37 protein-coding genes are annotated in these 41,323 nt (G+C 71.5%); 21 read left to right on the top strand and 16 right to left on the bottom strand.

Going from position 1 to position 41,323, the window contains the following annotated elements; genetic code table 11:
- Positions 1–80: 80 nt before the first annotated feature.
- Positions 81–1,433, bottom strand: coding sequence for a hypothetical protein (locus L1785_RS09480; protein ID WP_236089013.1), 1,353 nt, complete (start codon positions 1,431–1,433; stop codon positions 81–83).
- Positions 1,430–1,996: a SigE family RNA polymerase sigma factor gene (locus L1785_RS09475; RefSeq protein ID WP_236089012.1), complete on the bottom strand. Its 567-nt coding sequence runs from the start codon at positions 1,994–1,996 to the stop codon at positions 1,430–1,432. Before L1785_RS09475 ends, L1785_RS09480 begins: the two co-directional genes overlap by 4 nt.
- A 137-nt stretch (positions 1,997–2,133) precedes the next feature.
- Here L1785_RS09475 and L1785_RS09470 point away from each other — a divergent pair, with 137 nt between their 5' ends.
- From L1785_RS09470 to L1785_RS09440, 7 genes are all read left to right on the top strand, one after another.
- Entirely contained in the window at positions 2,134–2,373 is a 240-nt protein-coding gene (locus L1785_RS09470; protein ID WP_236089011.1) for a hypothetical protein, read from the top strand.
- A gap of 64 nt (positions 2,374–2,437) precedes the next feature.
- Entirely contained in the window at positions 2,438–4,045 is a 1,608-nt protein-coding gene (locus tag L1785_RS09465; RefSeq protein WP_236089010.1) for a serine/threonine-protein kinase, read from the top strand.
- Between the two features lie 191 nt (positions 4,046–4,236).
- A complete protein-coding gene (gene coaE, locus L1785_RS09460) occupies positions 4,237–4,869 on the top strand; it encodes a dephospho-CoA kinase (RefSeq protein ID WP_236089009.1) in 633 nt (210 codons plus the stop codon).
- On the top strand, positions 4,866–5,522 hold the full coding sequence (locus tag L1785_RS09455; protein WP_236089008.1) for a pyroglutamyl-peptidase I: 657 nt from the start codon (positions 4,866–4,868) through the stop codon (positions 5,520–5,522). The genes coaE and L1785_RS09455 overlap by 4 nt, the downstream gene beginning before the upstream one ends.
- A gap of 60 nt (positions 5,523–5,582) precedes the next feature.
- Positions 5,583–7,697: an excinuclease ABC subunit UvrB gene (uvrB, locus tag L1785_RS09450; protein WP_236089007.1), complete on the top strand. Its 2,115-nt coding sequence runs from the start codon at positions 5,583–5,585 to the stop codon at positions 7,695–7,697.
- A gap of 70 nt (positions 7,698–7,767) precedes the next feature.
- On the top strand, positions 7,768–8,748 hold the full coding sequence (locus tag L1785_RS09445; RefSeq protein WP_236089006.1) for an NAD(P)-dependent alcohol dehydrogenase: 981 nt from the start codon (positions 7,768–7,770) through the stop codon (positions 8,746–8,748).
- A 271-nt stretch (positions 8,749–9,019) separates the two neighbouring features.
- Positions 9,020–10,018, top strand: coding sequence for a TerC family protein (locus tag L1785_RS09440; RefSeq protein ID WP_236089005.1), 999 nt, complete (start codon positions 9,020–9,022; stop codon positions 10,016–10,018).
- Between the two features lie 66 nt (positions 10,019–10,084).
- Here the strand turns inward: L1785_RS09440 and L1785_RS09435 are convergent, their stop codons facing one another.
- Positions 10,085–10,369 carry a YciI family protein gene (locus L1785_RS09435; protein WP_236089004.1) on the bottom strand — a complete coding sequence of 95 codons (285 nt, stop codon included), beginning with the start codon at positions 10,367–10,369 and terminating at the stop codon, positions 10,085–10,087.
- A gap of 147 nt (positions 10,370–10,516) precedes the next feature.
- Here L1785_RS09435 and sthA point away from each other — a divergent pair, with 147 nt between their 5' ends.
- Positions 10,517–11,935, top strand: a complete 1,419-nt coding sequence (gene sthA, locus L1785_RS09430) for a Si-specific NAD(P)(+) transhydrogenase (protein WP_236089003.1) — start codon at positions 10,517–10,519, stop codon at positions 11,933–11,935.
- Between the two features lie 47 nt (positions 11,936–11,982).
- Here the strand turns inward: sthA and L1785_RS09425 are convergent, their stop codons facing one another.
- Both L1785_RS09425 and L1785_RS09420 read right to left on the bottom strand, forming a co-directional pair.
- On the bottom strand, positions 11,983–12,747 hold the full coding sequence (locus L1785_RS09425) for an MBL fold metallo-hydrolase (protein ID WP_236089002.1): 765 nt from the start codon (positions 12,745–12,747) through the stop codon (positions 11,983–11,985).
- A 12-nt stretch (positions 12,748–12,759) separates the two neighbouring features.
- Entirely contained in the window at positions 12,760–13,674 is a 915-nt protein-coding gene (locus L1785_RS09420) for an MBL fold metallo-hydrolase (RefSeq protein ID WP_236089001.1), read from the bottom strand.
- A gap of 81 nt (positions 13,675–13,755) precedes the next feature.
- Between L1785_RS09420 and uvrA the strand changes: the two genes are divergently transcribed.
- Genes uvrA through L1785_RS09405 form a run of 3 tightly spaced genes read left to right on the top strand, consistent with a single transcriptional unit; the run spans position 13,756 to position 17,795 of the window.
- Positions 13,756–16,671, top strand: coding sequence for an excinuclease ABC subunit UvrA (gene uvrA / locus L1785_RS09415; protein WP_236089000.1), 2,916 nt, complete (start codon positions 13,756–13,758; stop codon positions 16,669–16,671).
- 4 nt (positions 16,672–16,675) lie between these two features.
- A complete protein-coding gene (locus L1785_RS09410) occupies positions 16,676–17,299 on the top strand; it encodes an acetyltransferase (RefSeq protein ID WP_236088999.1) in 624 nt (207 codons plus the stop codon).
- A gap of 10 nt (positions 17,300–17,309) precedes the next feature.
- Entirely contained in the window at positions 17,310–17,795 is a 486-nt protein-coding gene (locus tag L1785_RS09405) for an OsmC family protein (RefSeq protein ID WP_236088998.1), read from the top strand.
- A 31-nt stretch (positions 17,796–17,826) separates the two neighbouring features.
- Here the strand turns inward: L1785_RS09405 and L1785_RS09400 are convergent, their stop codons facing one another.
- Positions 17,827–18,918 (bottom strand): transaldolase family protein, encoded by a 1,092-nt coding sequence (locus tag L1785_RS09400; RefSeq protein ID WP_236088997.1) that lies wholly within the window; start codon positions 18,916–18,918, stop codon positions 17,827–17,829.
- 204 nt (positions 18,919–19,122) lie between these two features.
- Here L1785_RS09400 and L1785_RS09395 point away from each other — a divergent pair, with 204 nt between their 5' ends.
- A complete protein-coding gene (locus L1785_RS09395) occupies positions 19,123–19,884 on the top strand; it encodes a GntR family transcriptional regulator (protein WP_236088996.1) in 762 nt (253 codons plus the stop codon).
- Positions 19,885–19,900: 16 nt separating this feature from the next.
- Here the strand turns inward: L1785_RS09395 and L1785_RS09390 are convergent, their stop codons facing one another.
- The 6 genes from L1785_RS09390 to iolC are packed head-to-tail and all read right to left on the bottom strand — an operon-like array spanning position 19,901 to position 26,370.
- Positions 19,901–20,053 (bottom strand): hypothetical protein, encoded by a 153-nt coding sequence (locus L1785_RS09390; protein ID WP_236088995.1) that lies wholly within the window; start codon positions 20,051–20,053, stop codon positions 19,901–19,903.
- 4 nt (positions 20,054–20,057) lie between these two features.
- Positions 20,058–21,965 carry a 3D-(3,5/4)-trihydroxycyclohexane-1,2-dione acylhydrolase (decyclizing) gene (gene iolD / locus L1785_RS09385; protein WP_236088994.1) on the bottom strand — a complete coding sequence of 636 codons (1,908 nt, stop codon included), beginning with the start codon at positions 21,963–21,965 and terminating at the stop codon, positions 20,058–20,060.
- Entirely contained in the window at positions 21,962–22,885 is a 924-nt protein-coding gene (gene iolB / locus L1785_RS09380) for a 5-deoxy-glucuronate isomerase (protein ID WP_236088993.1), read from the bottom strand. Before iolB ends, iolD begins: the two co-directional genes overlap by 4 nt.
- Before the next feature lie 42 nt (positions 22,886–22,927).
- The gene (locus L1785_RS09375) at positions 22,928–24,478 is read right to left on the bottom strand and encodes a CoA-acylating methylmalonate-semialdehyde dehydrogenase (RefSeq protein ID WP_283250183.1); all 1,551 of its coding nucleotides are present in this window, start codon (positions 24,476–24,478) and stop codon (positions 22,928–22,930) included.
- Positions 24,479–24,503: 25 nt separating this feature from the next.
- Complete coding sequence (locus L1785_RS09370) at positions 24,504–25,415, bottom strand: Cgl0159 family (beta/alpha)8-fold protein (protein WP_236088992.1); 912 nt, start codon at positions 25,413–25,415, stop codon at positions 24,504–24,506.
- Positions 25,402–26,370, bottom strand: a complete 969-nt coding sequence (gene iolC, locus L1785_RS09365; protein ID WP_236088991.1) for a 5-dehydro-2-deoxygluconokinase — start codon at positions 26,368–26,370, stop codon at positions 25,402–25,404. The genes L1785_RS09370 and iolC overlap by 14 nt, the downstream gene beginning before the upstream one ends.
- Before the next feature lie 238 nt (positions 26,371–26,608).
- On the opposite strand from iolC, the gene uvrC reads away from it, so the two are divergent.
- From uvrC to L1785_RS09320, 9 genes are all read left to right on the top strand, one after another.
- Entirely contained in the window at positions 26,609–28,666 is a 2,058-nt protein-coding gene (uvrC, locus tag L1785_RS09360) for an excinuclease ABC subunit UvrC (protein ID WP_236088990.1), read from the top strand.
- 20 nt (positions 28,667–28,686) lie between these two features.
- Complete coding sequence (gene rapZ / locus L1785_RS09355; RefSeq protein ID WP_236088989.1) at positions 28,687–29,619, top strand: RNase adapter RapZ; 933 nt, start codon at positions 28,687–28,689, stop codon at positions 29,617–29,619.
- 11 nt (positions 29,620–29,630) lie between these two features.
- A complete protein-coding gene (locus L1785_RS09350) occupies positions 29,631–30,617 on the top strand; it encodes a gluconeogenesis factor YvcK family protein (protein WP_236088988.1) in 987 nt (328 codons plus the stop codon).
- 387 nt (positions 30,618–31,004) lie between these two features.
- A complete protein-coding gene (gene whiA, locus L1785_RS09345) occupies positions 31,005–31,985 on the top strand; it encodes a DNA-binding protein WhiA (RefSeq protein ID WP_236088987.1) in 981 nt (326 codons plus the stop codon).
- A gap of 216 nt (positions 31,986–32,201) precedes the next feature.
- Positions 32,202–33,206 (top strand): type I glyceraldehyde-3-phosphate dehydrogenase, encoded by a 1,005-nt coding sequence (gap, locus tag L1785_RS09340; protein WP_236088986.1) that lies wholly within the window; start codon positions 32,202–32,204, stop codon positions 33,204–33,206.
- 108 nt (positions 33,207–33,314) lie between these two features.
- The gene (locus L1785_RS09335; protein WP_236088985.1) at positions 33,315–34,514 is read left to right on the top strand and encodes a phosphoglycerate kinase; all 1,200 of its coding nucleotides are present in this window, start codon (positions 33,315–33,317) and stop codon (positions 34,512–34,514) included.
- A 116-nt stretch (positions 34,515–34,630) separates the two neighbouring features.
- On the top strand, positions 34,631–35,425 hold the full coding sequence (gene tpiA / locus L1785_RS09330) for a triose-phosphate isomerase (RefSeq protein ID WP_236088984.1): 795 nt from the start codon (positions 34,631–34,633) through the stop codon (positions 35,423–35,425).
- A gap of 324 nt (positions 35,426–35,749) precedes the next feature.
- Complete coding sequence (secG, locus tag L1785_RS09325; protein WP_236088983.1) at positions 35,750–35,992, top strand: preprotein translocase subunit SecG; 243 nt, start codon at positions 35,750–35,752, stop codon at positions 35,990–35,992.
- A gap of 51 nt (positions 35,993–36,043) precedes the next feature.
- Positions 36,044–36,403 carry an RNA polymerase-binding protein RbpA gene (locus tag L1785_RS09320; RefSeq protein ID WP_236088982.1) on the top strand — a complete coding sequence of 120 codons (360 nt, stop codon included), beginning with the start codon at positions 36,044–36,046 and terminating at the stop codon, positions 36,401–36,403.
- A gap of 89 nt (positions 36,404–36,492) precedes the next feature.
- Here L1785_RS09320 and pgl read toward each other — a convergent pair whose 3' ends face one another.
- From pgl to tal, 4 genes are all read right to left on the bottom strand, one after another.
- The gene (gene pgl, locus L1785_RS09315) at positions 36,493–37,284 is read right to left on the bottom strand and encodes a 6-phosphogluconolactonase (protein WP_236088981.1); all 792 of its coding nucleotides are present in this window, start codon (positions 37,282–37,284) and stop codon (positions 36,493–36,495) included.
- Between the two features lie 215 nt (positions 37,285–37,499).
- Positions 37,500–38,423 (bottom strand): glucose-6-phosphate dehydrogenase assembly protein OpcA, encoded by a 924-nt coding sequence (opcA, locus tag L1785_RS09310; RefSeq protein ID WP_236088980.1) that lies wholly within the window; start codon positions 38,421–38,423, stop codon positions 37,500–37,502.
- 49 nt (positions 38,424–38,472) lie between these two features.
- Entirely contained in the window at positions 38,473–40,014 is a 1,542-nt protein-coding gene (zwf, locus tag L1785_RS09305) for a glucose-6-phosphate dehydrogenase (RefSeq protein ID WP_236088979.1), read from the bottom strand.
- Positions 40,015–40,050: 36 nt separating this feature from the next.
- A complete protein-coding gene (gene tal, locus L1785_RS09300) occupies positions 40,051–41,175 on the bottom strand; it encodes a transaldolase (protein WP_236088978.1) in 1,125 nt (374 codons plus the stop codon).
- Positions 41,176–41,323: the final 148 nt, after the last annotated feature.

Raw genomic sequence — 41,323 nt, 5'->3', positions numbered from 1 at the left:
CACCGGCGTGGGGGCGCCCGCGCCGCCCCGGGCGCCCTGGGGGGGGGAGGGCCCACCCCCCCCACGAGGCAGTGCCGGCGTCAGCCACGGACCTCGAGGGTTCCGAGGAACTGCTCCACGAAGGGTTCCGAGCCCGCCGGCAGGGTCCACGCGACCCAGTAGTAGCCGTCGCCGTCGGCCCGCTCCACGATCGCGTTCCCTTCCAGGACCATGGTCCCGGCGGGCCAGGTGCTCTCGCCGCCCCAGGGGTCCACGCCCCAGTCCCTCTCGCTCCACAGTGTGGTGGCCAGGCTCGCGCCGTCGATCGTCAGGCGCCGGGTCGCCGGGTCGGGCTCCTCCGTCGGGATCCTCTCGTTGCGCGACCAGGTGATCGTCAGGCTGCCGGCAAGGGTGGGTGTGACTGGGTCGGGCCCCCTCCAGTCGGCCACTGCCGGGTCGTCCGCCGCGAACACCTGGGTGTTGACAGCCCAGGCTGCCGGGAGCGCGTACCCCAGTCCGTTCTTGTCGTGCTGGATCCATCCGGCCGGGATGCCTCGCGGCAGCTCGAGCACCGGCAGGTGGTCCTCCGAGGGGAGCGTCGCGTGGATCTCCTCGGCGCTCGCCACGAACCTCAGCGACCCGGCGATGGTCCGGGCCATGTCGAGGCCCTCTGCCCCCGCGGGCAGCTGCCCGTCGATGGTGTACCAGAGACCACCCTCCTGGTGCACGGAGATGACGAACGTGGTCCCCGGCTGCCTCGACTCGTGCGGGTCCGTCACGACGAGGTGCGCGCTGTCCGCCCCCGGGACCATGAGGTCTCTCTCCTCGAGAACGGTGCCCTCGAGCGGGTCCGCGGTGCTGTATGTACCGATGTAGGCGCGCACCTCGATGAGCTCGGTGCCGAGCACCCCGGCGGACTCGTCGACCTCCGGGTCCCGGCCGTGCTCCGCGCGGAACTCGGCGTTCGCCTGCCGTGCCGCGTCCATCAGTGCCTCGAACAGGGCAGTATCCCACCACGCCGCGTTCATCCAGCTGTACTCGAGCCCGCCACCCCAGCCCTCCGGCACGGCGAGCGCAAGCCCGGTCGCGCCCACCGACTTCCAGCCGTCGGGCACGTTCGAGGCCTCGTACGTGAACGGGTCGACGGGGCGCGACGGGGTCGGGGTCGGCTCGGGCGGCGCGCTCGCCTCCGGCGCGGGGGACGTTGCGGTGGTGGCCGACGGCGAGGAACCGCCTCCCGGGAGAGCTGTGCGACCGGCGTCGGGCAGGGCGAAGGCCACTGTCGTGGCCAGGGCGATCACGGCCAGCGCGGAGACCGTGGGAACCACGACGCGGCGCCTGCGGGTGCGGCGCACGGCGACGGCCGCGAGCGCGTCGGGGTCGACCGGCGTGGGGGCTTCGAGGCCGTCCGCGATGCGGCGGAGGCCGGCGGCGAACTGGTCGTCGGTGCTCATGCGTCCTCCTCCGTCAGAAGGGCGCGCAGGCGGGCCAGCCCGCGAGCGCCCTGGGACTTCACTGTTCCGGTGCTGATGCCGAGCTCGTCGGCCACGTCCTGCTCCGACCGGTCGAGCAGGTATCGGAGCACCACGACCCGGCGCTGCCTCGCCGGGACGTGGCGCAGCGCGCGGACGAGCCGCTCGCGGTCCTCCACGCCGGTGGTCGCGTCGCGGACCCGGTCCTCGGTGAGGAGACCGGGCAGCGTGTCCGGGGAGACGGTGGTCTCCCGGCGGGTGCGGCGCCAGCCGTCGATCCGGGCGGTGGCGAGGACCTGCCGGGCGTAGGCGAACGGGTTCCCGTCGCCCACCCGGGACCAGGCGCGGAACGTCCGCTCGAGCGCGAGCTGGGTGAGGTCGTGGGCGCGGTGGTCGTCGCCGCACAGGAGGTACGCGATCCGGTGCAGGCCTGCGGCGTGGGCGCGGGCGAACGCGGTGAAGTCCTCGACCGTCGTGCCGCCCGTTCGGATCACCTCGACCGCTGGAGTCTCGGACCGGTCCGCGGACAGCGCAGGGGGTGGCATGGGTTCTCCCAGGTCGGCAACCGTCATGCACCCTAGACGCTGCTCACGGCCCTGCGGTTGCAGCGTGCACCGCCCGTCACTGACAGATGCTCCACGGCGGAGGCGCCGGGGGCTTCTGACGGCCGTGGCGTTCGCTCATGACGGGTCCGCAGCTGTTCGCGCTGTGCTGGGGAGTACTCGCCGTGGCGAGCGGCCTGGGGTTCGCCGTCTTCGCGGAGCAGCACGCCGATCTTCAGGTGCGGCTCCAACGACTCTTGCGCACACCGGCGCCGTCGAGTCACCGGTTCATCTTCGTGTTCACCCGCGTCTTCGGCGTCGGCTTCGCTGTCATCGGCGTCGTGGTGTTCATCGCGGCGCTGACCGGCAAGCTCATCTGACCGCTGGTCGAACCGGACCACCCAGTGTGTCAGCAGACGCCGACACGATCGGACCACGTCAGACGTGCAGCGTCCGGACCGGGTGTTCCATCTCGGTGCGATAGCATCCCTGCGCCTATACCGCGTATATCCGGTTTGTGCCAGAAGCAATATGGAGGAGCGTCCGGTGCTGCAAGACCCACCTGTTCACTGGACGGTTCCAGTACCCGAGCCGGTGGCCTTGGGGCCGGCCGAGCCACGCACGATCGGCCCGTTCCGGGTCCGGAGTCGGATCGGGAGCGGCGGCATGGGGGACGTCTATCTCGGGACCGGGCGCAGTGGGCAGCAGGTTGCCATCAAGCTGATCCGGGGCGCCCAGCTGCACGACGGCGAGTTCCGGGCGCGCTTCCGGCGCGAGGCGGGTGCTGCGGCCAAGGTGCGCAGCCGGTTCATCGCAAACCTGGTCGACGCCGATCTCGATGCGGGTGTCCCCTGGCTCGCGACCGAGTACATCGCAGGCCCGACGCTCTCGCAGGCGCTGGCCGTGCGCGGCCCAATGCCCCAGGAAGCCGTGCTGGACCTGGTGACAGGTGTTGCCGAGGCGCTGCACACGATCCACGGCGCCGGTCTCGTGCATCGTGACGTCAAGCCGGCCAACGTGATCCTCGGCCCGGATGGTCCGTGCCTGATCGACCTGGGCGTGGTCGCCATGATCGACGCGACGAGGGTGACCATGACCGGGCAGCCGGTCGGTACCCCGATGTACATGGCCCCGGAGCAGGCGACGGGGAACCGTGCGACGGCGGCCGCCGACGTCTGGGCCCTGGGCGCGCTGGCCTACTACGCCGCGACCGGCAACCACCTCTTCGAGGGGGCCCATCCGGCCGTCGTGCTGTACAGGGTCTCAGCCGAGGAACCGTCCTACGACGACTGTCCTGCCTACCTGCGTCCCCTCCTCGATGCCTGCCTGACCAAGGATCCGGCGACGCGGCCCTCCCTCGACGCGATCCTGCGCTCCCTCGGTCCTCGCAACCCCGTCGGTGCCGGGGTCGCAGCGGCCGCCGCGCGCGGACGCACGCAGCCCGGCGGGACGCCACGGCGCGGAGCGAGGCGGGTTCTCGTCGCCCTGAGCGCGGCAGTTGCCGGGACGGCGGTGCTGTCCGGGGCGGCGATCGGCGTCTGGCACTCGCTCGCCGACGACGGGGAGCCGGACGGCGGGGGACAGACTGCCTCGTCGCAGGACGCCGGCGGTACAGCTGGTCAGCCTGTTGCCAAGAGACGGGGGGAGAGCCAGCCGGCCATGATCAGAGACGGGAGCCGTGAGAGCCCGTGGGCCCAGGGGACCCCGATGCGCCTCGACGAAAGCTCGTGCTGGACGGCCAGCGTCGACGATGTGCAGGGACAGTTGGCCACGCTGACGCTCTCGTGCGATCGGGCGGGGACGATCGCGTACGGAACGCCCACGCCGAGCGAGTGGCTGAGGATCTATGCCGTCGCGGAGGACGGTACCGTCCGCCGCAGCGCTCTCGAGGACGCCACCGCGCAGGACACGTTCTGGGCGGTGAGGGACCTTGCGGACCCGGCCAGCGTGACCGCGACCGTCACGCTGCCGGAAGTCGGGCCGCTGGCCACGGTGATCGTGGAGCACAACGACGGTTACGGCTGGGAGTGGGCCGCCACCTCGGGAGACTGATGCCGGGCGACTCCGCCGCGGCGCGGTGCAGTTGCGTCGCTTCGAGCGGCGTGGCCTGTCGAGACGTAGGCTGGACGCGCTGCGATGGACCGCAGCGCAAGACCGTCCGGCGTGGCACGCAGGAGTCACGAGCCTTCGCCGGCCGGACGGAGAACCGCAGAATTCCAACGATTCCGGGTCTTAAGGATCACATGTTCCGCATCGGCCTCACAGGCGGCATCGCCGCCGGCAAGTCCGTGGTCTCCCGGCGGCTGGCCGAGCTCGGCGCCGTCGTCATCGACCATGACGTCCTCGCGCGCGAGGCGGTCGCGCCCGGCTCTGTGGGCCTGGAGGAGATCGTCGAAGCCTTCGGCGAGGGGGTCCTCGCGCCCGACGGGTCGCTCGACCGTCCGGTGCTCGGCGGCATGGTCTTCGTGGACTCGGACGCGCTCGAGCGCCTCAACGGCATCGTCCACCCGGAGGTGCGCCGCCTGTCGGCGGAGCGGGAGGCCGCGGCAGCGGTCGCGGACCCGCGCGCCGTCATCGTGCACGACATCCCGCTGCTCGTGGAGACGGGTCAGGCGGACCACTTCCACCTCCTCGTCGTGGTGCACGCGCCGGCCGACATGCGTGCCGAGCGCCTCATGAGGGGCCGCGGCCTGACCGAGGCGGAGGCACTGGCCCGCGTCGGCGCACAGGCGACCGACGAGGAGCGGCTCGCCGCGGCGGACGTGACCCTCGACGGTGCGGGCACTGTCGACGAGCTGCTCGCCCAGGTCGACGAGCTGTGGGAGCGCGTGGCCCGCGAGGTCGCGCAGGAGTCCGACGCCGAGGCGAGCGCGTGAGGACGGTCCTGCTCAGCGGCTTCGAGCCGTTCGGCGGGGACGCGGTGAACTCGTCCTGGGAGGCGGTCCGACACGTCGCCGGCACGTGGGACACCGACGCCGAGGGCGCCGGGCTCGCGACGGTGCGCCTGCCCGTCACCTTCGGCGGCGCATGGCCCGTCCTCGCGGCCGCGGTCGACGAGCACGTGCCCGACGTCGTCGTCGCAGTCGGGCTCGCCGGCGCGACGGACGCCGTCCGCCTCGAGCGGGTCGCGGTCAACGTCGCCGACGCCCGCATCCCCGACAACGATGGTGCCCAGCCCGTCGACGAGCCGCTCGTGGCCGACGGACCCGCCGCCTACTTCTCGGGCCTGCCGGTCAAGGCCGCGCTCGCGGCGCTGCGCGAGGCGCGCATCCCGGCCGTCGTGTCCAACACCGCGGGCACGTACGTCTGCAACGCCACCTTCTACGCCCTGCGGCACGGGCTGGCCGACCGTGGCGTGACCGCGGGCTTCGTCCACGTGCCCCGCACGGTCGAGGAGGACCACCACGACGCCGGAGCGCTCCCCGTGGCGACCCTCGCCGAGGCGCTCCGGATCGTCGCTCGCACGGCGCTCGCGGTCGCCGGCGGGACCCTCGCGGAGCCGGTCATGGCGGCCGGCGCGGAGCACTGACCGACCGCAGTCGCCCCGCGACCCTGCCGGCCTGTCAGTGGTGCGCCGTACGGTAGTGGCATGCGACCCGTGACCGACCTCCAGCGCACGGTGGCCCCCTTCGAGGTCATCTCCGAGTACACGCCGAGCGGCGACCAGCCGACGGCCATCGCCGACCTCTCGTCCCGCATCCAGGCGGGGGAGAAGGACGTGGTGCTGCTGGGTGCCACGGGAACGGGCAAGAGCGCCACCACGGCCTGGCTGATCGAGAAGCTCCAACGGCCCACGCTGGTGATGGCGCCGAACAAGACGCTCGCCGCGCAGCTCGCCACGGAGTTCCGGGAGCTGCTGCCCAACAACGCGGTCGAGTACTTCGTCTCGTACTACGACTACTACCAGCCCGAGGCGTACATCGCGCAGACGGACACGTACATCGAGAAGGACTCGTCGATCAACGACGAGGTGGAGCGGCTGCGCCACTCCGCGACGTCGTCGCTGCTGACGCGTCGTGACGTGATCGTGGTCGCGTCGGTGTCCTGCATCTACGGCCTGGGCACGCCGCAGGAGTACGTGGACCGCATGGTGCGGCTGGACGTCGGCGACGTGGTCGACAGGGACGACCTGCTGCGCAAGTTCGTGACGATGCAGTACACCCGCAACGACATGGCGTTCACGCGCGGCACGTTCCGCGTGCGGGGCGACACCGTGGAGATCATCCCGGTGTACGAGGAGCTGGCGATCCGCATCGAGATGTTCGGCGACGAGATCGAGTCGATCCAGACGCTGCACCCCCTGACGGGCGAGGTGATCCGGTCCGAACGGAGCATCTATGTGTTCCCGGCCACCCACTACGTCGCGGGCCCGGAGCGCATGGAGGGCGCGGTCGCCGGCATCGAGGCCGAGCTCGAGGAGCGCCTGGCGGAGCTCGAGCGCCAGAACAAGCTGCTCGAGGCGCAGCGGCTGCGCATGCGCACCACCTACGACATCGAGATGATGCGCCAGATCGGCACCTGCAACGGCATCGAGAACTACTCGCGGCACATCGACGGGCGCGAGTCGGGCTCGCCGCCGAACACGCTGCTCGACTACTTCCCCGAGGACTTCCTGCTCGTCATCGACGAGTCGCACGTGACCGTCCCGCAGATCGGCGCCATGTTCGAGGGCGACATGTCGCGCAAGCGGAGCCTGGTCGACCACGGGTTCCGCCTGCCGAGCGCCATGGACAACCGGCCGCTGCGGTGGGAGGAGTTCGTCGAGCGCATCGGGCAGACGGTCTACCTGTCGGCGACGCCGGGCGACTACGAGCTCTCGATGTCCGACGGCGTGGTGGAGCAGATCATCCGCCCGACCGGCCTCGTCGACCCGGAGGTGGTCGTCAAGCCCACCACCGGCCAGATCGACGACCTGCTGCACGAGATCCGGGAGCGTGTCGAGCGAAACGAGCGCGTGCTGGTGACGACGCTGACCAAGAAGATGGCAGAGGACCTCACGGACTACTTCCTGGAGAAGGACGTCCGCGTGCGGTACCTCCACTCCGAGGTGGACACGCTGCGCCGCGTGGAGCTGCTCCGCGAGCTGCGGCTGGGGGAGTACGACGTCCTGGTGGGCATCAACCTCCTGCGTGAGGGCCTCGACCTGCCAGAGGTGTCCCTGGTCGCGATCCTCGACGCGGACAAGGAGGGATTCCTGCGCTCGGGCAAGTCGCTCATCCAGACGATCGGCCGAGCCGCCCGTAACGTCTCGGGCCAGGTCCACATGTACGCGGACCGCATGACGCCCGCGATGGTGTCGGCCATCGACGAGACGACCCGGCGCCGCGAGAAGCAGATCGCGTACAACCAGGCGAACGGGATCGACCCGCAGCCGTTGCGCAAGAAGATCGCCGACGTCACGGACATGCTCGCGCGCGAAGACCTCGACACGCAGGAGCTGCTCGCGGGCGGCTACCGGCGGCCCGGCGGGCCGGGCGGCGGGCGGGGCAGGGCCCCCGTGCCGGGCTCGCCCAAGGAGGCGGCGACGACCGGGAACCGCCTGGCCGGCGCGGCGGCGGGCGAGCTGGCCGAGCTCATCCAGGAGCTCACCGACCAGATGCACGCCGCGGCCGCTGAGCTGCAGTTCGAGGTTGCCGCGCGGCTGCGAGACGAGGTCTCGGGACTCAAGAAGGAGCTGCGCCAGATGCAGGCCGCGACGGCCTGATTGCACCCTTCATCATCCTTGACCCCATCTGGGAGCGGGGAGGACCCTTGGCCCGACGAACCCTGGGAGGGTGGCTGTGCGAGCGATCACGCAGGACCGGTACGGCTGGGGCGCGGTACAGCTCGCGGAGGTGCCCGACCCCGTGCCGGGTACCGGCGAGGTGCTGATCAGGGTCAAGGCCGCAGCGGTGAACCCGTACGACTGGCACTACCTCGAGGGCACGCCCGGCATCGCGCGGCTCGGCATGGTGGGCAATCTCCGCGGGCCGAAGCCGCCCGTGCGGGGCGTGGACGTGTCGGGCGTCGTGGAGGCCGTTGGTCCGGAGGCGACGCGGTTCGTCCCGGGCGACGAGGTCTTCGGCTTCGCCTACGCGGGCTCGTTCGCGGACCTGACGGTCGCGCCGGAGAAGCACCTGGCAGTCAAGCCGCCAGCACTGAGCCACGAGGAGGCGGGTGCCCTGCCGATGGCGGGCGTCACGGCCTTGAACGGGCTGCGCGACGCGGCCGGGCTGCAGGCCGGCCAGCGCATTGCGATCACGGGGGCCGGCGGCGGGATCGGGCACCTTGCGGTCCAGCTCGCGAAGTGGCTCGGAGCGCACGTCACGGCGGTGTGCAGCGCGCGCAGCGCCGACCTGGTGCGTGACCTGGGCGCCGACGAGGTGGTCGACTACGCCACCACTGATTTCACCAGCACGGACGCCAGGTACGACGTGGTGTTCAGCAACGGCGGCCAGTACTCCTTGCGGGCGCTCGCCCGGGCGGTCCGCCCGGGCGGACTCGTGCTCCTCAACGACGGCAGCAAGACGGGGTTCGCAGGCGCGCTGGGTGACATGGTGCTCGGCAAGATCCTGGGCCCGAGGCTGGCCGTCCGTGTCGCCCGGTTCGACGGCGTCGCGAACGCGGACGACCTGGCGCTGCTGGCCGGTCTCGTCGCGGACGGCACCGTGCGCGTCGAGGTCAGCCGTACATACGCGCTGGAGGAGGCCGTCGAGGCGGTCCGGCAGGTCGCGGGCCGGGGCCACGCGCGGGGGAAGATCGTCGTCGTCCCCTGATCAGGGCCGGGCCCTGTGACCGACCCCACGCAGCCGGGCGAGCCCTGCGTCCCGTATGCTCCTGTTCGGAGGGGAGTACTCCCGTTCTTGTGGTGAGGTCGTCAATACGGTCGCCAGCGTTGCCGGCCCGGCCTCATCGGTTCGCAGGTGCGTCACGGCCGGGCGGTGCCCAGGCTGGTGCACAGCGAGCGGAGAAGACCTCCGGTGCCCTGTCATACGTACCGGAGGTTCGCGCATCCCTGTGCCGGCCTCCCGCCCGGAAGGAATGTGGATGATCCACGCGCTACCCACGTGGTTCGAGGTCACGTCGCTCGTCGCGGTCGTCGTGCTGCTGGTGGTCGACCTGATCGTGGTGGGCCGCCGCCCCCACGTGCCCAGCATCAAGGAGAGCGCCCTGTGGGTCGCCTTCTACGTCGGTCTCGCCCTTGCCTTCGGCGTCCTGCTGTGGGCGATCGGAGGCGCCGACCCCGCTGGTGAGTTCTACGCGGGCTGGCTCACCGAGTACTCGCTGAGCGTCGACAACCTGTTCGTCTTCGTCATCATCATGTCGCGCTTCGCGGTGCCCCGGCACCTGCAGCAGCGAGTGCTGATGGTCGGCATCATCACGGCGCTCGTGCTTCGTGGCGGGTTCATCCTCGCGGGCGCAGCCATCATCGAGCAGTTCGTGTGGGTCTTCTACATCTTCGGCGCGTTCCTCATCTACACGGCGGTCAACCTGGTGAGGGGCGAGGACGAGGCGGACGAGTTCAAGGAGAACGCCGCCATCCGTACGCTGCGCAGGGTGCTGCCCCTGCACAACGAGTACGACGGCGCGAAGGTGCGCACCGTGGTGGACGGCAAGAAGCTCTTCACCCCGATGCTCATCGTCTTCGTCGCGATCGGCTCGACGGACCTGCTCTTCGCGTTCGACTCGATCCCCGCCATCTTCGGCCTCACGAAGGACCCGTTCATCGTCTTCACGACGAACGTCTTCGCGCTCATGGGCCTGCGCCAGCTCTACTTCCTGCTGGGCGGCCTGCTGGAGCGTCTCGTGTACCTGCCGATCGGCCTCGCAGCCATCCTGGGCTTCATCGGCGTGAAGCTGATCCTCGAGGCCCTGCACACCAACAACCTGCCGTTCCTCAACGGCGGCGAGGGCTACGAGTGGGCGCCGGAGATCCCGATCTGGCTGTCTCTCCTGGTGATCGTCGGATCGCTGGCGGTCACGACGGTGGCGAGCCTCTTGCGGACGCGGCACACGGAGCGCCTCGAGGCGGCCTCGCGCGACTGATCGTGCACGACGCGATGGCCGGCCGGGGACTCCCCGGCCGGCCATCGGCGTCTTACAGGAGGCGTCTCACGAGGTCGCGAAGCCGCCGATCACGACCTCCCACTCGCGCACCCCACGGCCCACGATGAGTCCCGCCTTCGCGAACGGGTCGTCGTCCAGGATGCTCTCGACCTCCCCGGCGGTGACGGCCTCCAGGATCAGGAGCGCGCCCCCGGCGCCCGGTAGCGGCCCGGAGGCGTGGAGCGTCCCGGCGGCGTTGAGCTCGCGCAGGAACGCGCGGTGGTCCGGGCGGACCTTCTCGAGGGCGGCCGAGTCGTCGGCGTAGGTATAGGTCACGGCGAAGGTGGTCACGACACCATCCAAGCACGGTGCCCGCGCCGCCCTCTGCGGGAGGCGACCGGTCCGCGGTCGGGCAGCGCCCGACCGGATCGCCCGCCGCCGCGTTAAATCTGGATGACGGCCCTCGTCAAGGCGGTGTGCGACCCCCACACTCGGAGCATGGACGCCAGCGCCTCGCACTTCGACCTCGTTGTCATCGGCTCCGGCCCTGGCGGCCAGAAGGCGGCGATCGGCGCGGCCAAGCTCGGCAAGCGGGTCGCCGTCGTCGAGCGTCGGGACATGATCGGCGGCGTGTGCCTGAACACCGGCACCATCCCGTCCAAGACGCTGCGCGAGGCCGTGCTCTACCTCACCGGCCTGACCCTGCGTGACGTGTACGGCTCGAGCTATCGCCTCAAGGAGCGCATCACCGTCCAGGACCTCCTGGCCCGGCTCCAGCACGTCATCGGACGGGAGATGGAGGTGGTCCGCAACCAGCTCGCGCGCAACCGCGTCGAGACGGTCGTCGGCAGCGCCCGGTTCGCCGGGCCGCACGAGGTCGACATCCTCGACGCCGACGGCGACCGCGTGCGGCGGCTGACCGCCGAGAAGGTCGTCGTCGCTGTCGGCACGCGGCCCGCGCGGCCGGTGCACATCGCCTTCGACGGCGACCGGGTCGTCGACTCGGACGGCATCCTCGACATGCAGGAGGTGCCGCGGACGATGGTCGTCGTCGGGGCGGGCGTCATCGGCATCGAGTACGCGTCGATCTTCGCGGCGCTGGGCACCCGCGTCACCGTCGTCGAGGCCCGGGACAAGATCCTCGACTTCTGCGACGCCGAGGTGGTCGAGGCGCTCAAGTTCCAGCTGCGCGACCTGTCCGTCACGTTCCGGCTCGGGGAGACCGTCGAGTCCGTCACCGCCGACGCCACCGGGACCGTCACCACGCTGGCCAGCGGCAAGCGGATCCCCGCCGACACGGTCATGTACTCCGCGGGCCGGCAGGGCGCCACCGACGGGCTGGGGCTGGAGGCCGCGGGCCTCGCGGCGGACGCGCGCGGCCGCCTCGTCGTCGACAAGCAGTTCCGCACGGGGGTGGAGCACGTCTACGCCGTCGGCGACGTGATCGGCTTCCCGGCGCTCGCGGCGACCTCGCAGGAGCAGGGGCGGCTCGCCGCCTACCACGCGTTCGGCGAGCCGGTGTCGTCGGTGCTGGAGCTGCAGCCCATCGGCATCTACACGATCCCCGAGATCTCGTACTGCGGGGACACCGAGGACGAGCTCACGCGGGCAGGCGTGCCCTACGAGGTGGGCGTCGCGCGGTACCGCGAGCTCGCCCGCGGGCAGATCGTCGGCGACACCTACGGCATGCTCAAGCTCCTCGTCTCGACCGACACCCGCAAGATCCTCGGCGTTCACGTCTTCGGGACGGGGGCGACCGAGCTCATCCACATCGGGCAGGCCGTCATGACGTGCGGCGGCACCGTCGACCATCTCGTGGACACGGTCTTCAACTACCCGACGCTCTCCGAGGCGTACAAGGTGGCGGCCCTCGACGCGACGAACAAGATGCGGGACGTGGCGCGGTTCGGCTTCTGACTTCTGCCTGCGCCCACCATGCCGGAACCCCCCCCGGTCAGGCCGGGTCACCAGCCGCGTTCCCGCCACTCCTGCAGGTGCGGGCGCTCGCGGCCCAGGGTCGTGTCCTTGCCGTGGCCCGGGTAGACCCAGGTGTCGTCGCCGAAGCGGTCGAAGAGGCGCGTGGTGACATCGCCGAACAGCTGCGCGAACCGCTCCGGATCGCGGTCCGTGTTGCCGACACCGCCCGGGAAGAGCGAGTCGCCCGTGAACAGGTGCACCCGGTGGGACACCGCCTCCGCGGCGCTCGCCCCGGCGGGCTCGGCGTACGCGTACGCGACCGAGCCGGGTGTGTGCCCGCGCAGAGGGATCGCGTCGAGGGTGATCTCGCCGAACGTCACGCGGTCGCCGTCGCGCAGAAGCGTGTCGACCGGCACGCCCGTCGTCTCCTCGATCGCCTCGGCGTCGTCCGCCCCGGCGACGGTGCGCGCCCCGGTGACCGCGACGACGTCGGGCAGTGCGCCGAGGTGGTCGCCGTGCCGGTGCGTCGTGGCGACCACCTCGAGGGGCGGGCCTGCGTCGAGCGGGCCTGCCCCTGGCCCGTCGCCCTCGGCCTCGTCGACGAGGTCCATGAGCCGCTGCGCGTCGGCCGCGGCGTCGATCAGGAGCTGGGCGCCCGTGCGCCGGCACGTGAGGAGGTACGTGTTGTTGTCCGTGGGGCCTACGGAGAGCTTGCGGATCACGACGCGGTCGAGGACGCGCACGTCGGCCGGCCCGCCGGGTGCGACGTCGCCGGTGTAGCCGGTCGAGCCGGTGGGGTCAGGACCTGTCATGCAGCCAGTCTGTCAGCCAAGGCGAGGACGTGACCACGGCAGGAAGCGGCCGCGGAGCTGATGCGCCAGGAGGGAGAGCAGCGCCAGCCGGCCGGTGCCGTTGTAGACGACGAAGTCGCTGTGGACGTGCATGCCCGGCTGCCCGGCGGCGGCGTGCGCCGCGTCGCGGACGGCGTGGAGCTGCCGCGGTGTCATGGGCAGCGGCGCCTCGTCGGGCTGGTAACGCGTACCCGCCGGGTAGTCCCGCCCGGGGGTACGGGACATCTCGATGTGGCAACCCATCACGTGGGTGACGGGCCGCGCGTCGGCGAACTCGACGAGGTGGTCCATGCTCGCGACGAACGCCGGCATGTCCATCCCGTACAGCCGGCCCGGGTAGACGGTGTCGCCCGTGAGGAGGAAGCCCGTGCGCGGGTCGAAGACGGCGATCGAGGCGGGGTGGTGGCCGGGGATTCCGGTGATCTCGAGCAGACGGCCGCCGAGGTCGAGCGTCACCACCTCGGTGGGCCACACCGTGAACCCGAAGTACGCCTGCACGTCCGCGAGGCTGGTGCCGACGACCATGGTGCGCTCGCGGCCGGCGAGCTGGGCGTCGCCTGCGACGTGGTCTCTGTGGGAGTGGGTGTGCGCCACGACCAGCTCGTATCCGGCGTGCGGGTGCTCGGCGAGCCACTCCTCGACCAGCCGGTCGACGGTCTCGCGCAGCGGGAACGTGGCAGGGTCCTGCGTGGCGCCCGTGTCGAGCAGGAAGGCGCGGTCGGCGCCGAACAACAGGTAGAGGAACGGCGCCTCGAACGTCACCGACCTGCTCTGGCGGAGGATGACGGTGTCGGGGCCGTGGTGGTGGACCTGGAGCGGAGGATCGGCCGCCCCGCCGCGCCGGGGAGTGCCGTGGATCCAGTGGACGTCGAGGTCACGGCGCGTCATGTCGGAGAGTCTGTCAGGCGCGCCGCAGCTGTGACATAGAACGGGTGTGCGATTGTCAGTCAGCGGCCGTACGATGCTGCGGTGAGCAACCGCCTCGTCGTCTCCGGCGCCCGTGAGCACAACCTGAAGAACGTCGATCTCGACCTGCCCAGGGAGAAGCTCATCGTCTTCACGGGCCTGTCGGGCTCGGGGAAGTCGTCGCTCGCGTTCGACACGATCTTCGCCGAGGGACAGCGCCGGTACGTCGAGTCCCTGTCGGCGTACGCCCGCCAGTTCCTGGGGCAGATGGACAAGCCTGACGTCGACTTCATCGAGGGCCTGTCGCCCGCGGTCTCGATCGACCAGAAGTCCACGAACCGCAACCCGCGGTCGACCGTCGGCACCATCACCGAGGTCTACGACTACCTGCGCCTGCTCTTCGCGCGCGCCGGCACCCAGTTCTGCCCGGTGTGCGGCGAGAAGGTCCAGTCGCAGACGCCGCAGCAGATCGTGGACCGGGTGCTCGAGCTGCCCGAGGGCACGCGGTACCAGGTGCTCGCGCCGGTCGTGCGTGGCCGCAAGGGCGAGTACGCCGACCTGTTCAAGGAGCTGCAGGCGAAGGGCTTCGCGCGCGCCCGCGTCGACGGCGAGGTCGTGCAGCTCACCGAGCCGCCCACGCTGGAGAAGAAGCTCAAGCACGACATCGAGGTGGTCGTCGACCGCCTCGTCTCGCGCGAGGGCGTGCAGCGCCGCCTCACTGACTCCGTGGAGACCGCGCTCGGTCTCGCCGGCGGCCTCGTCATGATCGAGCTCGTCGACGCCGACATCGACGACCTGCACCGCGTCCGCAAGTTCTCCGAGAAGCGCGCCTGCCCCAACGACCACCCGCTCGCGCTCGACGAGATGGAGCCGCGCACCTTCTCCTTCAACGCGCCGTACGGAGCGTGCCCCGAGTGCACCGGCATCGGCTTCCGTCTCGAGGTCGACCCCGACCTCATCGTCCCGGACGAGGAGAAGTCGCTGCGCGACGGCGCCGTGGCCCCGTGGGCCCAGACGTCGTCGGAGTACTTCACGCGTGTGCTGTCGGCGCTCGCGGACGAGATGGGCTTCTCCATGGACGTTCCGTGGCGGGCGCTGCCGCAGCGGGCGAAGGACGCCGTGCTCCACGGCCGCGACCACGAGGTGCACGTCCGGTACACGAACCGCTGGGGCCGCGAACGGCAGTACGCGACCGGCTTCGAGGGGGCGGTGACGTTCCTGGAGCGGCGCCACAACGAGACCGAGTCGGACTGGTCGAAGGAGAAGTACGAGGCCTACATGCGCGAGGTCCCGTGCCCGGCATGCGGCGGCGCGCGCCTCAAGCCCGAGGTGCTCGCGGTCAAGGTGGACGGCCGTTCCATCGCCGACGTGTGCCGCCTGCCGATCCGCGAGGCGGCGACGTTCCTCGCCGGTCTCGAGCTGGGGGAGCGCGAGCGGCAGATCGCGGTGGAGGTGCTCAAGGAGATCCATGCGCGGCTCGGCTTCCTGCTCGACGTCGGGCTGGACTACCTGTCGCTGGAGCGTCCCGCGGGCACCCTGTCGGGCGGCGAGGCGCAGCGCATCCGGCTGGCGACGCAGATCGGCTCGGGCCTGGTCGGCGTCCTGTACGTCCTCGACGAGCCGTCGATCGGCCTGCACCAGCGCGACAACCACCGGCTCATCGACACGCTGACCCGCCTGCGGGACCTGGGCAACACCCTCATCGTCGTGGAGCACGACGAGGACACGATCCGCACGGCGGACTGGATCGTCGACGTCGGTCCCGGCGCGGGCGAGCACGGCGGCCGGATCGTGCACTCGGGCGACTACGCCGGCCTCCTGGAGGCCCCGGAGTCCGTGACGGGGGCGTACCTGTCCGGCCGGCGGTCGATCCCCATGCCGGTGGTGCGCCGGCCGGTCGACCCGGCGCGGGTCGTGCAGGTGGTCGGCGCGCGCGAGCACAACCTGAACGGCATCGACGTCACGTTCCCGCTCGGCGTGCTCACCGCCATCACGGGGGTGTCCGGCTCGGGCAAGTCCACGCTCGTGAACTCCATCCTGTACACGGTGCTGGCGAACGAGCTGAACGGCGCCCGCCAGGTGGCGGGCCGGCACACGCGGGTCACGGGCATGGAGCACCTCGACAAGGTGGTGCACGTGGACCAGGGGCCGATCGGCCGGACCCCGCGGTCCAACCCGGCCACGTACACGGGCGTGTGGGACCACGTGCGCAAGCTGTTCGCGGAGACCACCGAGGCGAAGGTCCGCGGCTACACGCCGGGCCGGTTCTCGTTCAACGTCAAGGGCGGCCGCTGCGAGGCGTGCTCGGGCGACGGCACCCTGAAGATCGAGATGAACTTCCTGCCGGACGTGTACGTCCCGTGCGAGGTGTGCCACGGCGCGCGCTACAACCGCGAGACGCTCGAGGTGCACTTCAAGGGCAAGACGGTCGCCGACGTGCTCGACATGCCGATCGAGGAGGCCTCGGAGTTCTTCGCCGCGGTCCCGGCGATCTCGCGGCACCTGAAGACGCTCGCCGACGTCGGCCTCGGGTACGTCCGCCTGGGCCAGCCGGCGCCGACCCTGTCGGGCGGCGAGGCGCAGCGCGTCAAGCTGGCGTCCGAGCTCCAGAAGCGCTCGACGGGTCGCACGATCTACGTCCTGGACGAGCCGACGACCGGCCTGCACTTCGAGGACATCCGCAAGCTGCTCGGCGTGCTGCAGTCGCTGGTCGACAAGGGCAACACGGTCCTCGTGATCGAGCACAACCTCGACGTCATCAAGAACGCCGACTGGGTGCTCGACATGGGTCCGGAGGGCGGGTCCGGCGGCGGTCGCGTCGTCGCGGAGGGCACGCCGGAGGAGATCGCGGCGGTGCCGGCGAGCCACACCGGTCGGTTCCTCGCGCGCGTCCTCGACGACCACCCGCCCGTGGAGCCGCCGTCGAACGGCGTGTCCCGGAAGAGGAAGGCCAAGGTGGCGGCGGGCGCCGTAGCGTGAACCGGTGACCTTGATGCCCGCGCCGATCGTCCTGCGCGACGACGACCCCCGCCTGCCAGGTCTCCTCGCCGAAGGCTGGACCGTGGTGGCCGAGTCCTGGGGTGCACGGCTGCGGGTCACGCCGCAGGCGCTGCGGCACTGCTTCGGCGTCCTGGCCGCGGCGCGTGAGCAGGGCTGGGTCGTCCGTGAGCTCGGCCCGGACGACGTCGCGGCGATCGTCGACCTGGACTCGCGCTGCCTGCCCGACTACCCGGTGACGCCGCAGAACGGGCACGACGTCCCGGACGAGGCCGCCCTGCGTGCGGACCTCGCGGCGAGCACGGCCTGGGCGTGGGGCGCCCTCGGCGCGGACGGCACCCTGGTCGGGGTGACGGTGCTACGCGTGGCGGGCGCGCTCGTGGACACGGACTTCACGGCGGTGGACGCGGGTGCCCGACGCCGGGGCCTCGCCTCCGCGGTCAAGGCCGCCGCGGTCCTCGGGCTGGCCGGGCGGGGCCACACCATGTTCGGCAGCGGCGGCGCGGCGGACAACCTGGCGGCGCGCCGCGCGAACGAGGCGGTGGGCTACACGGTCACGGAGCGCTGGCTGAGCCTGCGCCCTCTGGCCCGGGAGGGCGAGCGCCCCTAGGGTGGCCACCATGAGCGGAGCCCTCCACGACTACACCGCGACGGTGCGCTGGACAGGAGCGGGGGAGCGGGGTACGGCGTCGTACACCGCGTACTCCAGGGACCACGACGTCCTCCTGCCGGGCAAGCCGGCGCTGCCCGGCTCGTCCGACCCCGCGTTCCGCGGCGACCCGCAGCGGTTCAGCCCCGAGGAGCTGTTCGTCGCGAGCCTGTCCCAGTGCCACATGCTGTGGTTCCTGCACCTGGCCGCCGAGTCCGGCCTCGTGGTGCGCGAGTACACCGACGAGGCGACGGGCACGATGCGGGTCGAGGCCCGCGGCGAGGGCCAGTTCACGGACGTGACGCTGCACCCGAGGGTGGTGGCCGACGCCGGGGAGCTCGCCACCGACGAGCACCTTGCGGTGCTGCACCACCGGGCGCACGCGATGTGCTTCATCGCACGGTCGGTGAACTTCCCGGTGCTCCTCGAGCCGATCCCGGTGCGCGTCGCGGTCTGAGCCGCCTGAGCATCGGGGGCTGGGTGCCCTCTCAGGGTGCCGGCACGAGGATGTCGCGCACGAGCGCGTCGAGCGCGGCGTCCGCCTCGAGGAACTGCCGCAGGGTGCGCCGGGTCGCGCCGAAGTCGCCGAACTCCTCGACGGTCATCCCGTCGGGCTCGTACGCACGGCGGAACTCGGGGACCTTTGTGAGCAGGGTCTCGATGATGTGCGGGTCGACCGGCCGGTCGATGCGGTTCTCGACGGGGATGCGGTTCTTGTTGATCCGCTCCTGCCACTCGAACGGCGGGGAGACGACGAGGTCGCCGCCCAGGAGCTCCGACCACTGCATGTGGTTGCGGAACGCCGCGGAGAGGACCCGCGACCGGTACCCGCGCTCGACGAACAGCGCGTGCGCCCGCTTCAGCGCGGCGACGCCGGCCCACTCGAGGTGCCCCGGCTCGATCAGGACCCGGTGCTTCTCGACCCAGGCCTTGAGCCAGTCGTCGAGCCGGCCGCCCATGATGGTCACGACCGAGCCGAACTCGTGCTCGGGGAAGCCGGCGGCGGTGCGCCGATCGAGCCCGCGCTCGATCGCCTCCGCGACGGCGAGTGCCTGCGGCACCGTGAACGACACCGTCGCGTTGATGCTCACGCCGCGGAAGGTCGCCTCTTCGATGGCGCGGATCCCGACGGCCGTGGCCGGGATCTTCACGATGATGTTCTCGGCGAGACCGGAGAAGCGCACGGCCTGCTCGACCAGCGCTGCCTCGTCCCGGTGGAGTCGCGGATCGGTCTGGATCGAGAGTCGGCCGTTGCGGCCGCCGCTCCGACGGAACTCCGGCTCGAGCAGCCGGGCGGCCTGTACGGAGAGCTCCTCGACGACCATCCAGCCGAGCTCGGACTCGCCGGCGGTCGGGTGCTCCTCGGCGAGTCGTGCGATGCGCGGGCCCCAGGTCGCGAGGTCGCTCTTGATGGCGGCGAGCGCGATCACGGGGTTGCACGTTGCGCCGACCGCCCCGAACTCGATCGAGCGGGCGAGCTGCTGCAGGTCCGCGGAGTCGTTCCAGAGACTGGTCGGGGTCGTGTCCGCGGCGATGCGGAGCGGCAGGGTCTCGGCGTCGATGGCGGGTGCGTCAGTCATGGGTTCTCCGGTCGTCAGGTCGGTGCGGCGATGACGTCTCGCGCGTCGGTCGGCTCCCTCGAGACACCCCAGCGTAGACAGTATGTTCGGACAATACAACCTACGGCGAGGTGGGGTTGCTCACCTGACATTGTGGGCATATGGAAAGGGCTGATAATGTCTTGACATCATGTCGCGACGGCCGCGACGGGAGGGATGCACACGGTGGCGGTACCGAACCACTCGCTCCCGGTCGACCTGTTCATCGACCTCGACCGCTCGGGCCCGGTCCCGCTCTACTTCCAGATCTCGAGCCGGATCGAGGCGGCCATCCACGACGGCACCCTGCCGGCCGGGTCTCGGCTCGAGAACGAGGTGGCGCTCGGCAACCGCCTCGGGCTGTCCCGGCCCACGATCCGTCGGGCCATCCAGGAGCTCGTCGACAAGGGCCTCCTGGTGCGCCGCCGGGGGATCGGCACCCAGGTCGTGCACGGCAAGGTGAGCCGGAGCGTCGCACTCACGAGCCTCTACGAGGACCTCGAGCGGTCGGGGCAGAAGCCCGAGACCCGGGTGCTGTCGATCGAGACCGGCGAGGCCGACGAGAAGATCGCGGAGGCGCTCGGCGTGGCGCCGGGCAGCCCGGTGCTGCACATCAGGCGGCTCCGCTCCGCCGACGAGGTCCCCATCGCGATCCTCGACAACGTGCTCCCGGAGGAGTTCACGGGCCTCAACCCCGACGACCTGTCGAAGCATGGCCTGTACCAGCTGCTGCGAGCCCAGGGCGTGAGCGTGCGGGTCGCGAAGCAGCGCATCGGCGCGCGCGATGCGACGACGCAGGAGGCCGCCCTGCTCGACATCCCCAAGGGGTCGGCGGTCCTCACCATGTCGCGCACGGCGTTCGACAACTCCGGGCGCGCCGTCGAGTGGGGACAGCACTGCTACCGCCCCGACCTCTACTCGTTCGAGATGACGCTCGTCGAGCGCTGACGTTCCGACCGCGTGATCAGGCGCGTGCGGCGTCGACGAGCTCGCGCAGCCGCTCGAGCTGGAAGCGCGAGACCTCGTCGGACGCCTCGTCCTCGGCGAACACACGTTCGACACGATCGGGTACCGGAAGGCGGGACACCGGGTCGCGGGTCCGGGTGACCCGGGACACGGAGTCATCCGAGCAGCGGTCGCTGCTTCTTCTTGTCGACGAGGTAGTCGCGGTACGCGCTCCTCGTCACCTCGATCTCCGCCTCCGGAGCCACGGGGACGTCCCACCATCCTTCGCCGTCAGGTGCGTACAGGAGCGGGTCGGACTCGAGGTGGATCACGGTCGACCGGTCGGACGCCTTCGCCTTCGCGACGGCGTCCTTCAGGTCCGGGATCGCGTCGGGGCCGGGGGCGACCTCGATGACGTCGACGCCGTACGACCGCGCGTTCGCGGCGAGGTCGACCGGGAGGATCTCGGTGCCGTCGAAGTTCCGCACCTTCTCGTCGAACGTGCGGTACCGGGTGCCGAACCGGTCGGCCCCGACGGTCTCGGACAGGTGCCCGATCGAGGCGTAGCCGTGGTTCTGGATGATGATGACGATCACCTTGAGGCCCTCGGCCACGGCGGTCACGAGCTCGGTGTGCAGCATCAGGTACGAGCCGTCGCCGACCATGACGATGACGTCCCGGTCGGGCGCGCCGCGCCGGACGCCGAGCCCGCCGGCGATCTCGTAGCCCATGCACGAGAACGCGTACTCGACGTGGTAGCCGAGCGGGTCGCGCACGCGCCAGAGCTTGTGGAGGTCTCCGGGCAGCGAGCCGGCCGCCTGCACGATCACGTCGGTCGGGTCGCTCGCGGCCTGCACCGCGCCGATGATCTCCGCCTGGCCGGGCCGGTCGAGGCCGGAGGACGCGAACGCGGCGTCGACGACCGCGTCCCACTCGCGCTTCTCGCGCTCGATGCGCTCGGCGTACGACGACTCCACGCGGTGTCCCTCGAGCTCGCGGGCCAGCGCCTCCAGCGTCTCGCGGGCGTCGGCGACCACGGGCAGCTGCGAACCGTGCTTGTACGCGTCGAACGCGGCGACGTTGATGTTCACGAACCGTACGTCCGGGTCCTGGAACACGGTGCGGCTCGCGGTGGTGAAGTCGCTGTACCGCGTACCGACGCCGATGACGAGGTCGGCCTCGCCGGCGATGCGGTTCGCGGCGGTCGTGCCCGTCGCGCCGATGCCGCCGAGGTACTGCGGGTGGTCCCACGGCAGCGAACCCCCGCCGGCCTGCGACGTGCCGACCGGGATGCCGGTCGCCTCGACGAGGCGGCGCAGCACGTCCTCGGCGCCCGAGTAGATGACGCCGCCGCCGGCGACGATGATAGGCCGCCTCGCGGCGCGGACGGCGGCGACCGCGCGCTCGAGCGGACCCCGCTCGGGCAGCGGGCGGCGGACGTGCCACTCGCGCTCCTGGAGGAACTCCAGCGGTACGTCGAGCACCTCGGCCTGCACGTCCTCGGGGAGGGCGATCGTGACGGCGCCGGTCTCGGCGGGGTCGGTGAGCACGCGCATCGCAGCGAGCGCGATCGAGTAGAGCTGCTCCGGGCGCTGCACGCGGTCGAAGAACCGCGACAGGGGGCGGAACGCGTCGGTCACCTGGATGCCGATGTCGTGCGGGAGCTCGAGCTGCTGCAGCACCGGGTCGGCCACGCGCGTCGCGAACGTGTCGCTCGGCAGCAGCAGCGCCGGCATCCGGTTGCTCGTCGCCAGCGCGGCACCGGTGAGCATGTTGGCGGCGCCCGGGCCGACGGACGCCGCCGACGCGAACGTCGCGCGACGGCGGTGCATGCGGGCGTAGCCGACCGACTGGTGCACCATGGCCTGCTCGTTGCGGGCCTGGTAGTACGGCATCAGATCGGGCTCGAGCTCGTTCGCCTGGCGCAGGGCCTGGCCGATGCCGGCGACGTTGCCGTGCCCGAAGATGCCGAAGATGCCGGGGATGGTGCGCTCGCGGACGTCAGCGTCGACGGTCCACTGGCGGGCGAGGAACTCGACGAGGGCCTGCGCCACCGTCATCCGCTTCGTCTCCAAGGTGGTCATCGTCCTTCCTGGTCGGCCGCCTGGTGGGCCGCGTAGGGGAGCCGGGGGTCGATCGTCTGCGTCTCCCAGCTGGATCGAACCCACGCGTGGGCGGGGTCGTCGCTGATGCGCCACTCGCGCTCGGCGTCTGGTCCCGCCATGACGTTGAGGTAGTAGAGGTCGTAGCCGGGGGCCGCCACGGCCGGGCCGTGGTAGCCGTACGGCACGAGCGCGACGTCGCCCGTGCGCACGATCGCGGTGACGTCGATCTCGCCGGCGGGGGACGAGTAGGTGGCGAACATGCCGAACGGCTCCGCCTCCTCGGGCGCGTCGAGGCCGCGCGCCGTGGCCGACTCGAAGTAGTAGATCTCCTCGAGGCGCGACTCGTGGCCGGCGATGTGCTCGTCGTGCTTGTGCGCCGGGTACGACGACCAGTTCTCGGCCGGCGTGATCACCTCGCACACGATGAGCTTCTCAGCCTGGAGTGCGCCGGGCGTGCCGAAGTTGTGCACCTGCCGGCTCGACCGGCCGGCGCCGCGGAGCTCGACGGGCACCTCGTCCTTGGCGATGACCCGCAGCGGGTGCCGGGTGGTCGCCGGTGCCTCCGCGACGGCGACGCGGCCGCTGCCCGAGATCACCGCCGCGGTCCCGACGGGGAGGTAGACGACGTCGGTCGGCCCGTCGAAGACGGAGGCACGACCCGCGAGCTCCACCGTGCCGGAACCGTCCTCCGAGGTCCACGCGACCTCGCAGCCGCCCGCGAGGGGTACGACGATCCGCTCGACCCCGGCGGCGGGCAGCTCACGTGAGCTCCCGTCGCCGAGGTCGGCCACGCGCAGGCCGGTGTGCTCCCAGCCGTCGAGCGTCGCGTCGACCATGCTCTCCCAGCCGTCCCGGGCGAGCATGCCGCGCGGGTGGAACCATGCGTTGCGCGCGTGCATCCGCGTGCCTCACTCCTTCGTGATCCGTGCGCGGGCGTCTCGTCAGTCGTTCTTCGGGAACCCGAGGTTGATGCCGCCGTGGGTGGCCGGGTCGAGCCAGCGCGACGTGATCGCCTTCTGGCGCGTGAAGAAGTCGAAGCCCTGGATGCCGTAGGCCTTCGAGTCGCCGAACAGCGAGTTCTTCCATCCGCCGAACGAGTAGTACGCGACCGGCACGGGGATCGGGACGTTGATACCGATCATGCCGACCTGGATCTCGTTCTGGAAGCGCCGCGCGGCACCGCCGTCGTTCGTGAAGATCGCCGTGCCGTTGCCGAAGGCGCCGGAGTTGATGAGGTCGACGCCCTCCTGATAGCTCTCGACGCGCACGATCGAGAGCACCGGGCCGAAGATCTCCTCGGTGTAGGCACGGCTCGTCGTGGGCACGTTGTCGAGCAGGGTCGGGCCGAGCCAGAAGCCTTCGTCGGCGCCTTCCACCTCGATGCCGCGTCCGTCGACGACCACGGTCGCGCCGTCGTCCGCGGCGATGTCGATGTACGAGGCCACCTTGTCGCGGTGCTGGGCGGTGACGAGCGGGCCCATGTCGGGCTCGCGGCGGCCGTCGCCGACGCGGAGCTTGCCGATGCGCTCCGTGATCTTCTCGATGAGCTCGTCGGCGACGGGCTCGACGGCGAGCACGACGCTGATCGCCATGCAGCGCTCGCCGGCCGAGCCGAAGCCCGAGTTGATCGCCTGGTCGGCGACGAGGTCGAGGTCGGCGTCGGGCAGCACGAGCATGTGGTTCTTCGCGCCGCCGAGCGCCTGGACGCGCTTGCCGTGCTTCGCCGCGGTCTCGTAGATGTACTTGGCGATCGGGGTCGAGCCCACGAACGAGATCGCCTGTACCTCGGGGTGGGTGAGCAGGCCGTCGACGGCGACCTTGTCGCCCTGCAGCACGGTGAACACGCCGTCGGGCAGGCCCGCTTCCTTCCAGAGCTCGGCCATCCAGATCGACGCCGACGGGTCCTTCTCGCTCGGCTTGAGGACGACCGTGTTGCCCGCGGCGATCGCGATGGGGAAGAACCACATCGGCACCATGGCGGGGAAGTTGAACGGGCTGATGATGCCGACCACGCCGAGGGGCTGCTTGGTCGAGTACACGTCGATGCCCGTCGAGACGTTCTCCGAGTACTCGCCCTTGAGGATGTGCGGGAAGCCGGTCGCGAGCTCGACGACCTCGAGCCCGCGCTGCACCTCGCCCAAGGCGTCCGACACGACCTTGCCGTGCTCGCTCGTGATGATCTCGGCGAGCTCGTGCTTGCGCTCGTTGAGCAGCTCGCGGAAGCGGAACACGACGGCCTGCCGCTTGGTCATCGACGTCGCCGCCCAGCCCGGGAAGGCGCGCGCTGCCGAGGCGATCGCGGCCTCGATCTCGGCCTCGTCGGCGAGGGCGACCTCCTTGGTCTGCTTGCCGATGGCGGGGTCGTAGACGGGTGCGGTGCGCCCGCCGCGGGACGCGTGGTAGGTGCCGTCGATCCAGTGGCCGACGACGGGCAGGCCGCTCTCCTCGACGAACGGGTCGGCGACCGGCAGGTTCTCTGTGCTGTGGCTCATGGGTGGTTCCCTACTTCCTTGACGGTCAGGCGGCTGTGGGGGCGTGCACGAGCGAGGCGGCTGTGTCGACCGCGGTCACGACGTCCCCGTCGGGCGGGTGGATCAGGGTGCGGCCGACGACGAGGCCGCGCACGCCGGGCAGGCCGAGGGCCCGCTCCCATGCGGCGTAGGTGGCGTCGGGATCGGTCGTGCGGTCGCCGCCGAGCAGGAGCGTCGGCAGCGTGGTGGCGGCCATGACGCGCTCCATGTCGTCCACGACAGGCAGCTTCATCCACGTGTAGACGGAGCTGTTGCCGAGACCCGAGGCGATCGCGACGGAGGTGATGACGGAGTCGGCGTCAAGGACGTTCGCGGCCTTGCCGTCGCGCCACTCGGACATGAACGGCTCGAGCATGATCGGGATCCGCGCGGCAGCGGCGGCCGAGACCGCCCGGGCGTTCGCCTCGAGGGTGTCGGCCGTCCCGGGGTCGGTGAGGTTCACGCGAAGCAGGGTCTTGGCGAAGTCCAGCCCGTCGCGGACGATCGCCGGGATGTCGTAGCCGGTGAACCGGTCGTCGTACTCGAACGCGGCGCCGCGGAGCCCGCCCCGGTTCATCGAGCCGACGACGACCTTGCCGTCGAGCGCGCCGAGCAGTGCGAGGTCGTCGATGATGTCCGGCGTGCCGAGCACGCCGTCGACCCCGGGCCGCGAGAGCGCGAGCGCGAGGCGGTCGAGCAGGTCGTACCGGTCCGCCATCGCCAGCGGCTCGCTGCCGACGGCGAGGGCGCCCCGGGCCGGATGGTCCGCGGCGACGATGAACAGGCGCCCCGCCTGGGACAGGAGCGGCCGGCGCACGCGCGTGGCGAGTGCCTCGGCGATCCGGTGCGGCTCGAGGGCGCGGACGGTGCGGAGCTCCTCGAACCGTTCGGGAGAGAGGAAGCGGTCAGTGTGCGGCATTGCTCGCTCCCTCCAGTGCCGCCTCGACCTCGGACGTCGTCGGCATGGCGGTCGAGCACTCACGCCGCGAGGCGACGATCGCCCCGGCCACGTTCGCGAACCGCAGGGTGCGCTCCAGGTCCCAGCCTTCGAGCAGACCGTGGCAGAGCGCTCCGCCGAACCCGTCGCCGGCGCCGAGGCCGTTGACGACCTCCACGGGGAACGGCGGGACCTCGACCGTCTCGTCGCGGGTCTTGGCGAGCACGCCCTTCGGCCCCTGCTTCACGATCGCGAGCTCGACCCCGTGGTCGAGCAGGGCGTCGGCGGCGCGGTGCGGCTCCGTCTCGCCGACCGCGATCTCGCACTCCTCGCGGTTGCCGACCGCGACGGTCACGTGCGGGAGCGCACGCCGGACCTCTCGGGTCGCGTCTGCGGGCGAGTGCCAGAACATCGGCCGGTAGTCGAGGTCGAGCACCGTGTGGCGGCGCCGGCCGCGAGCGGCCAGCGCGACGTGGTGCGCGGAGACGCTCGGCTCCTCGGAGAGGCCGGTGACCGTTGCCCAGAAGACGCCGGCGTCGCGGATCGCGTCGAGGTCGAGCGAGGCCGCGGTGATGGCCAGGTCCGGGGCCTTGGGCCGGCGGTAGAAGTAGAGCGGGAAGTCGTCGGGCGGGAAGATCTCGCAGAACGTCACGGGCGTGAGCAGGTCCTGCTCGACGCCGAGGAACGCGTCGGAGACGCCGAGGCGGACGAGCTCGCGCCGGACGAAGCGCCCGAACGGATCGTCGCCGGTGCGGGTGATGACGGCGGTGCGGTGTCCTTGGCGGGCGGCGGCGATCGCCACGTTGGTGGCGCTGCCGCCGAGGTACTTGCCGAAGGTCTCGACGTCCTCGAGGCCCACGCCGTCCTGCAGCGGGTAGATGTCGACGCCGACACGGCCGATCGTGATGACGTCGAAGGTCGTGGGTGTGGTGTTCATACGCCGGTGTAGAACTCTCTCGATCGGAACGTGCCGTGGTCCGTGGGGATCATCGTAGCTATGTCCTGACAAAGTGACAATGGTTCCTACCGGCCCGGCGTGGTGTCGCTGGAGCGGCTATGTCAAGACATTAGCATAAAGTCTGCCAGCTGCCCAGTGTCGGGAGTACCGGGCACCAGCGATGCCGAGCCTCCCGGCGGGGTCCGCAACGTCAGTGACCTGAAATAGGGTCGTGTGCATGGCCGATCCCGCCACCTACCGCCCCGCCCCCGGGGAGATCCCCACGTCGCCCGGCGTCTACCGGTTCCGCGACGAGCACGGCCGCGTCATCTACGTCGGCAAGGCGAAGAACCTGCGCCAGCGCCTGTCGAACTACTTCCAGGACGTCGCGAACCTGCACGATCGCACGCGCCGGATGGTGACGACGGCGGCCTCGGTGGAGTGGACCGTCGTCGGCACGGAGGTCGAGGCGCTCACCCTCGAGTACTCGTGGATCAAGGAGTTCGACCCGCGGTTCAACGTGAAGTACCGGGACGACAAGTCGTACCCGTACCTCGCCGTGACGATGGGGGAGCTGGTCCCGCGCGCCCAGGTGATGCGCGGGGCGAAGCGGCCCGGCACGCGATACTTCGGCCCGTACGGTCACGCGTGGGCGATCCGCGAGACCCTCGACCTGCTGCTGCGGGTCTTCCCGATCCGGACGTGCTCGGCGGGTGTCTACAAGCGCGCCCACCAGACCGGCCGGCCGTGCCTGCTGGGCTACATCGACAAGTGCTCGGCGCCGTGCGTCGGGCGCATCAGCATCGAGGACCACCGCCAGCTCGCGCTCGACTTCTGTGACTTCATGGCGGGCGACACGGCCCGGTTCGAGAAGCGGCTCACGCGGCGCATGCAGGAGGCCGCCGCGGAGATGGAGTACGAGCAGGCCGCGCGCCTGCGGGACGACATCCAGGCGTTGCGGCGCGCCACGGAGAAGAACGCGGTGGTGCTGGGGGACGGCACGGACGCGGACGTGTTCTCGCTGGTGGGCGACGACCTCGAGGCCGCGGTGCAGGTCTTCCACGTGCGCGGCGGCCGCATCCGCGGCCAGCGGGGCTGGATCGTGGAGAAGGTCGAGGACGTCACCGACGCCGAGCTCGTCGAGCACCTGCTGCAGGAGGTCTACGGCCAGGTCGAGGAGTCGGCGGCGCGGGAGGCGGTGCCGCGCGAGGTCCTCGTGCCTGTGCTGCCGCCCGACCAGCCGCAGGTCGTCACGTGGCTGACCGGGCTGCGCGGCGCGCGCGTCGACGTGCGGGTGCCGCAGCGGGGGGACAAGCGCGAGCTGGCCGAGACGGTGAGGAAGAACGCCGAGCACGCCCTGGCGCTGCACCGCACCCGCCGGGCCGGGGACCTGACGACGCGCAGCCAGGCGCTGCGCGAGATCCAGGAGGCGCTCGACCTCGAGACCGCGCCCCTGCGCATCGAGTGCTACGACGTGTCGCACACCCAGGGCACCTACCAGTCCGCATCGATGGTCGTGTTCGAGGACGGCCTGCCCCGCAAGAGCGAGTACCGGTCGTTCAGCGTCCGCGGGCCCGAGGGCGACGGCGCCCGGGACGACACGGCCGCGATGCACGAGGTCATCACCCGCCGGTTCCGCCGGTACCTGACCGACCGGCTGGCCTCGGGCGAGGTGGAGATGGAGTCGGGCGAGGTCCCGGCCGACGCGGCCACGCCCGAGGAGCGCAAGCGGTTCGCATACCCGCCGAACCTCGTGGTGGTCGACGGCGGACCGCCCCAGGTCGCCGCCGCGCAGAAGGCGCTCGACGAGCTCGGGATCACGGACGTCGCGCTGTGCGGCCTGGCCAAGCGCCTCGAGGAGGTGTGGGTCCCGCGCGAGGAGTACCCGGTGATCCTGCAGCGGTCGTCGGAGGGCCTGTACCTGCTGCAGCGCGTCCGCGACGAGGCGCACCGCTTCGCCATCACCCAGCACCGCAAGCGGCGCAGCAAGGGCATGACGGCGTCGGCGCTCGACGACGTTCCCGGCCTGGGGCCGGCGCGCAAGAAGCTGCTCCTGACGCACTTCGGCTCCCTCAAGCGCCTGCGGGCGGCGAGCGTCGAGGAGATCGCGAGCGTGCGGGGCATGGGCGAGAAGACGGCCCTGGCCGTGCTTGCGGCGCTGGGCTCGGGCGGACCGGCGGGCGCGGCGGCCACAGCCGTGGCCCTTCCCGTCGGCGAAGGGATCGGCGGCGCAAGGGACGGCGGCGAAGGGCTCGGCGATGGCGTGTCGCCCGCGTCGGAACCGGAGCGGGCATGACCGCCTGGCATGCTGGGAACATGACCGAGCCGTCCCCCATCACCGCGCCGACGGGGATCGCCGCGATCGAGGCGAGCACTTCCGCGCCCGAGCGCACCGAACCCGAGGTGCTGATCATCACCGGCATGTCCGGAGCCGGGCGCTCGCGGGCCGCAGCGGTCGTCGAGGACCTCGACTGGTACGTCGTGGACAACCTCCCGCCGATGATGCTCGTGCCGCTCGTCGACCTCATGACGAAGGGCTCGTCGGTCGAGCGCATCGCGGCGGTCGTCGACGTGCGCGGTCGCCAGTTCTTCGCGGAGCTGGACAAGGTGCTGGCGCACATGTCCGACGCCGGGGTGTACTACCGGATCCTCTACCTCGACGCGAGCGACGAGGCCCTGGTGCGGCGCTTCGAGCAGGTGCGGCGCCCCCACCCGCTGCAGGGCGAGGGCCGCATCCTCGACGGGATCGCGGCGGAGCGCGTCCTGACGAAGAGCCTCGCCGAGCGGGCGGACATCGTGATCGACACGTCCGACCTGTCGGTGCACGACCTGGCCAGGAAGATCCGCGGTGCGCTGGCCCACGACAACCACGACGCCCTGCGCATCAACATCGTGTCCTTCGGCTTCAAGTACGGGCTGCCCCTGGACGCCGACCACGTGGTGGACGTACGGTTCCTGGCCAACCCGTACTGGATCACGGAGCTGCGGCACCTGACCGGGCGCGACGCCCCGGTGCGCGACTACGTGCTCGCCAGACCGGGCGCCATCGAGTTCGCGGACCGCTACGTCGCCGCGCTGGAGCCGGTCCTGGCCGGCTACGCCGACGAGGAGAAGCGGTACGTCACGATCGCCGTGGGCTGCACCGGTGGCAAGCACCGGTCGGTCGCGATGGCGGACACCGTGGCCGAGCGGCTCCGCGCCGCGGGCCACCGGGTGACGGTGACGGCCCGCGACCTGGGCCGCGAGTGAGAGGGGATCGCGTGACGCCTCACACGCCGGGTGCGCGCCCGGAGTGGAGCAGGAACCCTGCGGTGGTCGCGCTCGGCGGGGGGCACGGCCTCTCCGCGAGCCTGTCGGCGCTGCGCCTGATGTCTGACCGCCTGACGGCGGTCGTGACGGTGGCCGACGACGGCGGTTCGTCCGGGCGGCTGCGCGACGAGCTCGACGTCCTGCCGCCGGGCGACCTGCGGATGGCGCTCGCGGCGCTGTGTGACGACTCGGAGTGGGGTCGCACCTGGAGCGCGCTGCTGCAGCACCGGTTCTCGTCGTCGGGCGACCTGGACCACCACGCGATGGGCAACCTGCTCATCGTGGCGCTGTGGGAGCTCCTGGGCGACACGGTGGAGGGCCTGGACTGGGTGGGCCGGCTGCTGGGCGCGCGCGGGCGTGTGCTGCCCATGTCGTCGGTGCCGCTGGTCGTCGAGGCGGACGTGCGCCGGGGGCCGCACGAAGCGCCGCTGGAGACGATCGTGGGGCAGAGCCGGGTGGCCCTGACGGACGGCCGTATCGAGCAGCTCCGGCTGGTCCCGGCGGACCCGCCGGCGTGCGACGAAGCGGTGCAGGCGGTGCTCGACGCGGACTGGGTGGTCCTTGGCCCCGGGTCCTGGTACTCGTCGGTGCTGGTGCACCTGCTCGTGCCCGAGCTGGCCCACGCGCTGCACGCGACCACGGCGCGGCGCTGCGTCACGCTGAACCTGTCGGCGGACACGGGGGAGACGGCGGGCCTGACGGCGATCGACCACCTGGAGGCGCTGCACAAGCACGCGCCCGGGCTGCGGGTGGACGCCGTGCTCGCCGACCCGTCCGCCGTCGAGGATGTGGCGGGGCTGGCCGACGCCGCGGCGTCGATGGGCGCGCGGCTGCTGATGCGGCAGGTGCGGCGCGGCGACGGGACCGCCCGGCACGACGCGCTGCGGCTGGCAGCGGCGTACCGGGACGTGTTCGACGGCGTGCTGGGCGACGTCTGAGCCGGAGGTGCAGTGCAGGGTGGGTCCGCAGCGGAGCTGCGGATCCCGCCCGGAGCGGAACCGCAGGTTCAGACGTGAGAGAGCGACGTCTGAGCCGGAGGTGCAGTGCAGGGTGGGTCCGCAGCGGAGCAAGGATCCCGCCCGGAGCGGAACCGCAGGTTCAGACGTGAGAAAGCGATGTCTGGACCGCAGGCTCGGACGTCCGTGGGCATCGTCTGAGCAGGAGATACGGAGTCATCCAGACCGCCCCGGCGTGTCGCGCGGTGGACATCCCGGGCCGTGCCTGGAGCCATCATGGCGTGTCGCGACCGACACGCCGGGACATTTCCCCCTGTGTTCCGCGATTCCACCCCGTCGTACCCCTTGTGTTGGTGGCAGGATGACCGCATGGCGCTCACGGGACAGGTCAAGGAGGAGCTCGCACGGGTGAAGGTGGCCCGGACCTCGTGCCGCAAGGCAGAGGTCTCGGCCACGCTGCGGTTCTCCGGCGGCCTGCACATCATCTCCGGACGCGTGGTCATCGAGGCGGAGCTCGACACCGAGTCCGCCGCCGCGCGGCTGCGGCACGCGATCCACGATCTGTACGGGCACACGAGCGAGCTGATCGTGGTGCAGGCCGGCGGCCTGCGCAAGACGAGCCGGTACGTGGTCCGCGTGGTGCGCGAGGGCGAGTCGCTGGCGCGCCAGACCGGCCTGCTCGACGCGCGCGGCCGTCCGGTCCGTGGCCTGGCGCCCGAGGTGGTCTCGGCCGGCGTCCCGGAGGCTGAGGCCGTCTGGCGGGGCGCCTTCCTGGCGCACGGCTCGCTCACGGAGCCCGGCCGCTCCATGGCGCTCGAGGTCACGAGCCCGGGCCCGGAGGCGGCCCTCGCGCTCGTCGGGGCGGCCCGCCGCCTGGGAGTCCCGGCGAAGTCGCGGGAGGTCCGCGGCGTGGACCGCGTCGTGATCCGCGACGGCGACTCGATCGCCACGATGCTCCAGCGGATCGGCGCGACGGAGACGCTGGCGGTCTGGGAGGAGCGCCGGGCCCGGCGCGAGGTCCGCGGCACGGCGAACCGTCTCGCGAACTTCGACGACGCGAACCTGCGCCGCTCGGCCCGCGCCGCCGTCGCGGCCGGCGCACGTGTGCAGCGGGCGTTCGAGATCCTCGGCGAGGAGCTGCCGGACCACCTGCGGCAGGCGGGCGAGCTCCGCCTCGCGCACAAGCAGGCGTCGCTCGAGGAGCTGGGCCGCCTGGCGGACCCGCAGCTGTCCAAGGACGCCGTCGCGGGCCGCATCCGGCGCCTGCTGTCGACCGCGGACAAGCGGGCGGCGGAGCTTGGAATTCCCGATACAGAGGCCGGTTTGAGTCCTGATCTGCTCGACCTGTGAGACACCTGCCCGATGGTCGGTCTGCGGTCAGGTTCCGGGCGGATCCGGGTATAGGCTCGTAATCGTCAGGTGACGACGGTGTGACCTCCACGTTTCCCACCTGGGTCGCCGTCGAGGTCCACTGAGCGGATCATCGAGACGGCGGTGCCCCGCGCGCCGCAGGCCAGGAAACGAACCGTGTGCGTCGGGTGACCGGCGCGCCCTGAGGAGGGCATTGTGACCATCCGCGTCGGTATCAACGGCTTCGGCCGAATCGGACGGAACTTCTACCGCGCCATCGTGGAGTCGGGTGCGGACATCGAGGTCGTCGGCGTGAACGACCTGACGGACAACAAGACGCTGGCGCACCTGCTGAAGTACGACACCGTCCTGGGCCGCTTCCCGCTGACCGTCGACTACGACGACGAGAACATCGTCGTGGACGGCAAGAAGATCCGCGCCCTGGCGGAGCGCGACCCCGCGAACCTCCCTTGGGGCGAGCTGGGTGCGGACATCGTCATCGAGTCGACCGGCTTCTTCACGGACGCGTCGAAGGCGAAGGCCCACATCGAGGCCGGCGCCAAGAAGGTCATCATCTCCGCTCCGGCGAAGAACGAGGACGCCACCTTCGTGATGGGCGTCAACAACGAGCAGTACGACCCGGCCGCGCACAACATCATCTCGAACGCGTCGTGCACCACGAACTGCCTCGCCCCGCTGGCGAAGGCGCTGAACGACTCGATCGGCATCGAGCGTGGCCTCATGACGACGATCCACGCCTACACCGGCGACCAGAACCTGCAGGACGGGCCGCACGGGGACCTGCGTCGCGCCCGTGCTGCCGCGCTGAACATCGTCCCCACCTCGACGGGTGCCGCCAAGGCCGTGTCGCTGGTGCTGCCCGAGCTCAAGGGCAAGCTGGACGGCTTCGCGCTGCGCGTCCCGGTCATCACCGGCTCCGCCACGGACCTCACGTTCGAGGCTTCGCGCGAGGTGACGGTCGACGAGGTCAACGCAGCGATCAAGGCTGCCTCCGAGGGCGTGCTCAAGGGTGTCCTCGAGTACGTGGACGACGAGATCGTGTCCTCGGACATCGTCACGAACCCGCACCAGAGCATCTTCGACTCGCGCCTCACCAAGGTGATCGGCAACCAGGTCAAGGTCATCTCCTGGTACGACAACGAGTGGGGCTACTCGAACAGCCTCGTCGCGCTGACGGTCTTCGTCGGCGAGAAGCTCTGACGAGCTCCTAGCCGCACAGCCATGCGTCCGCGTGCGCACCGCCGTCCCCCAGCCGGGCACGGTGCGCACGCGGACGTTCCCGTGTCCTGACCGCCCTCCGGAGTAGCCATGAAGACCATCGACTCGCTCGGCGACCTGCGCGGCAAGCGCGTGCTCGTCCGCTCCGACTTCAACGTCCCGCTCGACGGGACGACGATCACAGACGACGGCCGCATCCGCGCCGCCCTGCCGACGCTGACGCGGCTGACCGACGCCGGCGCCCGCGTCGTCGTCACGGCCCACCTCGGCCGCCCCAAGGGCGAGCCGGACGCGAAGTACTCGCTCGCGCCCGTCGCGGCCCGCCTGGGCGAGCTGCTCGGCCACGACGTGGCCCTCGCGGAGGACGTCGTCGGCCCGTCCGCACAGAAGACGGTCGCCGGCCTCGAGGACGGCCAGGTCGCCCTCCTGGAGAACGTGCGGTTCGACGCCCGCGAGACCTCGAAGGTCGACGCCGAGCGGGAGGAGCTCGCTGCCGAGCTCGCCGCCCTGGCGGACGCGTTCGTGTCCGACGGCTTCGGCGTCGTGCACCGTAAGCAGGCCTCGGTGTACGACGTCGCGAAGATCCTGCCGTCCGCGGCGGGCGACCTCGTGCTCAAGGAGGTCGAGTCCCTGTCGCGCGCGACGGTGGACCCGGAGCGCCCCTACGCCGTCGTGCTGGGTGGCTCGAAGGTCTCCGACAAGCTCGGCGTCATCGCGAACCTGCTGACGAAGGCCGACCGCCTGCTCATCGGCGGCGGCATGCTCTTCACCTTCCTCAAGGCCCAGGGCCACCCGGTGGGCTCCTCGCTGCTCGAGGAGGACCAGGTGGACACCGTCCGCGGCTACCTGGAGACGGCCGCCGCGAACGGCGTCGAGATCGTCCTGCCGGTCGACATCGTCGCCGCCGACTCCTTCGCCGCCGACGCCCCCCACCAGACCGTCCCCGCGGACTCGATCCCGGACGGCACGATGGGCCTCGACATCGGCCCCGAGTCCGGCGCCCTGTTCGCGAGCAAGCTCGCCGACGCCCGCACCATCGCCTGGAACGGCCCCATGGGCGTGTTCGAGTTCGAGGCGTTCGCCGCCGGCACGAAGACCGTGGCGCAGGGCATCATCGACGCGACCTCGGCGGGCGCGTTCTCGATCGTCGGCGGCGGCGACTCCGCCGCCGCTGTGCGCCTCCTCGGCTTCGACGAGGCCGCATTCAGCCACATCTCCACGGGCGGCGGCGCGAGCCTCGAGCTGCTCGAGGGCAAGGAGCTGCCGGGCATCGCCGTCCTCACCGACTGAGCCCAGAGTGCAGTGCAGGGTGGGGGCCGAGGAACGAGGCACCCGCCCGCAGCGAAACGCCGGGCTCAGTCGGAGCAGAGTCATCGACTGACGACCCGGCTGACTGAGAGGAACTCATGGCAACGACCCGCACGCCCCTGATGGCGGGCAACTGGAAGATGAACCTGGACCACCAGCAGGCGATCAGCACGGTCCAGAAGCTGGCCTGGACCCTGAAGGACGCCAAGCACGACTACGCCGCCGTCGAGGTGGCCGTGCTCCCGCCGTTCACGGACCTGCGCTCGGTGCAGACCCTCGTGGACGCGGACAAGCTGGAGATCGAGTACGGCGCGCAGGACGTGTCGAAGCACGCGAGCGGCGCGTACACGGGGGAGATCTCCGCGCAGATGCTCGCCAAGCTCGGCGTCACCTACGTGACGATCGGCCACTCGGAGCGCCGTGAGTACCACGGCGAGTCCGACACGCTGGTCAACGAGAAGGTCCAGGCCGCGTTCGCGCAGGGCGTCGTGCCGATCTTGTGCGTCGGCGAGGGCCTGGACGTCCGCAAGGCGGGCGACCAGGTCGCCTACTCGCTGGCGCAGGTCGAGGCCGCGCTGGCCGGGGTGACGGCCGAGCAGGTCGCGAAGATCGTCATCGCCTACGAGCCCGTGTGGGCCATCGGCACGGGCGAGGTCGCGACGCCGGAGGACGCCCAGGAGGTCTGCGGGGCGATCCGCGGCAAGCTGGCCGAGCTGTACGACGAGTCCGTCGCGGCCGCGGTGCGCGTGCTGTACGGCGGCTCCGTGAAGTCGGGCAACGTGGCGTCGATCATGGCGCAGCCCGACGTCGACGGCGCCCTCGTGGGCGGCGCGAGCCTCGACCCCGAGGAGTTCGCGAGGATCGTGCGATACCAGGCTCACGTCGTCGCGTGAGACCAGAGCGCTGCGCAGGGTGAGGGCCGAGCTTGCGAGGCACTCGCCCGGAGCGGAGCGCCGGTCTCACGCGAACGAAGACCTGGCGTGAGACCAGAGCGCTGCGCAGGGTGAGGGCCGAGCTTGCGAGGCGCTCGCCCGGAGCGGAGCGCCGGTCTCGCACGACCGTGCGGCAACGCGCCTGAGGTACCCTCTCTGAGGCGTCGAACCGCAGCGGGCGAGGCTCCTACCTGGGGTTTCGCCCGCTGCGGCATCTCTCGCCTACTCTTGACCCGATCCGCCGCCGGAGTGACCTCCGGCACATCTACACCGAGGACGTGAACCGTGGACGCGCTCCGCATCATCCTGCAGGTCCTGCTGGTGCTGACCAGCGGCTTCCTGACCCTGCTCATCCTGCTCCACAAGGGCAAGGGTGGCGGCCTGTCCGACATGTTCGGTGGCGGCATCTCGATGGGCGCCGGCTCGTCCGGCGTGGCCGAGCGAAACCTGAACCGCATCACGATCGCCTTCGCGCTCGTCTGGACGGTGGTGATCGTGCTGCTCGGGCTGATCCAGAAGGTGAGCTGACGCCGGACCGGCGCTGCTCAGGGGCCAGACCTCACGGAGGGGACGAGGAACGTGGCATCAGGCGGTCATGCGATTCGAGGGAGCCGGGTAGGCGCCGGCCCTCTCGGGGAGACGGAGCGTGGCGAGGCAGCCCCTCGCGTGCGGGTCTCCTACTGGTGCGCCAACGGGCACGAGACTGCACCGAGCTTCTCGGTGGGCGAGGACGTCGAGGCACCGGAGCAGTGGGACTGCCCACGCTGCGGCTTCCCCGCCGGCCAGGACCGGGCACGTCCGCCCTCCCCGGTGCGCAACGAGCCGTACAAGACGCACCTGGCGTACGTGAAGGAGCGGCGATCGGACGCGGACGGCGCGGCTCTCCTGGAGGAAGCGCTGGAGGCCTTGCGGGTGCGTCGCGGAGGCGTGCCGCGCTAGCCGTGGCGCAGCCGAAGTAGAACAAGACGCGGGAGGCTCCGGGCAGATCGCCCGGAGCCTCCCGCGTCTCGTTCTACATCCGGCAGGTTCTACCTCGGCGCGGCGGCGCTCGTGTCCAGCAGCCACAGCGTGCGCTCGGTCCCGACGGCGCCCGCGGCCGGGACGTCCGTGACGTCGCCGCCCGCGATCGCTGCCGCTGCCTGGGCGGCCTTCTCCGAGCCTGCGGCGACGACCCACACCTCGCGGGCAGCCCGCAGCGCGCCGAACGTGAGCGACACACGCTCGGGCGGCGGCTTGGGGGAGCCGTGAACACCCACTGTCGCGCCGGCCGCCTCCAGGGCGTCGTGACCCGGGAACAAGGACGCGACGTGGCCGTCCGGCCCCATGCCGAGCAGCAGGACGTCGAAGGCGGGCACGAGCACGGGCGAGCCGACGGCCGCCCTCCCGGCGTCGGCCACCGTGGCGTCAGGCGCCGTGGCGAAGCCGGCCAGCTCGGCCGCGTAGGCCTCGGCCGCCGCCTCGGGCGAGGGAGCCGACGACGGACCCGCGATCGCGTGCACGTTCTCCTCCGGCAGCCCGTGCGAGGCGACGAGCGCGTCGACGAGCGCCGCACGGGCCTGCGTCTCGTTGCGGTCGGGGTCGCCGTCCGGGAGGAATCGCTCGTCGCCCCACCACAGGTGCACGCCCGACCAGTCGACCGCGGTGAGCAGCGGGCTGGCGGCCGCTGCGGCGAGCGTGCGGATCCCGACCGTGCCACCGGTGAGCACCACGTGCACGGGGGAGCGGACCGACTGTACGTCGAGGACCCGCAGCAGGAGCCGGGCCGCGGTCGCCTCGGCGAGGACGACCGCGTCCGGGTGCACGACGACCTGGCGGGTCACGCCGCGCCTCCGCTGCGCTCCGCTGCGGCCGAGTGCCTCGCAAGCTCGGCCCTCGACCTTCGCTGCGCTACGCGTTCGTCGCGGGTCACGCCGCGCCTCCGCTGCGCTCCGCTGCGGCCGAGTGCCTCGCAAGCTCGGCCCTCGACCTTCGCTGCGCTACGCGTTCGTCGCGGGTCACGCCGCGCCTCCGCTGCGCTGCGCTCGTTCGTCGCGGGTCACGCGACCGACTCCACCTGCGGCAGGCCCTTGACCAGGACCTCCTCGTAGATCTCGTCCGGGTCGAGCCGGCGCAGCTCCTCGACCAATGCCTCGCTGAGGGAGCGGATCGGCAGGGCGATGCGGCGGTCAGGCTTGCCGGGCTGCGAGATCGTGACGATGCGGCCGTCGGGCCGGTCGAGCACGATGGGGCCGCTCTTGCGCTCGAGCACGACCTTGGTGATGGCTTCCGCGCCCGGTACCCGCACGACCTTCGCGGGGCAGCGCAGGCGCGCGGTGAGCCACGCGGCGAGGAGGTCGAGCGACGTGTGCCCGGCCTCGCCCTCGACGCGCACGGCGGTGACCGGCTCGTACGGCGGCTGCTCGACGGCGGCCGCGAGGAGTGCCCGCCACAGCGTGTCGCGCGCCCAGGCGAGGTCGGTGTCGCCCGGCGCGTACGTGCCACCCAGCGTGCGGAGCATCTTGACCGGGTCCTGGGCGACCTTCGAGTCCGTGATCCGGCGGGTCGCCATAGCACCCACCGGGTCCTTCGAGGGCGCGTCGGGCGCCTCGCGCGGCCACCAGACCACGATCGGGGCGTCCGGCAGGAGCAGCGGCATGACGAGCGTGTCGGTGCGCACCAGGAGCGGGCCGGAGGCGCGCAGCACGATCACCTCGGACGCGCCGGCGTCGCCGCCCACGCGGATCTGGGCGTCGAGGCGCGCCTCCGCGTCGGCGCCCGCCGGGGCCACGACGATCACCCGGCAGGGGTGCTCGCGGCTGGCGTCGTTCGCCGCCTCGACGGCGGTCTCGACGTCGCGCTCGTCGCAGAGGACCACCAGCGTCAGGACGCGGCCCAGGGCGACGGCGCCGCCCTCGTCGCGCAGGCGCACCAGCCGCTTGTTCACGGCGTTGGTCGTGGTGTCCGGCATGTCGATGATCATCGGAAGTCTCTCTCGATTCGGTCCGTGTCGCGGGACGAGCCTCGGGGCCTCACGGCCGACGCCAGGTCCGGCCGTCGCGGGCCATCATCGCGTCGGCCGACGGCGGTCCCCAGGTGCCGGACGCGTACGGCTCCGGCTGACCCTGCTTGGCCCAGAACGCCGTGATCGGGTCGAGGATCTCCCAGGAGAGCTCGACCTCCTCCCGGGTCGGGAACAGCGGCGGGTCGCCGAGGAGCACGTCGAGGATCAGGCGCTCGTAGGCCTCGGGCGACGACTCGGTGAACGAGTGGCCGTAGCCGAAGTCCATCGTCACGTCGCGCACCTGCATGGCCGTGCCGGGGACCTTCGCGCCGAAGCGGAGCGTCACGCCCTCGTCCGGCTGCACGCGGATCACGAGAGCGTTGTTGCCCAGCTCGGACGTCAGCGACGACTCGAACGGAAGGTGCGGCGCCTTCTTGAAGACCACGGCCACCTCGGTGACGCGGCGGCCCAGGCGCTTGCCGGTGCGCAGGTAGAAGGGCACCCCCGCCCAGCGGCGGTTGTCGATGTCCAGGCGCACGGCGGCGAACGTCTCGGTGGTGGACTCGGGGTTGAACCCCTCCTCCTCGAGGAACCCGACGACGCGCTCGCCGCCCTGCCACGACGCCGCGTACTGACCGCGCGCCGTGTGCTTGGCGAGGTCGCGGGGCAGGCGCACCGACGACAGGACCTTGATCTTCTCGGCCCGCAGCTCGGGCGCGTCGAAGGTGCGCGGTTCCTCCATCGCCACAAGGGCGAGGAGCTGCAGCAGGTGGTTCTGGATGACGTCGCGCGCCGCCCCGATGCCGTCGTAGTAGCCGGCCCGACCGCCGATGCCGATGTCCTCGGCCATTGTGATCTGGACGTGGTCCACGTAGTTCGCGTTCCACAGCGGCTCGAAGAGCTGGTTCGCGAAGCGCACGGCCAGGAGGTTCTGGACCGTCTCCTTGCCCAGGTAGTGGTCGATGCGGAACACCGACTCGGGCGGGAAGACCTCGGACACGACGGCGTCGAGCTCGCGCGCGCTCGCCAGGTCGTGGCCGAACGGCTTCTCGATCACCACGCGGCGCCAGGCGTCCGCCTCGGAGCGCGCCAGGCCCGACTTCGCGAGCTGACCGACCACCAGCGGGAACGCCGCCGGCGGCACCGAGAGGTAGAAGGCGTGGTTGCCGCCCGTCCCGCGCTCGGCGTCGAGCTTCTCGACCGTCTCGCGCAGCGTCTCGAACGCCGCCTCGTCGTCGAACGAGCCCTGCACGAACCGGATGCCCTCGGCGAGCTGGCGCCAGGTGGCCTCCCGGAACGGGGTGCGGGCGTGCTCCTTCACCGCGTCGTGCACGACCTGCGCGAAGTCCTGGTCCGCCCAGTCGCGGCGGGCGAAGCCCGTCAGCGCGAACCCGGGCGGCAGGAGGCCGCGGTTGGCCAGGTCGTACACGGCCGGCATGAGCTTCTTGCGGGACAGGTCACCCGTCACCCCGAAGATGACCAGACCCGACGGCCCCGCGATGCGGGGCAGGCGCAGGTCCAGCGGGTCGCGCAGGGGGTTGTGCTCGGCAGTGATCTTCGCCGGTCTCACAGGTCCACCGTTCTCTCAGTCGTCGTCAGACGCCGGTCACTCGCCGGCCGCGTCGAGGCCGGCCTTGGTGGTGGTGAGCAGCTCGTCCCAGCTCACCTCGAACTTGTTCACACCCTCGTCCTCGAGCTGCGCGGTCACTTCGTCCATCGAGACCCCCACGGCCTCCAGGGCGGCGATCGTCGCGGCGGCCGCCTCGGCGGTGCCGGTGACGGTGTCGCCCAGGACGATCCCGTGGTCCGCGAACGCGTCGAGCGTGGCCTCGGGCATCGTGTTGACCACGCCCCGGACGACGAGCTCGTCCACGTACATGGTGTCCCGGTACTCCGGGTTCTTCACGCCGGTGGACGCCCACAGCGGGCGCTGCGGCTGCGCGCCGGCGGCGGCCAGGGCGGCCCAGCGCGCGGTGCTGTCGGCGGAGAAGATGTCTTCGTACGCCGCGTAGGCGAGGCGGGCGTTGGCGATGGCCGCCTGGCCGCGCAGCGCGAGGGCCTCGTCGGTGCCGAGCGCCGTCAGGCGCTTGTCCACCTCGGAGTCCACGCGGGAGACGAAGAACGACGCGACGGAGCCGATCGGCGCGAGGTCGTGCCCGGCCTCCTTCGCCTGCTCCAGGCCGGACAGGAACGCGTCCATGACGGCCTTGTACCGGTCGATCGAGAAGATGAGCGTCACGTTCACGCTGATGCCCGCGGCGAGCGTGCGGGTGATCGCGGGCAGGCCCTCGACCGTGGCGGGGATCTTGATCATGACGTTCGGGCGGCCGACCGTCTCCCAGAGGCGAACCGCGGTGGCGGCCGTCGCCTCGGTGTCGCGCGCGAGGCGCGGGTCCACCTCGATGGACACGCGGCCGTCGACCGCGCTCGTGGCGTCGTGGACGGGGCGCAGCACGTCGGCCGCGGCGCGCACGTCGTCCGTGGTGATCCGCTCCACGGCGGCCTCCACGTCGGTGCCGGCGAGCTCGGACAGGGCGCCTGCGTAGGCGTCGCCGTGCGTGAGGGCCGCGGCGAAGATCGTGGGGTTGGTGGTGACACCCACGACGTCCTTCTCGGCGATCAGCGCCGCGAGGTTGCCGCTCCGCAGGCGCTCGCGGGAGAGGTCGTCGAGCCAGATGGAGACGCCCGCCTCGGAGAGGCGCTCGGTGGGGCGGGGGGTGCTGTCGGTCATGATGCTCTTCTCTCGTGCTCGACCGGTGGCGTCCACCGGATCTCGACCAGATGTAGCGGGGGGGCCCCCCCCCGCGGGGGGCCCGCCGGGGGGGGGGGGGGGCGGGGGGCCCCGCCCCCGCGGCGGAGGGGGGGGGGGGGGCGCCCGG

The sequence above is a fragment of the Antribacter soli genome, from assembly GCF_021568775.1.
In the GTDB taxonomy this organism is placed as follows: Bacteria; Actinomycetota; Actinomycetes; order Actinomycetales; family Cellulomonadaceae; genus Antribacter; species Antribacter soli.
The sequence above is the reverse complement of the archived record's forward strand: the minus strand, read 5'-3'. Positions and strand labels throughout refer to the sequence as shown.

Coding starts and splice junctions, on each gene's coding strand:
- L1785_RS09335 (WP_236088985.1), top strand. CDS start 33,315: ATGAAGACCATCGACTCGCTCGGCGACCTGCGCGGCAAGCGCGTGCTC.
- iolB (WP_236088993.1), bottom strand. CDS start 22,885: ATGCACGCGCGCAACGCATGGTTCCACCCGCGCGGCATGCTCGCCCGG.
- L1785_RS09400 (WP_236088997.1), bottom strand. CDS start 18,918: ATGACTGACGCACCCGCCATCGACGCCGAGACCCTGCCGCTCCGCATC.
- tal (WP_236088978.1), bottom strand. CDS start 41,175: ATGACCGACAGCACCCCCCGCCCCACCGAGCGCCTCTCCGAGGCGGGC.
- L1785_RS09370 (WP_236088992.1), bottom strand. CDS start 25,415: ATGCCGCACACTGACCGCTTCCTCTCTCCCGAACGGTTCGAGGAGCTC.
- L1785_RS09475 (WP_236089012.1), bottom strand. CDS start 1,996: ATGCCACCCCCTGCGCTGTCCGCGGACCGGTCCGAGACTCCAGCGGTC.
- opcA (WP_236088980.1), bottom strand. CDS start 38,423: ATGATCATCGACATGCCGGACACCACGACCAACGCCGTGAACAAGCGG.
- uvrC (WP_236088990.1), top strand. CDS start 26,609: ATGGCCGATCCCGCCACCTACCGCCCCGCCCCCGGGGAGATCCCCACG.
- whiA (WP_236088987.1), top strand. CDS start 31,005: ATGGCGCTCACGGGACAGGTCAAGGAGGAGCTCGCACGGGTGAAGGTG.
- L1785_RS09470 (WP_236089011.1), top strand. CDS start 2,134: ATGACGGGTCCGCAGCTGTTCGCGCTGTGCTGGGGAGTACTCGCCGTG.
- rapZ (WP_236088989.1), top strand. CDS start 28,687: ATGACCGAGCCGTCCCCCATCACCGCGCCGACGGGGATCGCCGCGATC.
- L1785_RS09440 (WP_236089005.1), top strand. CDS start 9,020: ATGATCCACGCGCTACCCACGTGGTTCGAGGTCACGTCGCTCGTCGCG.
- iolD (WP_236088994.1), bottom strand. CDS start 21,965: ATGACCACCTTGGAGACGAAGCGGATGACGGTGGCGCAGGCCCTCGTC.
- L1785_RS09375 (WP_283250183.1), bottom strand. CDS start 24,478: ATGAGCCACAGCACAGAGAACCTGCCGGTCGCCGACCCGTTCGTCGAG.
- coaE (WP_236089009.1), top strand. CDS start 4,237: ATGTTCCGCATCGGCCTCACAGGCGGCATCGCCGCCGGCAAGTCCGTG.
- L1785_RS09405 (WP_236088998.1), top strand. CDS start 17,310: ATGAGCGGAGCCCTCCACGACTACACCGCGACGGTGCGCTGGACAGGA.
- uvrB (WP_236089007.1), top strand. CDS start 5,583: ATGCGACCCGTGACCGACCTCCAGCGCACGGTGGCCCCCTTCGAGGTC.
- L1785_RS09480 (WP_236089013.1), bottom strand. CDS start 1,433: ATGAGCACCGACGACCAGTTCGCCGCCGGCCTCCGCCGCATCGCGGAC.
- L1785_RS09420 (WP_236089001.1), bottom strand. CDS start 13,674: ATGACGCGCCGTGACCTCGACGTCCACTGGATCCACGGCACTCCCCGG.
- sthA (WP_236089003.1), top strand. CDS start 10,517: ATGGACGCCAGCGCCTCGCACTTCGACCTCGTTGTCATCGGCTCCGGC.
- L1785_RS09425 (WP_236089002.1), bottom strand. CDS start 12,747: ATGACAGGTCCTGACCCCACCGGCTCGACCGGCTACACCGGCGACGTC.
- iolC (WP_236088991.1), bottom strand. CDS start 26,370: ATGAACACCACACCCACGACCTTCGACGTCATCACGATCGGCCGTGTC.
- tpiA (WP_236088984.1), top strand. CDS start 34,631: ATGGCAACGACCCGCACGCCCCTGATGGCGGGCAACTGGAAGATGAAC.